The sequence below is a fragment of the Acetobacter farinalis genome, assembly GCF_011516935.1.
Lineage (GTDB): Bacteria > Pseudomonadota > Alphaproteobacteria > Acetobacterales > Acetobacteraceae > Acetobacter > Acetobacter farinalis.
In genome coordinates this window covers 1-57,671 of record NZ_WOTF01000009.1, presented here as the reverse complement: position 1 = coordinate 57,671, position 57,671 = coordinate 1, and the positions used below count along the sequence as shown (strand labels likewise).

The following is a 57,671-nucleotide window of genomic DNA, read 5'->3' as shown; positions in this document are numbered from 1 at the left end:
CCATCAGGACAGCAATTCCGGCATGCTGCAGCGGCTGCTGTTCTCCCGCGTGCCGGTTCCTGCGGAGAATGTTCACCTCATTCCCGCCACGGGCACGGCGGAAGACGCCGCCAGAACATATGAGGCAGAGCTGAAGCGGTTTTACGGGGCCGATACATTCCAGCCGGGCAAACCGCTGTTTGATGTCAATCTGCTGGGTCTGGGCGCAGATGGCCACACGGCGTCCCTCTTCCCCGGTCAGCCGGTGCTGAAGGAACGCACCGCATGGGTTTCCACCTGCGTGCCGCCTGTGGCCCCTTATACGCGCCTGACCCTGACATACCCCGCCATCCATGCCAGCCGCCATGTGGTGTTTCTGGTGGAAGGAGAGTCCAAACGGGATGTGGTGGCAAAAGTCCGTGCGCAGGACCCCGCCTGCCCGGCCAGCGGCATTACCGCCATGGGAGACCTGACATGGGTGCTGGACCGCGCCGCCGCCCCTGAAGACTGAACAAACCGCACCAAAGGCGCCCCCCCAGGGAGAAAACGCCCTTGGGGAAAAGCGCTCACGGATACACCTGGAAATACGCCCGGGGAGACATCCTCCGGTTCGCATAGAACGACGCACTAAAAAGTAAGAACAAGGAACCACAGCATGACCGGCACACCTTTGGACCCCGCTGCAAAACTCAAACAACAGGCTGCCATTCAGGCTGCGGCTCTGGTGCAGGACGGCATGGTTGTCGGGCTTGGTACGGGCTCCACCGCGTTTTTCGTGGTGGCGGAACTGGGCCGCCGTGTGCGGGAAGAAGGCTTGCGCATCTGTGCCATTCCCACCTCCAACGCCACGGAAGCACAGGCGCGTGAGGAAGGTATTGAACTGACCGGCTTTGGCGCGCACCCTGAGCTTGATATCACCATTGATGGCGCGGATGAGATCGAACCGGGCACCCTCAACCTCGTCAAGGGCCGGGGTGGCGCGCTGCTGCGTGAGAAAATTGTCGCCTCCGCCGCAAAGCAGTTTGTGATTGTGGCAGACAGCAGCAAGTATGTTGACCATCTGGGCATGCTCTGCCCGGTGCCGGTGGAAGTGGTTCCGTTCGGCTGGGAAAATGTTGCCGTTCATCTAGGCAGGCTGGGCGCGCAGGTCACGCCACGCAAAATGCGGGACGGCTCTTTTTATCTGACAGATGAAAAAAACCTGATCATGGACTGCGTGTTTGGCCCGATTGCAGACCCGCAGACACTGGGGCAGGCAATCCATAACCTTGTGGGTGTTGTGGAACACGGGCTGTTCATTCACATGGCAACGCAGGCCATTATCGCGGGGGCTGAAGGCATTCAGGTTCTCCACCCCACCGCGTCCGGCGCGCAGAAAGCCACCGCTCTGGCGCCCTCCGCCCACACCGCGGCACAGGGTGCTCCCGAGCACGATCATATTGCCAGAAATCAGGTCGTGCTGCCGCCCCAGCCAGCGGCGGAGGGAATCAAGAAACAGCTTCTGGTCATCATGGGCGTTTCAGGCTCCGGCAAAACCACCATTGCGCACGGGTTGCGGAATGAACTCGGCTGGCCGTTTCAGGAAGGGGATGACCTGCACCCCGCCGCGAATGTTGAGAAAATGGCTGCCAGCATCCCCCTGAATGATGAAGACCGCTGGCCCTGGCTGGCAAGCTGCCATGACTGGCTGGCCCGGTGCAAACAAGCGGGCACAGGCGGCATTCTCACCTGCTCCGCCCTGAAACATTCCTATCGGGATGCCTTGCGCAAGGGGGGGCTGGACCCGATCTTTATCTATCTGCACACGCCGGAATCCATTCTGCTCCAGCGGCTGAAGAACCGGAAAGGCCACTATATGCCGCCCACCCTGCTCCCCAGCCAGTTGCAGACTCTGGAAGAACCGGGCGCGGATGAACACGCTATGACAATTCCCGCAGAGGAAACCCCTGCGGCAACCATTGCAAGCATTCTGGCGTATCTGAAAACGCTCTGACTGAACCACGGAGGAGTGCCGCGTGAGCCATAATTACGCAAAACCGCTGACATCTGGCCAGAAGATCGAACGGTTGCTCACGCGTATTCCTCCCTCCTGGCATGTGCGCATGGAGAGAGAGACCGGCAGCGCCACATGGCGCGCCGTTGTGCACGCACCGGAAACATCTGAAGGCGCGTGGAGTGATGCCCATATGGACCCGGCGGACGCACTGGAAGATGCCTGGCGGCGGAACCGCACCCTGCTGGCCTGAGGGCGGCCTGACCCCGTACGTCAGGGCTGTCTAAAAACCCGCCAGCTTTCCTTCCTCTGTGCAAGACAGCGCATGTTCCCCCGCTCCTTTGGGGGAAGCGGCGTCTTGCACCATCGCCCTCTATATTCTACCGTATATAATACGATCAGGCCGGAATACCGATGCGCTCCTTTATGCTCCCCTTTATGCGCCGATGCAGGCTGTTCTGCACGTCCGGCCTCATGCTCGGCCTTCTGGGGGCCGGGCTGGCCGCCCCGCAGGCGTTCCCTGCCCAAGCCATGGCACAGACCGCACACCCGGCCAGCCATGCCTCCGCCCCTGCTGATACGCTGGCAGCCCCTGCCCCTCCTCCGGTCGCAGAGCACGCCCCCGTTTACCCGCGCACGGTTACGGACCAGAGCGGCACCCCCGTCACGCTGGGTAAGAACGCGGCCAATATTGCCGACCTGTGGTTCGCCCATAACGAGATTACCGTCATGCTGGGCGGGGCGGAACGCATCAAGGTCTCGGCCAACAAACCCGCTGATCTGCCGTGGCTTTTTAAAATTGCCCCGACTCTTCTCTCTGCTGAAACCGGCATCCGCCCGGAGATTGCCAACCCGGAAGATCTGCTGAACCGGCATATCGGGCTGGTGTTCGTGCCCACCCGTGCCAAGGCGGAAGATCTGCGCAAAACAGGTCTGCCCACGCTGGACGCCCACTACACGACCCTGCCGCAGATGCTCGCCTCCGTGGACATGACCGCCGAGGCCCTCGCCACCCCTTACGCGCGCCAGATGGCAGGGCAGTACCGGCAGGCCATGGAAGGGCTTTTGCAAACCCTGCATGCCCGCACGGCCGCCCTGCCCGCTGCGGCCCGCCCGCGTGTGCTGCATATCGCCCGCCTTGCCCCTTTGCAGATTGATGGCGCGAATACACTGATTGACGCCTGGATTCAGGCCGCAGGCGGGCGCAATGCCGCCGCGGAGGTTTCGGGCAACCGTCGCCCCGTTACGTTCGAGCAGATTGTGGCATGGGATCCGGACATCCTCATTCTGGGGCCGGATGCCGGAACCCTGACGGCTGAAAGCCCGCTGCGCACCCTCAGCGCCTTTCAGCGCGGCAGGACATGGACCAGCCCGCAAGGTGTTTTCCCGTGGGACCGCTACGGGTGTGAAGTCCTGCTCCAGATGGAATGGGCCGCGCAGCATATCCACCCTGACTTGTTCAGGGATTTTGACCTGCGCCGGGATGTGAAGACTTTCTACACCCGGTTCTTCCGCTACACCCTGACAGAGGAGGATGTGACACGCATTCTGGCCGGTCAGTCTCCGGCACCCCCTGCCCCTGCCCCCTGAGCGCCTGAAATTAGGTCTTTCCTCACACGGGCAAAAGCAGGCATTAGGGACAGTGTGAAACACCGGACAGACGCCCCGACAGACGCTCCTCTGCCTGTTCCCTTGCAGCCATGACAGGCTTGCTGGACCATATGCGCACCCACAACACGCCGCCCCAGCTTCTGGCGGCGCTTCGTGCGCTTGTACGCACGGATAACCTGTGGGTGATTGCATTGGCGGCTCTGGTGGGAGGGCTGGCGGGCTGTGCTGTCAGCCTCATGACAGCCACTACACTGCTCGCGCACCATCTGCTGGCTCCGGGTTCGGGCCGACTGTCCGGCCTTACAGCCATCAGCCCTGTGCGCGCCCTGCTGGTGCCAATGGGCGGTGGCCTGCTGCTGGGGCTGAGCAGCCTGTATCTGGCCCGCACAACCCGCTTCCGCCCGGTAGACCCGATTGAGGCCAACGCCCTGCACGGAGGCCGGATGTCCCTGCGGGACAGCCTGATTCTGGCCGGGCAGACCATTCTTTCCAACGGCTGCGGGGTTTCTCTGGGGCTGGAGGCCGGATTCAGCCAGCTTGGGGCAGCCTTCGGCTCACGCATCGGGCGGCAGTTGCGCATGCACCGCTCCGATGTCCGCCTGCTGGTGGGCTGCGGGGCGGCCGGAGCCATCGGGGCGGCGTTTGACGCCCCGCTGGCCGGAGCATTCTACGCGTTTGAGCTGATTATCGGCTCCTACACCTTTACCGCACTGGCCCCGGTGGCTCTGGCCGCTATCTGCGGCATTGGCATTGTACATCTGACAGGCACTGTCCTGCTGCCGGTTCAGGTGGAAACCCCGACCAGCATTCCGCTTCTGGCCTACTTCCCCATTGTCCTGCTTGGGATTTTTGCCGGGCTGGTGGGAGTGATGCTGATGCGCGTCGTCACGCTGACAGAACACACCTTCCGCAGCCTGCCGCTACCGGTCTGGCTGCACCCGGCGCTCGGGGGGCTGCTGGTAGGGGGGCTGGCGCTTGTCTCGCCCTCCGTTCTTTCCTCCGGCCATATGGCCATGCGCGCGGGGCTGATTGCTGCTCCCCCGCTGATGCTCGCCCTCGGGCTCCTGGGGCTGAAGGCGCTGGCCTCCGCCATTTCCATTGGCTCCGGCTTTCGCGGCGGGCTGTTCTTTGCCTCGCTGTATCTGGGGGTGCTGACCGGCGCGGTCTTTGCCGGGGTTCTGGCCCCGCTGGCGGTTCTGCCGGTGTCTGTCTGCACCATTGCGGGCATGTGCGCGCTGGCCGTGGGCGTGATTGGCGGCCCCATGACCATGATCTTTCTGGCGCTGGAAACCACCGGCAGCCTGCCGCTGACAGGCGCTGTGGTGGTTTCCGCCATTGTTTCCTCCATTACCGTGCGGCGGACATTCGGCTACTCCTTCGCCACATGGCGCTTCCACCTACGCGGAGAAAATATCCGCTCGGGCGTGGATGTGGGCTGGATGCGCACCCTGACGGTGGAGCGGATGATGCGCACGGAAGTGGTCACCTTCCCCGTGACAGAAACCGTGCAGGCCGCCCGTCTGGCCTTCCCGCACCAGACTCCGCGCTACATCATTCTATGTGATGCGGAAAACCGTTACCGGGGGCTGGTGGAAAATGTGCAGCTCCATTCAGGCCGGTTTACAGAAACCACGCCCTTGGCAGAACTGGTGGCCCCGGATGATCTGGCGCTGACACCCGACCTCTCCCTCGCCACCGCCATTGACAGTTTTGAGCGGCTGGCCCGCCCCGCGCTGGCGGTGGTGGACGCCCAGAACCACATTCTGGGCCTGCTGAGTGAACGCTACGTGCTGCGGCGCTATGCGGAAGAACTGGAACGCACCCGGCGGGAACTGGCGGGGGAGAAATATTGCGGCTGAGCCTGCCCGGATGCGGGGCCTTCTGAGCCCGGACCCGGCCATTCCTGAAAATGTCTGCCGTTTCCACGCAGACTGTCGAGCACGTGCCCCCGCTTCAGCTCTGATGCACACACTCCTGCCAAAAGCACCATGACCAAACCAATGAAAGCTGGAATTTTCAGGCTGGTCGCCTGATCGTGACCAGCATCGGGCCTTTTGAAGCGGCCCGTGCCGCGTTCAGGATCTTCGCTGCGCACTGGCTCAGGTATAGACTGGGATACGGCATGGACCGGTACGCATGCCTGCAATCTGGCACTCAAAAAGAAGCGTGTTATAACATCACCCCTTCCTCGCCTTACGGAGCTCCACCTTATGACGACCCCCGCCCAGACCCCGGCAAACCAGCCCCTGCTGGGCCGCCTGAAGGATATTGTCGGCCATGGCCATGTGCTGACCAGCGAGGCCGAAACCTACCGGTTCCGCCACGGCTTCCGCTTTGGTTCGGGCAAGGTGCTGGCCGTGGTGCAGCCCGGCACGCTGGTGGAGCTGTGGCGGGTGGCGCAGGCCTGTGTGGCGGATGGCAAAATTATCATCATGCAGGCCGCCAATACCGGCCTGACAGGCGGCTCCACACCTGATGGCGATAACTATGACCGCGAGATCGTGCTTATCAGCACCCTGCGGCTGACCGGCGCGCATCTGATTGGGGAGGGCAGGCAGGTGGTCTGCCTGCCCGGCGCCACGCTGTATGAGCTGGAAAGCAAGCTGAGCGCCATCGGGCGGGAGCCGCATTCCGTTATCGGGTCCTCCTGCATCGGGGCGTCTGTTCTGGGCGGGATCAGCAACAACTCCGGCGGTGCGCTGGTGCAGCGCGGCCCGGCCTATACGGAAATGGCCGTGTTCGGGCAGGTGGGGGAAGATGGCCAGCTGCGCCTTGTCAACCATCTGGGCATCCAGTTGGGGAATGACCCGGAGGCCATTCTGAACACGCTTCAGGCCGGAACCTTCTCCGAAACGGATATCGACTGGAATGCCGGCCGCGGGCATGACGGCGAGTATGTAACGCATGTGCGGGATGTGGATGCCGATACCCCCGCCCGCTTCAATGCTGACCCTTCCCGCTGGCATGAAGCGGCAGGCTGCGCGGGCAAGCTGGTGGTGTTTGCCGTGCGGCTGGACACCTTCCCGGCGGAGAAAAACCCTGCCGTGTTCTACATTGGCAGCAACAGCACACAGGAGCTGGAAGACCTCCGCCGCCATGTGCTGACAGCCTTTGATGAACTGCCGATTGCCGGGGAATACATCCACCGCGATGCGTTCAATATTGCCGAAAAATACGGCAAGGACACCTTCGCGGTGATCCGCAAGTTCGGCACCGGCTTCCTGCCCAAACTCTTCGCCACAAAATCCCGCTTTGATATTTTTGCCAAGAAATTCAGCTTTCTGCCTGAAAACCTGAGTGACCGGCTGATGCAGGCGCTCAGCACGCTCCTCCCCAACCAGCTCCCCAAGCGGATGCTGGACTACCGGGACAGGTTCGAACATCACCTGATGCTGAAAACCTCCGCCACCCTTGCGGCCCCGGTGCGGGCCTATCTGGAGCAGTTCTTCAGCACGGCCACAGGTGAATTTTTCGAATGCACACCCGATGAAGGCTCCCGCGCCTTCCTGCACCGCTTTGCCGCGGCGGGGGCTGCCGTGCGCTACCGTGCCGTGCACCACCGCGAGGCCGAGGATATTGTGGCGCTGGATGTGGCCCTGCGCCGGAACGATCAGGAGTGGTTTGAAAAACTGCCGCAGGACATTGAAGAAAAAATTATCGTCAAACTCTATTACGGCCACTTCCTGTGCCATGTGATGCATCAGGATTACGTCATTAAAAAAGGCTACAACGCCATGGCCGTGGAGCACAGCATGCTGCCCGGCCTGGACCAGCGCGGCGCCCGCTACCCGGCCGAACATAACGTGGGGCATCTGTATCACGCACCGGAGACCATGCTGGCGCATTACCGGGAACTGGACCCCTGCAACTGCATGAACCCCGGCATCGGTCTGGCCACCAAAAAGAAAAACTGGGTGGCTGAGAGCGTCTGAGGCCCCTCAGCCCTCACCTTTTCCAGCAAACTGGTATAGAGAGGTCCGGCCCATTCCTGTTACCGGACCTCTCGCCTTATGCTCCAGATCGACAGCCTCGTGTTCAACGCATGGGGACGCCAGTTTTTCAATCGTGCCAGCGTCAGCCTGCCCACCCCCTCCAAGGTCTCTCTCGTGGGGCGGAACGGGGTTGGCAAATCCACACTGTTCAAGCTGATCAAAGGCGAGTTGCAGCCGGATTCCGGTGAAATTTCCATTCCCAAATCCGCCCGCATTGCCGCGGTGGATCAGGAACACCCCGCCACCGCCATCAGCCTGATTGACACCATTCTGGCGGCCGATACGGAACGCGCCACCCTGATGGCCGAGCTGGAAACAGCCGAGCCGGAACGGATGGGCGATATCTGGATGCGGCTGATTGAAATTGATGCCGACAGCGCTCCGTCCCGCGCAGCGGAAATCCTGAACGGTCTTGGTTTCTCCACCGCGGATCTGGACCGCCCGATGGCCGAATTCTCCGGTGGCTGGCGGATGCGCGTGGCGCTGGCCGCCGCCCTGTTCTCCGAGCCCGACCTGCTGCTGCTGGACGAACCGACCAACTATCTGGACCTTGAAGGCGCGCTCTGGCTGGAAGCCCGGCTGGAACGCTACCCGCATTCGGCCCTGATTATCAGCCATGACCGCGAACTGCTGAACAACTCGGTAGATTTCACGCTGCATGTCACGGAAGGCAAGCTGGAACTCTATACCGGCGGGTATGATTCCTTCGAGCGCCAGCGGGCTGAGAAAATCCGCCTGCAAAACGCCACCCGCGCCAAGCAGGAAGCCGAGCGCGCGCATCTGCAATCCTTTGTGGACCGGTTCAAGGCCTCCGCCGCCAAGGCCGCGCAGGCCCAGAGCCGCGTGAAGCGGTTGGCCAAGCTGACACCCATTGAAACCACCATCGAGGCACAGGTTTCCCCCTTCATCCTGCCTTCCCCGCCGCGCCCGCTGGCCCCGCCCCTGCTGCGGCTGGAAAATGTGGAAGTGGGCTACGGGGATGACCCGGCCATTCTGAAAGATCTCGACCTGCGGCTGGATGTGGATGACCGTATCGGCCTGCTGGGCGTGAACGGGGCCGGGAAATCCACCTTCGCCAAGCTGGTGGCGGGCGCTCTTCAGGCGCGGGAGGGGCGCGTTTCCCGCTCCTCCCGCATGGAAGTGGGCTGGTTCCACCAGCATCAGATTGAAGCCTTGGACCCGCAGCAGACCCCGCTGGACATCATGCGCGAAGCCCGGCCAACGGATAGTGACCAGTCTCACCGCTCCCGGCTGGCGCAGTTCGGCATCCATTTTGAAAAGCAGGGCACCAAGGTGGAGGCTCTCTCCGGTGGGGAACGCGCCCGCCTGCTGCTGAACATGGTGGCCATGTCCGCCCCGCATCTGCTGATTCTGGACGAACCGACCAACCATCTGGATATCGACAGCCGCCGCGCCCTGCTGGATGCGCTGAATGAGTATGAAGGCGCGGTGCTGCTGATCACGCATGACCGCTCCCTGATGGAACTGGTGGCGGACCGCCTGTGGCTGGCAGCGGACAACACCATTGTGCCGTTTGATGGCGATATGGATGATTACGCCCGCTTCGTGATCGAACGTGCGCGGGGCGGCACGGCTGCCCCCTCCCAGCGTGCGGCCAAAGAAAAGCGGAAGAAGAAAGAGAAAGCGCAGAAATCCTGAACAGGGCAGCCGGAAGGCCCAAATGCAGAGCCGGAAAGACGCCTGATGCGGATAGCCATCACCCCCAGCCTCTCGCTGGATGACGCGGAACTCTCCTTTACCTACATTCTGGCCTCCGGCCCCGGCGGCCAGAATGTGAACAAGGTGGCCACCGCCGCACAGTTACGGTTTGATGCCGCCGGGTCTCCCTCCCTGCCGGACCGGGTGCGCACACGCGTGCTGGAACTGGCGGGCAGCCGCGCCACGCGGGAGGGGGTGATTGTCATCACCGCCCGCAACTACCGCACCCAGCAGCAGAACCGGGAGGACGCCACGCAACGTCTGGTGGAACTCCTCCGGCAGGCCGCCCACAGGCAGGCTTACCGCGTACCCACCCGCCCCGGCCGCGCCGCCCGCCAGCGGCGGCTGGATGGCAAGGCGCACCGCGCAGGCATCAAGCAGGGCCGCAGCAAGCAGTTTGACAGTTAACCGCCGCCTATCCCAGACGTGAAGCCGCACCCTCTTTTACCCACGCGCGGAATGGGGTTTCATGCGCCTTTAAGGTTTTCCCTGCGTGAGGCGCATCATGACAGCTTCCCTCTCTCCCACCTCCGGCAGCATGACGGCCCTCTGCTTTACAGAACCGGGTAGCCCGGATGTGCTGCACTGTGAGAGCCTGCCCATCCCGCAACCGGGGCGAGGAGAAGTGCTGGTGCGCGTGCTGGCGGCGGGCGTAAACCGGCCGGACCTGATGCAGCGCGCCGGGCTTTACCCGCCCCCGCCAGGAGCCAACCCGCGCCTTGGGCTGGAAATTGCCGGAGAGGTTGTGGCCTGTGGGGCTCCGCTTGAGGGCGTCCGCATGCCAGAACCCGGCAGCAGGGTTTGCGCACTGACCAACGGCGGTGGCTATGCGGAGTATTGTCTTGCTCCCGCCGGGCAGTGCCTGCCATGGCCGGAAGGGTTTGATGCCGTGCAGGCCGCCGCCCTGCCGGAAACATTTTTTACTGTCTGGTCCAACCTCTTCATGCCCAAGCCGGTGGCTGCTGGAGAGCGGGTGCTCATCCACGGGGGGAGCAGCGGGATCGGCATCACCGCCATCCAGCTTGTACGCGCGTTTGGTGGCATTCCGTATGTCACGGCGGGGAGTGCTGAGAAATGCGCGCTCTGTGAAAAGCTTGGGGCCATTGCCATCAATTACCGGGAAGAGGATTTCGCCACCCGCCTGCGTGAACTGACGGACAACACCGGCGTAAACCTTATTCTGGATATGATTGGCGGCGCGTATTTTGACCGCAACCTCAAAAGCCTGAGCGTGGGCGGGCGGCTGGTGATTATTGCCCTCCAGGGCGGCGCCAAGGCAGAGCAGGCCGATCTGGCACGCATTATGACACGCCGGCTGGTGGTGACAGGCAGCACCCTCCGCCCGCAGGACAGCGCCGCCAAGGCGCTCATCGCCCGCCAACTGTATGAGCAGGTCTGGCCCCTGCTTTCCAGCGGTGCCATCAGTCCGCTGATTGATGCCATCCTGCCCTTCTCCGCCGCCGCGCAGGCCCACCGGATGATGGAAGATGGCACGCATCTGGGCCGGATTATTCTGGTGCCCGACGCAAAAGCCTGAGGCCTTTTCACCCCGCGGCTGATGGGGGGAGGGTGCCATGCCCACATCCCCATTCCCCTGAGGGATCCTTTTTCGCTAAAAGAACAGATGTGTTGCCGCCTGCCCGGCCTTTACGGAGTCCGGAGGGGGATGTTTCAATCTCGCACCCTGTTTGAAAAGCTCCGTTCTTTATGGCCCCATCTCTTTCTCTGGCGGACAGGCTTGCTGATGTCCGAACCCGTATGGACAGTGCGGCACGCGCCGCCGGGCGGGACCCTGCGTCCGTCACGCTGGTTGCTGTCTCCAAGTTTCATCCCGCCAGCAGCGTGCAGGAGGCCATAGCCGCGGGCCAGACCGTGTTCGGCGAAAACCGCGTTCAGGAAGCCGCCGCCAAATTCCCGCCCCTGCGGGCACAGAACCCGGACCTGCGCCTGCATCTGATAGGCGGCTTGCAGACAAACAAGGCAAAAGACGCCGTACGCATCGCGGACATGATTGAAAGTCTGGACCGCCCTGCCCTGGCCGATGCGCTCGCCCACGCGGCAGAAAGCCTCGGGCGGATGCCGGACCTTCTGATTGAGGTGAACACGGGGGATGAGCCCCAGAAATTCGGTGTCCCCAAGGAAGAGGCCGACAGCTTTATCCGCCTCTGCCGCCAGCGGTTTGGCGGCAGTCTGCGCGGGCTGATGTGCATCCCCCCGGCGGCAGAGGACCCCACACCGCATTTCCGGCTGCTGCGCAGCATGGCGGAAACACACGGGCTGCCGGTGCTCTCCATGGGCATGTCCGCCGATTATCCTGTGGCCATTGCCGAAGGGGCCACACTGGTGCGCGTGGGCACAGCCATTTTTGGCCCCCGGCCTGCACTGGCGTGATGGCTGATGCCTGATGACTTGCCTTTCCCCTGCTTCAGACCCTATGCAGACGCCGGGACCCGTTTTCCCACGAGCGACGTGGAGCCAGAACTGACATGACAGACCCCCTCAATATTTCCGGAGCAGACCCGCAGTCTGGCACCATCCCCCCTACCGCAGCACATACGGCCCCTCCTCAAACCGAAAAGATGCAGTTTGCGGAATTTGATGCTGACCAGCCACAACACGCAGCCGCTCCTGTCGGTTTTGCGGCGCTGCTGGGCGTGCTGGGTGTCGTGTATGGGGATATCGGGACCAGCCCGCTTTATGCGTTCCGCTCCACGGTGGAGGTTATTTCCGGGCACCACAGCGTGGCGGCGTGGGAAATCATGGGGGTCGCCAGCCTTATTTTCTGGACTCTCATCCTCACCGTCACGGTCAAATATGTCCTGCTGATCATGCGGGCCGACCATAATGGTGAGGGCGGCATTCTCGCCATCATGTCCCTCGCCCAGCGTATGGCCACCACCCCAAAAGCCCGATGGATGCTGGGCCTGGTCGGCATTGTCGGGGCCTGCCTGTTCTTTGGTGATGGCATCATTACTCCGGCCATCTCCGTGCTCTCCGCCATCGAAGGGGTGGAAGTCAGCATCCCCGCCGCGCATGATTTCGTGATTCCCGTCGCCATTCTCGTCATTATCAGCCTGTTCAGCGTGCAATGGATCGGCACCGGCAGGGTCGGGTCCATTTTCGGCCCGGTCATGCTGCTCTGGTTCGGCACGCTGGGCGCGCTGGGTGTTCTGCAAATCCTGCATCACCCCGCAATCCTGATGGCGCTTTCCCCCACCTATGCGCTGGAATTCGTGTTCTACCACGGCAAGCTTTCCTTTCTGGCCCTTGGCTCCGTGGTGCTGTGTGTGACCGGGGCAGAGGCGCTGTATGCGGATATGGGGCATTTCGGCCGCGCGCCCATTTGCTACGCGTGGCTGTTCTTTGTGCTGCCCATGCTGGTGCTGAACTATTTCGGGCAGGCCGCTCTGGTCATTGCGGACCCGAAAGCTCTTGCAAACCCGTTCTTCCTGATGTGCCCACACTGGATGCAGGGGCCGATGGTGATCCTCTCCACCATGGCCACCGTGATTGCCAGCCAGGCCGGAATTTCAGGCGGTTTCTCCATCTGCCGCCAGCTCATCCAGCTTGGCTACATGCCGCGCCTGCGCATTACCCACACCAATGCGGAAGAGGAAGGGCAGATCTACCTGCCCGACTTCAACCGTTTTCTGGCCGTGGGAGCCGTGCTGCTGGTGGTCGCTTTCCGCAGTTCCGATGCCTTGGCCTCCGCCTACGGCATTGCGGTAACAGGCACATTCATCTGCACCTCCATTCTGGCCATTGTGGTGTTCCGCAAGCACTTCCACTGGTCTGCGTGGCATGTGGGCCTCGTGTTCGGAAGCTTTCTGGCGCTGGATGCCATCTTCTTTGCAGCCAACGCCCTGAAAATTCCGGATGGCGGCTGGGTGCCGGTCCTGTTGGGCTGCGTGCTGACCCTGATGATGACAACATGGAAGAAGGGTCGTGGCCTGATTCTGGCCCGCCAGCGGCAGGACAGCCTGCCGATGGGGTCTTTCATCGCCCGCCTGCCGCAGTCCCGCATCATCCGCGTACCGGGCATGGCTGTGTTCATGACAGGCACACCGGACTTCGTGCCGCCCTGCCTGCTGCATAACCTCCGCCACAACAAGATCCTGCATGACCACATCCTGTTTGTAACCGTGCAGAACCTTGACCAGCCGGAAGCTGACCGCGGCCACCGTGTGGCTGTGGAAGAACTGGCCCCCAATATCTACCGTGTCATCCTGCGGTACGGCTTTATGGAAATGCCCAATATCCCCCGCGCACTGGAAGACCTGAAATCCAACGGGGTGGATTTTGACTCCCTTCAGGCCTCCTACTTCACATCCCGTGAGCTCATCACCCGCTCTTCCGTGCCGCGCATCTCGCACTGGCGGATGTCCCTGTTCCTGTTCATGGCCCGGAACTCTACCTCCAGCATGGAATTCTTCCGCATTCCGCCAGACCGCGTGGTGCAGCTTGGCGTGAAGGTGGCTATCTGACCGACGTGCGCGAAACCGAGCCTCTCGCGCTCTACATCCACTGGCCGTTCTGTCTGGCCAAATGCCCGTACTGTGATTTCAATTCGCATGTACGGGAACGGATGCCTGAAGCCCGCTTTGCCGCCGCCCTGCGCACGGAACTGGCGCACGATGCCGCACGGCTGGGCCGCCGGAAGCTGGGGTCCATCTTCTTCGGGGGCGGCACCCCTTCCCTCATGGCTCCTGAAAGTGTGGCCGCCCTGATTGCGGATGCCACAACCCTGTTCGAGCCATTACCGGACCTTGAAATCACGCTGGAAGCCAACCCCACCAGCGTAGAGGCTGGCCGCCTGAGCGCCTTCCGGCAGGCGGGTGTGAACCGGGTTTCTCTGGGTATTCAGGCGCTGGATGATGCCGCACTGGCTTTTCTGGGGCGCGAACATTCGGCACGGCAGGCGCTGGCGGCTCTGGAAACCGCCCGCGCCCTGTTTCCCCGTATCACGTTTGACCTGATTTACGCCCGCCCCGGCCAGACACTGGCAGACTGGCAGGCGGAGCTGGATACCGCGCTGAGTCTGGTGGCGGACCATGTCTCGCTCTATCAGCTTACCATCGAACCCGGCACGAAATTTGAAGCCCTTTACCGCACCGGTGCCTTCACCCTGCCGGATGAAGATGCCGCGGCCACACTGTATCAGGAAACCGCCACTGTTACGGCGCGGCACGGGCTGGCAGATTATGAAGTCTCCAACTACGCCCGCCCCGGCAGCGAAAGCCGCCATAACCTGACCTACTGGCGCTACGGCGATTATCTGGGCCTTGGCCCCGGCGCGCATGGGCGCATCACTCAGGGCGAAAACCTGTTTGCCACCCGCCGCCATCGCGCACCGGAACCGTGGGCGGATCTGGTGGAACGCACCGGCACAGGCCAGACATCACAGGAGGCGCTGGACCCGACCGACCGTGCACGGGAAATGCTGCTGATGGGCCTACGCGTGACAGAAGGCGTGAACACCTCCCGCTTTACCGCCCGCACCGGCCTAGAGCTGCACGAGGCACTGGACCCCGTGATTCTGAACGCCGCCCTTGAAGAAGGGTATCTGGAGCAAAGTGCTCAAACCCTGCGCACCACCCCGGAAGGCCGCCTGCGGCTGGAAGCCCTGCTGGGCGCACTGGTGCTGTAAACTCCCCCCGACACAAAGCGCTCAAAACGCCACGCCATAGCGCGCGGCAACCAGACTGCTGAACTGCCTCTAGGCGTGGGGCTGCCTGTTCGTATAGGCTTGGGGCTTCTGTTTCATCCTCTCTGCCAGCCGAGGTTTTTCATGCGCCCGCGCTCCCTGCCCCGCCGTCCTTTCCTGCGGCTGACCACCGCCCTTGCCGCAACACTGGCCGTGCTGTGCGCCACGCCCCCGGTGCGGGCACAGGACAAAGCCGAGACACCGGAACTGGTGATTGAAGACAACGATTTTCTTGGGCCCGGCGGTTCGGATATCCAGTCCACCATCCCGCTTCTGGCCAACCCGCACATCAAGGTGCTGGGCTTTACCGTCAGCACTGGCGATGACTGGGAAAATGCTGAATCCGCCCACCTGCGCCGCTTTCTCGAAATCGCCCATCGGGAGGATATCCCGGTGGCGGATGGCGCTGTCTATCCACTGATCAACTCCGTTGCTCTCATGCGCCTGCATGAGCAGCAATACGGCACCATTCCGTGGAAAGGCGCATGGGGTGGGCTGGGCTCCATGGCCAATGTGCCCTCCACCCAGCCACCGCTGCCAAAACTTGCGGAAGGCACGCCCAAAACACCGGCCATTGCGGAACCAGCCGCCCTGTTCCTGATCCGCATGGTGCATGCGCACCCGCATCAGGTTACCATTTTTGAAGCTGGGCCTATGACCAATCTGGCACTGGCCATCCGCCTGGACCCCACCTTTGCCGCCACGGCCAAACAGCTTGTTTTCATGGGTGGTCTGATTGACACCAACATGATGTCCATCATCGGCAATGCGGATTTTGCCTCTGACTTCAACATGATTTTTGATCCTGAAGCCGCCCATATCACGCTGACAGCCCCGTGGCCCGCCATTACCGTTGTGGGCAATCTCTCCAATGACATCATGATGACCAAGCCCTACATGGCACGCATTGCCAACAAGGCGACGCCTGTCACCCGCTATATGAGCCAGTATATGGCACCATTGCCCCTGTGGGATGAAATGGCCGCCGCCATTGCGGCTGACCCGTCACTGGTGCAGCAGTCTGTCAAAGCTTATATGGATGTGGAAACCACTAAAGGCTTCAGCTACGGCCACGCCCATGTCTGGCCCAAGGACCTGGTCCCTGTTGGCATGGGTGTGCGGGAAGTCACCCTGGTGCAGAAAATCGACACCACAAAGTTTCTGGAAAATTTCGTTAAGCAGGCACAGGGATTGTAAAACGGATTGCTCTTCAGGCGGCCAGTCCTGAAGAGCGTTCCCTTTCCAACGTGGAGACCTGTAAGCCGCTCAGGGTTGCAGTGTTCCGCTCCAGCACTCCACAGGCGTACCCATAATCACGAGGCATTTCTGACCGTTTGGATACGTAACTATCAGATGATGGTGCGTTTGCGTGACATCCTGCAGATACGATGAGACATCATGACCGGACGTACGAGAAACAGTTGCCTGCGCTTTTGGGGACGTTCCTGTACAAGAGATCAGCAAGTCGGCAAGAGGCATAGAAACTAGCAGAATGGTCTTGAATGCCTTCATGTGAACAGTCTTCCTTCTCTGCCCGCCATCAAGACTGCTGGATCCATTCATTCACTTCCTGAAATTTTCCAGCGTCAGTCCATTCAATCCGGCTTCAAACCATAAGGGGTCACAATGTCACCTTCTGCTCTCAACCTCATCAAACTGGTTGTCGGTGTCAGTTCGGTTGAAGAGCTGGCGGCCCGGCAGAAAGACCCGCACAACACACGCCCGCACCCTGACCACAAAGTCCGGCTGCCGGTTGTGCACACCCGGACTTTTCCCCGCCAGAGCGAGGAAATCCTGAAGGGTGGCTCTTTATACCGCGTCATCAGCGGTCTTATTCAGTGCCGCCAGACTGTGCTGGACCTGCAAACCGAAACCCGAGCAGATGGCACACAGGGCACGCTTATCCTGCTCTCCCCCGAAATTATCCGGGTTGAACCCCGCGCCATGCGCCCCTTTCAGGGATGGCGCTACCTGAAAGGCAGTGATGCGCCGCTGGATCTTTCCGGTTCCGGTCTTTCTGAGCTACCCCCACTTTTGCAAAAGGAACTGACTTTGCTGGGGTTATGAAAACCATACCCGCACCCCCTCAGCATGTCACAATGCCGGCTTAAAGCTCCCAGTCCGGTTCACAAAGCTTCAGAGCGCGCCTTGCCACACATCAGATAGGCACAAAGAAACCCCTTCAAAAAAGAAGGGGTTTTCTCAAATCAACTCAGAAAAAAACCTGAAACTTAGAAGTTCATTCCAGCCTGCAGGAGGAAGCTGCGGCCAGCATACCAGCCACTGTAAGTGGCACTGTTGCTGTTGCTGGAGGTATCGACCAGGAACGGCGGCTGCTTGTCTGCCAGATTCTGGATTTCAAACTGAAGGTTCCAGCGCTTGTAGTTGTAGTTGAACGTCAGATCCTGAAGCACCATGGCAGGTGTCTTAACACGACCATACCCATCAGATTTGTAGATGGTGTAGGAGCCGTCGTTCCAGTGCATCCCGCTCATATACTGCATCATGTAGGTCACGCTGAAGTTGTTATGATGCCATGACAAGGAAGCATAATCACGCACAGTCGGATTGGACGTACCATTTGCCTGATAGGTAATGGAACCCAAGTAGTTGTAGTGCTCACCACCCGGAATCTGCTGCTGCTTGTAGCTGACCAGACGCTGGAAATTATTTTCAACCAGAAACCAGTCTGCATCAGACACACGGAAGCGATAGCTCAGATCCCAGTCAACACCGCTGGTGGTAAGTGCACCAAGATTGGCGTTGAGTGCAGAAACCGTGTTGATCTGGCCGTTACCCAGACGGTTGACATACTGGCACATACCCGGCGCGGAACCCGTATAGCACCCATCAAGCACATACTGCGTAGACAGCGCACCAATGGTATCAGACACGCGATAATGCCAGAAAGAAGCACTGGTTGAAAGACCACGGACCCAATGCGGCGTGAACGTCGCACCGAACGTATAGGTACGGCCCACTTCCGGGCGCAGTTTGGGGTTACCCCCAATCAGCGTGGGAACCTGACCGGAACCAGATTGCTGGAATGTGTTCGGATTGATGTTGTTCTTCATGCAGTTTGCCATAACGGCAGCCTGACGGCCGCCATATGTGCCAATCTGGGTCATATCGCACGGATCATTCGCACCGAGGTAGCTCATGACCGTGCCGCCATACATTTCAGACACGCTGGGCTGACGGAAAGACGTGCCCAGAGTACCACGGAAGGCGACATCCTGTGTGGGAGCCCAGTTGATACCGGCTTTCCAGTTATAGGTGCTACCAAATGTATTATAAGTCGAATAGCGACCCTGCCCATCAATTGACAGGTTTTTGGCAAACGGCACATTGTGCAGCAGCGTCAGATTACCTTCCAGATAGGCTTCTGACACATCAAAGCCGCCGCTGGTTGCAGCCACAGTGTTGGTCAGTGACCCACCCTGCTGGATCAGGGCATCCGGGCGGTAGCTCATCTGCTCACCACGATGTTCCATGCCCAGAGCGATACCAAGGTCACCACCGCCTTTGTACGGCATTTTCACAACATGATCGTTATGAATCCGCATGTTGGTGTCACGCATCGTGTACTGGGAGTGATCATGCTGGGTATAATTAGCATAATTTGCCGCATTGGGTGACAGGGTAGCCAGCGCGCTGGACGGCACACACCCGGCATACCCTGCACAGGCGTTTGGATTATAGATCAGGTCACTTGCCGGATCACCCGCTGTTGCGGACTGAAGACCCCATTCCCGCAGCAGATTGGCATAATTCCCCACGCCTGACGTCTGGTAGCTGGCCATGGTGGAACCGTAGGTGAAAGAGGCATCATACATCCAGCCCGCTGCGATTTCACCACTGGCACCGACTTTGGCTGTCAGGCTGTCAATCGCACTTTCAGATTTACGAGGGCCGAACTCTGCCATACGGCGGTACATCTGCAGTTCTTCACCGCTTGTGTTCCCGGGATAATCCGTTGGAATCAAGATAGAGCTCGGCAGGTCAGACGGCGGCACACTGCCCGTGGCAGGCATGGGTGCTATCTGTGTCCAGGATGTTTTGTGGCTGTAAAGCACATTGGAATACAGCGTAAAATGCTTGTCAAAATTATAATGCGCATCACCCATCAGACTCGCGTTCTGCGTCTGATTGAGCAATGAGGAATCCTTATTGTAATTGTAACGGCTAGACTTGCTGTAGGGGATCAAGCCGCCCTGATTATCGCTGTTATACAGAGAGGCGCCAGTGTTCGGGTCAAAGAACTTACCGCTGGTTGCTGTACCAGAGCCATACATGACGCTTGAAGGATTGGCAGGATTGTTCGCCTGCGGATAACGAGACCACGCACGATCTTTCTGCATGACACCGCCCTGCGTGTCATACTGCCCAAAAACAGTAATGTTGCCGCGGTCATGATCAAAATTAAAGCCTTTATAGGCTGAAATCAGACCGGTACGGTTGTCGCCACGCTGCGTGATATCACCACGCAGATTCACACCGCCTGTGGTCAGATTATGCCTGAGCTTGATATTGATAACACCAGAGACGGCATCCGCCCCGTACAGTTCAGAGCCACCATCCTTCAGGATTTCCACGGACTGGACTGCCATAACCGGCAGCGTATTCAGATCCACGCAGGACATCGTGCTGTCACCGCTCTGGGTCATACGCTTGCCGTCAATCAGCACCAGCACACGATTACTGCCCAGATTACGCAGATCCGTGCAAGAAATCCCGTCCCCACCATTCGTATCCGCATTGCTGCGTCCGCTAGACCCGATGGAGGGCATACGCTGCAGGAAGTCACCTACACTCGTCACACCCGTCTGCTGAATATCCCTGGCACTGATGATCTGCACAGGATTGGGGCTGGTATTCCGGCCCTGACGCAGGAACGAACCCGTGACCACGACATTCTCAGCCTCACCAGCAACCGCGGCGCTGCTGCGAGCCTGTTTGATTGTTCTGGCAGAAGATGTCGTTGTGGCTTTGATCGGCTCAACTGAAGGCGTCACGGCCCTCTGCTGCACAACCTTTTTCGCGCTGCGCGCCTTATGTGTCACGCCAGCCGTTTTTGTAATACCGGCCCGTGTTGTCTTTGCTGACGCGGCATCAGCCAGAACAGGTGTGGCCGCTGCAAAAACAGGCAAAGCATAAAGCAGGGTAAAAGAGAGCGGCAGACGCTTCTTCCCGCGGTCAGTATGAGACATGGATGCTTCCCGGCAAGATGTTACATTTTAATGTCGTTGGTATTTCCGAATTAAGAAATGCTTCTCCATGTGTCATCCAAAAATTTCGATGCAAAAACCTTTTCCAAAAATATGCGACATTTTAAGCACACCAGATATGCAACAAAAACTGTTTATTTCCTTGAAAACCGTAAAAAATGGACAAAAATTGCTTTTGATTCATAATTTTCTTCTCATAAATTAAGATGGTTTTGAAACCATTCTGTGTTGCTTAATTGCTACAAGCCCTATCTGACTCGTCCCTCTATCCCCCTCAGTCATAAGATTACGCCCAGTCGACCCAGAGGCACCCCTTAAAATCTGGACCTGTACCTGTTCGACTTTCAGAGAGCACAAGCGCCGTGGATGGAAGGCATCGCGCTGTCATCAATCTCACCATTCTTAAGTATCTGGAGCACATACATGGCGCAGCCAACGGCCCTTTCTGCTCTACATAAAACTTTCCAAGAGCCCATGGCAGATCAATCCTTCCTTCAGAGAGAAACGATACAAGTCTTCGTCTCCATCACATGGGCACCACCCAACCAGAAGCTTGCGCCTTTTCCAGTCCACTATCGGCGTCCGATGCGAAAAATCCCGGCACGTCAGACTCTAAAAAGGATACCCACACATCAGACCTGATGACGGTCTGTCGATTGGGCTTGGGCAGGCCACATGCCAAAACACTCTGCTGGTTGATCCATGCAGGGTCGTTTTGTGCTCAAGCCTACTCACACGGCAGCGAACGGCGATGTCCCGAAAAAATCTTGCTTAACTAAACGTTGGGCAACTTTGACATGAAGTGTCTCACTTCCAGTTTACCCGGCAAAGGTGTTGGACTGGCGTCTTTCAAAAAGATCGATGCCATGCCTCCAGTCGCCCAGAAGAAGCAGTGCGCGGCGAATTACTTCAAGACCAACCAATGATCTGATTTCGCCTCAATACCACTCCCTCGTAGCCTGCCCCATTCATCCACACCTGTTGCCTATATCGGACACAGCAAAAGTAAAATATCTTCAATATAAAATTACAAGATTATTTATCGTATTTTATACAAACAAATAAAGGAAATATCTCTATAAAATAAGTCTATATATTATATATAAAAAAGAAGGAAGCCTTAAAGGCTTCCTTCATACTTTTCTACAACTTCGTTACTGATATGAAACTTCACAAAGTGACATTCACACCAAACTGGAAGGAGCGCATAATAGCTCCCTTTTCGGCCCATGCTGAGTTATAGTTATAAGAACCATATGTACCAAAATCGTACGGAGCACGGAACCCAAGCAGGTTATACACCGTCGTATAGATGCGCCAACGGTTGTTGATACGGTACGTCAGGTTCAAATCGACATCCCACCAATTATGAATGTGGCATTGATTTGTTGGGGAATTACTGAAACCAGCAAGAAGGTTACTGCTGTTAGCGCAACTCCCTGCGCCCGCACCGTTCGTATCTTCCGCAACATTTTTATAACCGCTCGTATAGTAAACGGTAGGTGTAACAGAAAGATTTTTCCAAATAAAGGTATTGGACCAGTTAGCGCGCCAACGCGGCGTGCCAGATGCAGACACTGCATTGTAAGGGGCTAACGTACCAGCCCAATGCTGCACCTGACCATCAGGCATGGTCAGGTTAAACGAGCGCACATATGTGGCCTGACCTACACTCACAAGACGAACATCGCGTAAGAAACCCGGCAGACGCACGTTGGCGTTTACCTTCATATCCACACCGTCTGTTACCAGACTGCGGGTATTCAGATAGGCAAGATTGACCATGTAAGGCCGAACCTGACCATTCGGATTCTGTGTATCAACCTGATCCGGCACAACGCTTGTGCCCGCAGGCACTGCGGCATTCCCACCGGAAAGCCAGGCGTTAGCAATAGCCGTTGCACCAAGAGGGTTAGGAGCAATGTAGTTGCTCTTTTTGATATAGTAGTAACCAAACGTGAAGTTTAGCCAGTCTGTTGGGCGAATAATCGCAGAACCTGTGAAGTTAGTAGAAATTTCAGGTTTGAGATTTGGGTTGCCGGCCGTATTTTGCCCCAAGCTGTACGCCTGAGCATAGCTGTTCGGCGTACCGTTCGCATTAAGATGCTGGTTAATGAAATTCTGATTTGTCACGTTATAAGTCGTGTACGCCACGTTCATGCCGTTTGTTTCAGCAAAACTTGGCACACGGAAACCACGCGTAAAAGTACCCCGTAGAGTAAACTGTTTTACCGGTGTGAAGGACAGGCCTGCTTTAGGGGAATAACGCCCAAAACCACTTCCCTGCGCATAATGATCATACCGTCCGCTGATGTCCGCCTGTACCATTTTATGGAACGGCAAGGCCATCTCCCAGTATCCCGCTTCTACCCAGCGGCTTCCCTGCGCGTTAAACGGGTTCACATACCCAACGTACTGTGCATCAGGGTTATTGCGGTCATAAGGGTTAGCGCTGGGGTCATTGAGAGCTTCATAACGAATATTTCCGCCAATTGCGAGATTCGCCATCCCACCGGGCAAGCGGAACAACCCCTTGGAGACATGCATATCGCCAGAATATTCTTGCGAACGCGCATTCATCACGTTTTTGGGCGCGATAGAATTCAGTACCGCCTGACTATTCTGCGATGGATCAACAAAATTATAAGTCCCATTGATAATGGCATTTTTTATGCCGGCAATAGTAGGGGCACCCGTAATAGTTTGCTGGAGCATGGTATTCATGCCAGTAAAATTAACGTCGTAATTCCAGTCAGAACCCCAGTGAGATGCCGCTGTCCCAGCGTAACGAAGTGCGCCTCGGAAGTTTTGACTTAACTGCTCAGTTGTGGGAATCACGTCGCCAAAGGCATACATAACTTCTGCCGCTTTACCCTGAGCGGCAAACGGATCATTCGGATTAAGCGAGCCATCTGGCAGGTAAGCTGGCAAAGGCGTGCTATAAGTATCTGCATTGCGAGATTGAGACCGCGCACGCGCACCATAAGGTGAGCTGGAATACTGAGACAACGCCTGTGAATAAGTAAACATACCCGTAAGCTGAGAGCGCGGAGTAACATCAACAGTCAAATGTGCTGTTGCACTTACACGACGCAAAGATGGGGATATTTGGGAATAATCATGCACTGAGTTTTGAGAACAAGCCTGACTTGTTCCTGCGGCGCCTGCGATAGCACCTGTCACAACAGAACCATAACCACCACAGCCAGCAGACGGATTAAGAAGTTGCCATGGTCCTACACCGCTTTTCCCACCATCACTCGGTCGAACAAGAGCAACAGGCGTCGCACCGAAATTGTTGATGCCGCCAGCACCATCAGACACGTTTGTTGTGCCATCAATACCGCCTACCCCGGTCAGATTAGACGTATTGAACGGGTACCCCAACTGGCGGTTATAAATTGCATCATCCTGTTGGTATTCAGAGTTAACATAGAAGTTATAGCCATCACGCTTCAGGTCACCGTGACCATACGTGGCATATAATTTCTGGTGTCCGCCAAAACCGCCCTGCGCCAGGCCGCCTTCCGCGTTCCCTTCAAAACCTTTTATTTCTTTGCGCGTTGTATAGTTTATGACACCCGCGACAGCATCTGCGCCATACAAGGACGAGCCTGCGTCTTCCATGGTATCTACTGATTCCATAATGGAAGAAGGCATCCAGTTGGTATCAACAAAGTTACGCTCACCGTCATCCGACAATGGATAGTACGACAACCGCATGCCATCCATCAGCACCAACGTTGAATCCGTTGACAGGCCGCGCAAGGAGGGAGCTGATGCACCACCCGCAAATGCGCCGTTTGCCGAAAATGCGTTGGTAAGAGTACCCGCACCATTTGATGACAGGGACTGCAAAGCATCGGTCACATTAGCAAAACCACGCCGCTGCATATCCTGACGTGAAATGTGCGTAATAGGAGACATGCTTGTCAGATTGGGATCGTGAAAAAGCGAGCCAACGACAGTGACACTCTCGGGACTGGTCGAGCGTGCCTCCTCGGTACGGGCCTTGGTTATCGTGCTGCGTGCATTACCGATGTTTGAGTTAGGAGCCGGCACGGCAGATGTTGATCGTGCAGCGGGCGTTGCTTTTTTCACTACAGTGCGGGCCGCATGCTTTTTTGTAACTTTAGCAGATGTTACCTGCCCGGCACCAGACACACCGGAAGGTGCTGCTGCCTGTGAATAAACCGGAAAAGCCGCTGCAAAAACAGGTAGAGCATAAAGCAGGGAGAAAGAGAGCGGCAGGCGCTTCTTTCCGCGATCAATATGAGACATGGATGCTTCCCGGCAAGATGTTGCGCTTTTGTATTGTTAGTCTTTCCGGATTAAAAAATGCGCCCCCACGTGTCACCCATAAATTCCGATACAGAAACATTTTCTCAAAAATGTGCGACATTTTAAACACACCAGTTATGCAGAAAATGCATTTTGTTTCTAGAAAATCGGAAAATTTTTATGAAAATTACGTTCCAATAAAAATTATTATTCTAGATATTAGGATCGTTTTGAAACCATTCTTTCTGTAGCCTAACAGCCACAGAGCTTTCTTGACTCGTCCATCTCACGCCCCCTAACCGTGAAAGCACGACCCGTCTGGCGCAGCCGGAATCTGGCGCGCGCAGGGGATTTTGAGGAGAATACTGTATGACCCGTCGTCCCTGGCTTTACGCCGCAACAGCCGCCACCTGCCTGGCTGGCTGGAGTGCGGTCGCCACCGCAGCCCCCCTGCCTGCATCCAATCCATTTGCCGCAGAAAGCCCCCTGCCCTACCACGCTCCGCGCTTTGATCTGATCAAAGACACGGATTACCAGCCCGCGCTGGAGCAGGGCATGGCCGAACAGGCCGCCGAAATGGACCGAATCGCCAACAATGCCGAACCGGCAACGTTTGAGAACACCATTGCCGCCATGGAGCGCTCAGGCCGTCTGCTGGACCGCACGCTGGAAACCTTCAGCGGTGTTTATTCCGCCAATACCAACCCGATGCTGGATAAGGTGCAGGAAGCCGTCGGCCCGAAGCTCTCCGCGCATCAAGATAGCATTTACCTCAACCCCAAACTGTTCGCACGCGTACAGTCCCTGCATGCCCGGCAGGCCACGTTGGGGCTAAATGCCGAGCAGAAGCAGGTTCTGGACGTTTACTATCAGAACTTCGTGCATGCCGGCGCGGAGCTTTCCGATGCTGACAAGGCCAAGCTGCGCGATCTGAACACCCGCCTTGCCAAACTGGAAACCGTGTTCCAGCAGAAGCTTCTGGCAGGCACCAAGGCTTCGGCCCTGATTGTGTCTGCGAAGGAAACGCTGGCTGGGCTTGATGCCGCCGCCCTCACCGCCGCGCAGACCGCCGCCAAAGAGCGGAAGCTGACGGACAAATGGCTTCTGCCCCTGCAGAACACCACTCAGCAGCCTGCGCTGGAAAGCCTGACAGACCGCGAAACCCGTCAGGCCCTGTTCGAACAGTCCTGGACCCGCGTGGAAAAAGGCGGCGCCTCTGACACGCGCGACACGATTGCCACGCTCGCCCAGCTCCGCGCACAGAAAGCGGCCCTGTTCGGTTACAAAAACTATGCGGGCTATGTGCTCTCGGACCAGATGGCCAAGACGCCGGAAGCCGTACACGGCTTTATTGCGCAACTGGTCCCCGCCCTTGCGGCAGAACAGAAGCGTGAAGCCGCAGACATTCAGGACACCATCACAAAAAGCGGGGCCTCCTTCCAGCTCAAACCGTGGGATTGGTCACACTACGCCGCTCAAGTCCGCAAAGCGCGCCTCAATTTTGATGAGGATCAGGTCAAACCTTATTTTGAGCTGAATAATGTTCTGCAGAATGGCGTCTTTTTTGCCGCCAACCGCTTGTACGGAATCACGTTCAAACGCCGCACCGATATCCCGACCTACAACCCGGATGTCATGGTGTTTGAAGTGTTCGACAAGGACGGGTCTGAACTCGGCCTGATCTATTTCGATTACTTCCAGCGCGACAACAAGAACGGTGGTGCATGGATGTCCAACTTTGTGGGGCAGTCCACCCTGCTGGGCACCAAACCGGTTGTGTATAACGTTGGCAATTTCACCAAACCCGCTCAGGGCGAACCTGCACTGATCAGCTTTGATGATGTCACCACCATGTTCCATGAATTCGGGCATGCACTGCACGGCCTGTTTGCAAAGCAGACCTACCCTATTATTTCCGGCACCTCCGTGGCGCGGGACTTTGTGGAATTCCCCTCACAGTTCAACGAACATTGGGCGCTGGATGCCACGGTGCTGGCACACTATGCCCACCATTACAAAACCGGCGCGCCCATGCCTGAAAAACTGGTGGCTCTGCTGAAAAAAGCAGCAACCTTCAATCAAGGATATCGTCTGGGTGAAGTGGTGACCGCTGCGGAACTTGATATGGACTGGCACAGCCTTGGTGCCGATGCACCGAAGCAGGATGTGGATGTTTTTGAAAAATCCGCTCTGGGTAAAATGGGACTGGAGACGGATCTGGTTCCGCCGCGCTACCGCTCAAGCTACTTCCTGCATATCTGGTCGAACGGCTATTCAGCCGGATATTACGCCTATCTGTGGACTGAAATGCTGGATGATGACACGTTTGCATGGTTCGAGAAAAACGGTGGCCTGACACGCAAGAATGGCCAGCGCTTCCGTGACATGATCCTCTCCCGCGGTCATACAGAAGATTACGGCTCGATGTTCCGCGCGTTCTACGGCAAAGACCCGGATATCGGCCCGATGCTGACATTCCGTGGCCTGGGCGGCTCCAAAAACTAAGTCTTTCCAAGGGTTTTCCAGAACTTTTTCTCGCATTCAGCCAAGGGCGGTTACTCTGCATTCTGCGGAATAACCGCCTTTCCTGTATACGGCTGATAGCAGAAGGTCACACGGCCTGTTGTCAGGTCACACCGCGCATACCCGCTGCGCCCCTGCCAGATCACGGCCTGCCCGGTATACGGCCCGTAACAGAACCGGGCCGCACCCAGTGTGACATCACACATGTTGTAGACTCCCTGCTGCAAGAGCACGGCACGTCCGGTATAGGGCGCCCCACAGAAAGCCGGATGCCCCGCTGTGAGAACACACCGCGCGACAGTCCCCGGAAGCGGAGTGTGTCGGGGGCTCATCACAGCATCCTCCGCATGCCCTGCGCCGGCATGCAGCACAGCACTACCCAACGCCATGCCGAGCAGAACTCTATCGAACAGGGTTTTTCGTTGTTTTCGTTTTCGCGGCACGGTTCGGCCTTTTCTCATAGCGTTTCAGGCCCGCCGCATGTGTTTCCGCACAGCTTTCATCATGAGCCAGATCAAAACGACTCGCCTTGATCATTATAATATCATTAAAAGCAATTAAAAAATGACTATTTTTCAGGAAAGCTTGCAAAGCGCTTGCACTTTTTCGGAAACGGAAATTAACATTTATTCATGCAATGGCCGGAAGGTCAAACCGTCCACGGCGCATTCAATCACAAAACAAAAACAACAAATGAGGACAATCGCCATGTCTGCATCTGATTTTCTTTCTTCCCAGCAGCCCACGCAGGGGCTCACAAAGCTTTCCCGTAACCTCAAAGAAGATTTCTGGCGGGGCGTTCTGGATGCCGCATCTGATACCATTCAGGTCATCAATGATATTGGCAGTGGTATCAACCATATTATCAGCCCCATTCTGAGCATTCCGGAAGCCATAGTAGGCCACCAGACTGTAACGGACCTGTCTTTTCTGTCCCACGACTACGCCATTCCCGTTCCCACGGACCAGAGCGGCGCGCACAGCCCGACCGTCTCGCAGTTTCTGAACGCCAGCAACAGCACCTATACTCTTGCGGGCAATCCCGAGGGACTGACGCCGTTCCTGCATGACGGACGTCAGCTTGCGATCAGTGATCAGTTCAGCGGTATGGCTGCCAAGGTCTGGCAGACAGCGGACCAGCAGGTTGTGATCGCGTTTCAGGGCACTTCAGGGGGCGATAATATCTTCCTTAACCCCACCGCCAATATCGGGCAGATTGGGGCCGATATCCAGTCAGCCTCGGGCACCATATCCCAGGCCCAGAAAGATGCTCTGGCCTTTACTCGCTTTGTTGTACACGAAGCCGGTGAACGGGGTATTGATACCAACAATATCTTCGTGACCGGCCATTCCCTTGGCGGGATGGAGGCCTCTTATGTCGCGCAGCAGACGGGCCTTGGTGGAATCGCCTTTGAATCGACCGGCCTGCCCCTGACATCCACCACAGCAGGCACCGGCACCAATTTTGCCAACGTTGTGACCTATGGAGACCCGGTAGCCAGCTTTGCCTCCGACATTCAGGGGTTCCAGCCTTTTGCGCCGGATTATAACCCGACCAACGGTGGTGACATGCCCCATTACGGGCATGTGGTGACTGTCGGGGCGGAAGCGGACCAGAATACTCTGGCCAGCCATATCGCCGGATTGTGGGACCACACTCTGCTTGGCAATGCCATTCAGCTTGCAGAAATTGCCTCAGACTTCGCGCATTTTCATCTGCCCGGCGCTGTAGCAGGAGATCTGGGCGTGGAATTTTCTCCCATTTCCATCACTCAGGATCTTGGCGGCGCCTCTCATGGTCCGGTCTTCAATGCGGCGGATGATACCATCGCCCAGTTCATTACAGCAGACACACTCCGGCCGGAGCATCAGTCCGGCGCCCTCTTTCCCGCCTGATCAGGCCATCTGAAGACACCACATATCAAGACCCGGGCCGGGGGAAGCCTTACCTTTCCCCGGCCTTTTTGCGGCACGTTTCAGGCCCCGCAAAAAAAATCAAAAAATGTGAAATTCGTCCTTGACGCTTCCCGGAAACCCCTCTAAATCAAGGCCCAACGCTGCCTCTGTCCCGTTCGTCTAGAGGCCTAGGACACTGCCCTTTCACGGCGGCAACACGGGTTCGAATCCCGTACGGGATACCATAGCTTTAATGCGTTAAAACAATTTTTCCCCTAAAATTTGCTTCTTTCCAGAACAAACTTTAAGGGGAAAATTGTGTTTTTCCACATCTCAAAAAATCATCTCTGATCAGGCATTTTTTGCACAGCTGCCTTATGCAACGATTGGCATAAGAAGCAGGTATGGGGCTGACACTCCAGCCAGCCCCGTTCCGCATGCATCAGTGATGCGCACCCAGCCATGTATGCAGTTGTGAGCGAGTTGCCTGCATAGCGTCTTTCCGGGCACCGATTTCACTCAGGGCTTTTGCCGTTGCAATTCTGGCACCGGTTGTTTTGGAGGAAGAAGGGTCTGCCTCCAGAGCCTTTGCAACCTCCGGCGTATCCGAATACGCGGCGATTCCGGCCAGGAACCCATCCTGAGACCACGGAGCCAGATGAGTCCTGATTTCCGCCTCATGCTGTTTAACCAGCTTCCAGACCAGATCAGCATTCTCACTCTCATCCGCCACGCGGCCCAGCGCCATGGCAATACGCCCGTTCGGAATAGCACCGCTGGCAGCCAGCAGGACGTTTTTCTCAATCAGAGCCGGATCTCTTGCCGCAGCAAGCGCATTGAACAGTCTGAGTTTAACTTCAGTCGCCTGCGTGGTGCGCACTTTTTCCGCCATGAGTTCATAGGTTTTCTGGTCCGCGTGCGTCATGGCAATACGAGCCACCACCCCGACCAGATCAGGCTTCAGAGAAGCCGGGTCAGCCTGCCAGCGCGCAAAACGCACTTTTGCTTCCGCTACCACGGTCGGGTCTTCAAACATCCCCAGCGCAGAAAGAACGATCGGACGCAGCATGGTGTCCAGCACGGCTTCATCCGCCTTCTGGTCCCAGCCCAGACGCGCCAGAACAGGTGCAAGCTGCCTGCGCGCATAAGCCCGGAACACCTCCCGGTCCGCGCTGCCCTTCAGATACGCATCGAGCGTTTCAAACTTGCCGATAATTTCCTGAAGAACAGCAATGTCGCGCTCCTGACCCGCCAGAAGGCCATCCGCCAGATCCATATAAGCAGAAAGCGGGGCCTGACCGGAACGGAACAGTGCAAACTGGTCCCCCAGCAGGTTTGCTCTGTCCACAGGGGCAAAACGGGCACTGTTTTTCAGCAGGGATGCAAAAGCCGGCGCATCATACTGCACGCGGTAATATCCGCTTTCCCCCAGATTCAGCTTGAGAGGAGCCTCACACCCCGCCACGCTGAGTTTCTGCGGGGCCTTACCCAGAACAAGCTTTTGCGGGACAATCCCCGGTCCACCCGCCACAACAGGAATACGCCAGACCTGCGGCGCAGGATGAGCGTCATGAATGGTAAAGCGGCTTTGAGTCAGCGTATAAACGGTCTTGCCAGATGCACAGGCAGCCGCCACATGCACCAGCGGGATGCCGGGCTGTTCAGTAAAGCTGCGTGCAACAGAACCAACATCCAGATTTGACGCCTGAGACAGCGCCTGCCACAGATCCTGACTGGTTGCGCTGCTGTAGGCATGGGCTTTCATGTAGGCGCGCATGCCATCACGGAAATGATCCTCACCCAGCCAACCTTCCAGCATCCGGATTACCAGCTCTCCCTTGCCATAACTGATATTGTCAAAAGCCGAGTTTGCCTCACTGACATTGTGAATGGTCTGCTGGATGGGGTGTGTGGAGGGCAACGCATCCGTCGCCATGGTTTCCTCACGGGTTTCATGCTGGCGTGGCCAGATGTCCCATTCCGGATTCATTTTGTCGGTTGCCTTGATTTCCATCCATGAGGCAAAGCCTTCATTCAGCCAGATATTGTCCCACCAGCCCATGGTCACCAGATCACCCGACCACTGATGTGCCATTTCATGCGCAACAACTTCATAAATCAGTTCACGCGTGCGGGGGGTGCTGTTTTTGGGGTCAAACAGCAGGACGTTATCAATATAGGTCAGCAGCCCCCAGTTTTCCATGGCCCCGGCCTGATAGTTTCCGGGAATTGCGACCATATCCATTTTGGGCAATGGGTATTTCACACCAAAATAGCTGTTGTAATAAGGAAGGATCTGCTCTGCGGCATGCAGGGCAAAGTCACCCTGATTTTCGAGGCCGGAGGGAGCATATACAGCCAGAGGCGTGCCATCCGCCTGCCCCTGCACGGATTTCATATCCCCCGCAACCAGCGCCAGAAGATAGGTGGACATCCGCGGCGTTGTGCCAAAGGACACGCGCTTCATCTCGTGCCCCGGCTCACCTGCGTCAGGTTGGGTCTGCGTCACCGGCATGTTGCTGACAGCCACAACCTCTTTCGGAAGCGTGACATCAAGCTGGAAAGTCGCCTTGAACGCGGGTTCATCCCAGCCGGGGAACATGCGGCGGGCGTCCGCCACTTCAAACTGCGTGACCAGCATCCGCTTTGTCTCGCCTGTGGGTGCTGTGTAATCATCCACATAAATGCCGTTCGGCGTCTTCAGGATCGGGCCGGACCAAGTGATAACAAGCGTATGCGCACCCTTGCCGACTTTTGCCGGAAAATGCAGCGTGGCGGTTTCCGCCGCATCATCCTGACGGATCTCAGCCGCCACGCCGTTATCCAGCACGGCCTTGGCCAGATGCAGGCCGGCCTGATTGAGTGTGATGTCCGCCACAGATGTGCGCACATCCACCCGGATGGTTTCCTGCCCCGTAAGCTTCAGATGGTCGATATCAGTTACAATATTGATTGCATAGGATGCGGGCACCACCGTTTTCGGGAGCTGCCCGGCAGCGGACTGAAATGAAAAAACCTGTTCCGCCTGCGCCGGAACCACCACAAGCAACCCGGCAAGCAGGGTGCTCAAAACCAGAAGACGACGCATACAACTTTCCTCTAAAAACCAATTTAACTTTCCGAAACCCGAAAAATCATTTTGACTTCGGATTATTCCGATCATACTATTTTTATCACATCAGCCCTTCCGTCAACGGTGGCGGAACGGACAAGCCGCCCTTCGGGGCAGAAAAGGCACACAGAGCGGATCAACGATGGTTCGCTGGCTCAGAGGAGCGATGGTTTTCCGCGCAGAATGCGCAAACCATCCGGAAGACGTTCTGTGGACAAAGGATTTCTGAAAGCCGGTCATACACCGACACTTGTCGCCGCTTTTCTGTATTTTGATGTCTCCTTCATGGTCTGGGTGCTGCTCGGCCCGCTGGGGATTGCCATTGCGCATGACCTGCACCTGAACGCTGGCCAGAAAGGCCTGCTTGTTGCGACACCTGTGCTGGCGGGCGCGGGCCTGCGTGTGCTGGCTGGAGCGTTGGTTGATCTGTTCGGCCCCCGCCGCGTGGCCATTGCCGCGCAGATTACCGTTATTCTCGGCCTGTGGCTGACATGGTTTCTCGCCCCCCACAGCTATGCCAGCCTATTCTGGGTTGCGCTGGTGCTGGGGGTTGCCGGGGCTTCCTTCGCCGTAGCACTGCCGCTGGCTTCCGTATGGTACCCGCCGCGCTATCAGGGCACAGCGCTGGGCATTGCCGGAGCGGGCAATTCCGGCACCGCGCTGGCCTCTCTCTTCGCACCCGGTCTGGCCGCCATGGTGGGCTGGCTGAATGTTCTCGGTCTTGTCACGCTGCCGCTGATGGCCGTTCTGGGGGCCTTCCTGTATCTGGCGCGTGAACCTGAAACGCGGCCTGCGGCCCCCACGCTCTCCTCCTGGGGGCCGATCCTGAAATCCGGCGGCTGCTGGGCACTGATGTTTTTCTACAGCGTGACCTTTGGCGGATTTGTCGGGCTGGCCTCGTTCCTGACCATCTATTTTAATGACCAGTACCACCTGCCCCCCGCCGTTGCCGGGGCATGCACGGCATTTGTGGTGTTTGCAGGCTCCTTTATCCGCCCTGTTGGCGGGGCACTGGCGGACCGTGTGGGCGGCACGAAAGCACTGATCCTGCTTTATGGTGCGGCAGGGGCCATTTTTCTGCTGATCGCCACAGGTCTGCCCTCTGTCTATCTGGCGTTCGGGGCGTTTTTTCTGGGCATGCTGGCCCTTGGGCTTGGCAACGGGGCCGTGTTCCAGCTCGTGCCTATCCGCTTTCCGCAGCAGGTGGGTATTCTCACCGGCCTTGTCGGCATGGCGGGGGGAGTGGGCGGGTTCTATCTTGCCTCCTCCCTTGGCGCGGCACGCCAGACAACAGGCTCCTACGGCCCCGGCTTTCTTGTGTTTGCCCTTGTCTGCCTTCTCGCATGCGGGTGTGTCACGCTCTGCCACCGCAAATGGACGGGGGGCTCCCGATGACGCAGATAGCCCGCCCCATCCGCCACTGGAAAAGCGGCAGCCTTGCCATGGGTTTTGTGCTGTTTCCCGGGGCTGCCCTGCTTTCGGGAATAGCCCTGGGCGGCACAGCCCGGGCCGATGCGCAGAAACCCTCTGCCTCGCCCCGGCCAGTACCCGCAGCCGCAACGCCGCTTGCTCCGGCGGCCCCCGCTCCTGTCCTGCCGCTGCCGAACAGCGCGGCTCTTGTCAAAGGTGCCCTGTATCACCCGGACTGGAAAATGTTCAACGCCGGGAACGCTGCCGCTTCCGGCTTTGGCGTGGTGAATGGCTATGGTCAGGCCCGCTGGGCGGAAGACTGGAGCGCTCTGGCCCGCGCCTCGCAAACCACCCGGAAGAATGACTGGTTCAACCGCCTGAAATATGTGCGACTGAATGACAGCGGCAGCATCTGGATGAGCTTCAGCGGTGAGGAACGGCTGCGCTACATTTTTGAAAACCAACCCCTGCTGGGGCAGGCTGGTAAAACCAATGCCAGCCGTGTACTGCTGCGCAACCAGTATGGGGCGGACCTGCATCTGGGCGAGCATGTCCGCGCCTATGCGGAATTCCTGTATGGCGTGGCGGGTGGCGCCAACACATATGGCTACCAGACCGGTGCGCAACGCGAAAGTCTGGACCTCCAGCAGGGAATTCTGGAATTCAAAGGGCATGCTCTGGGCGCACAAATGGGCGTTATCGGCGGGCGGCAAGTGTTTCTGGATGCACCCGGCTCCATGCAGTCCCCGCGTGATCTGACAAACGTCCAGCAGACATGGGATGGCTTCCGTGGTTATGCCGTGTGGAACCGGTTCCGCATCGACCTGTTTGATTTCATGCAAACCAACAAGCTGCCACAAAAGGTTTTTGCAGACGGCACAAGCTACAACACCCGCCTGTATGGCGCCTATACCTCCACCGCCCTGCCCTCCTTCCGGTTCATGGGCCAGAAAAGCCAGATGTTCGCGGATGTTTTTTTTCTCGGCTACCTGTACGGCGGTGCGGCGGCCTCCATCCCGGCAGCCGCACCCGGCGCTGTGCAGAAAGGCTCTTCCCGCAGGGATAATATCGGCCTGCGGCTGTGGGGCAATATCGGCCCCTTCAGCACCAATCTGACCGGCATTTTTCAGGGCGGTGAATTCCGCCCCGCCAAACCAGACCAGAACACCCGCGCCGTGCGCGCCTATGCGCTTAACGGCACCATTACCTACACGCGGGCGGACTGGGCGGGCAAACCGGGGTTTGGTGTGCAGGCGGACCTGTTCTCCGGCGGGTCTGCCCGCAGTCAGGACGGGGCTGTAGGGACATTTGCAACACCGTTTGTCCCGCTGCCATATTATAATGACCTCTCTCTTTCCCTCACCTCACAAAACCTGATTGGCATTGGGCCTGTTGCCAGCTTCACCCTGCGCCCCACCCTGCACTTAAAGCTGCACGCCCCCTTCTTCTGGCGGGCCAGCACGCAGGACGCCCTCTATGGCGGCAATGGCAAGATCTACACATGGCGGAACAGCCTGCATGGCGGGTTTACGGGGGCCATGCCCTACACCCAACTGTCATGGAACTTTGCCCCGCACTGGGCCTGGACCCATGATATTGAAGGTATTCTCCTCTCACGCGGGATGAGGGATGTCGGCGCAAGAGAGGGGGCTCTTTACATGCAAACCCTCGAATTCAAATTTTAAGGCATAAGGGCAAACCCATGACCACTAAAGACAACATCCTCATTGTCGGCAACGGCATGGTTGGCCATTACTGTGCTGAACAGCTCATCATGCATGGCCTGCATGAAACGCACCAGATTCACGTTTTTGGTGAAGAACGCCACCATGCTTATGACCGTGTTCATCTGACTGATTACATGGTGGGGCAGGATGCACTGGCCCTGCGGCTGCATCAGGAAGATTTTCACACAGCCCACGGTATCACGCTGCACCTGAACACCCGCATCACACAGATTGACAAGGTGGCAAAAACCGTAACGACAGAAAACGGAATTCTTCCCTACAGCACGCTGATTCTCGCAACCGGCTCCCTCCCCTTCGTGCCGCCGGTGCCGGGCAATACCGGCACGGCCGGGCTGGTATACCGCACACTGGAAGATCTGGACCTGATCCGCGCGGCGGCAGAGGGCGCACGGCATGGTACCGTGATTGGCGGCGGCCTTCTGGGGCTGGAAGCCGCCAATGCGCTGAAAGTGCTCGGGCTGGATGTCAGCGTGATCCAGATTGGCACACACCTGATGCCCGCCCAGCTCGATGAAGAGGGGGGCCGCGCCCTGAAACGCCGCATTGAAGCGCTGGGCATTGATGTGCGCGTGCTGCACCAGACACAGGAGATTGTACCCGGCACCACACACCGGCATAAGCTGGTTTTTGCTGATGGCACCACGCTGGATACGGATATGGTGGTCTTCTCCGCAGGGATTCAGCCGCAGGACAATCTGGGCCGCGCCTGCGGGCTGGAAATCGGCCCGCGCGGCGGCATTGTGGTGGATAACCAGTGCCGCACTTCGGAGCGCGATATTTTTGCTGTTGGGGAATGTGCGTTGTGGGAAGGGCAGGTTTTTGGTCTTGTCGCCCCCGGTTACAGCATGGCCCGCACGGTGGCCGCCCTGCTGGCGGGTGAGACCGAGGCGGCCTTTACCGGCGCGGATATGTCCACAAAACTGAAGCTGCAAGGGGTGGATGTCGGCTCCATAGGCGATGCGCAGGGGCGGGAGCCGGGTTCCACCAGCTACCGGTTTATTGGTGAAGCCGATGGATCTTATCGCCGTCTTGTGCTTTCAGCAGATGGAACCCGCATTACCGGCGCTGTTCTGGTTGGTGATAATTCTTATTACGACACTATTTTTCAATATGTGCAAAATGGCATCACGCCCCCGGCGGACCCGGCAGCGCTCATCCTGCCGCGCGGAGAAGGGGTGGAGCTTCTGGGGGCGGACGCCCTGCCGGAAAGTGCTACCATCTGCTCGTGCCATAACGTGACCAAAGGGTCCATCAGTGCGGCTATCGAACACGGATGCACAGACCTCGCCACGCTGAAGAAAGACACAAAGGCCAGTACAGGTTGCGGCGGATGTTCCGCCCTGCTGAAAAGCGTTTTTGAAGCCGAGCTGACCGCGCGCGGCATTACGGTTGACCGCAGCCTGTGCGAACATTTCTCCTACACCCGGCAGGAGCTGTATTCTCTGGTGCGCGTGCATGGCCTTCACAGTTTTGAAGAGCTTATGACACAGTTTGGCAATGGTGGCCTTGGTTGCACGCTCTGCAAGCCTGCCGTGGGCTCCATTCTGGCCTCGGCATGGAACAAACCCATTACGGACCCGCTCTATATCCCCCTTCAGGATACGAACGACACGTTCATGGGCAACATGCAGAAAAACGGCACCTATTCCGTTGTGCCACGCATTGCCGGGGGAGAAATCACGCCGGACAGGCTGATTGTTCTGGGGCAGGTTGCCAAAAAATATAATCTTTATACCAAGATTACCGGTGGCCAGCGTGTGGACCTGTTTGGCGCGCAACTGCACCAGCTCCCTGAAATCTGGACAGAACTGCTCGATGCCGGGTTTGAAACCGGCCACGCATATGGTAAATCAACCCGCACCGTTAAATCCTGCGTGGGCAGCACATGGTGCCGCTATGGTGTGCAGGATAGTGTGGGCAAAGCGCTGGACCTTGAAAACCGGTACAAGGGCCTGCGTTCGCCCCACAAGCTGAAATTCGCCGTGTCCGGCTGCACGCGGGAATGCGCGGAAGCCCAGAGCAAGGATGTGGGAATTATTGCCACTGAAAACGGCTGGAACCTGTATGTCTGCGGCAATGGCGGCATGCGCCCCAGGCATGCAGAACTCTTCGCGACAGATCTGGATTCGGAAACACTGGTCAAATATATTGATCGTTTCCTGATGTTTTATATCAGAACGGCTGACAAACTTCAGAGAACCTCCGTCTGGCGAGAAAATCTGGAAGGCGGTCTGGACTACCTCAAGGATGTTATCATCCATGACAGCCTCGGCATTTGCGCAGAACTGGAACAGCAGATGCAGCATGTGGTGGACACCTATCACTGCGAATGGAAAGACGCGCTGACAGACCGCGAAAAGCTCAAGCGCTTCCGCACCTTTGTCAATGACAGCCGCCCTGACCCCAATATCCGCACAGTGCCCGAGCGCGACCAGATCAGGCCTGCGGAAAACCAACCAGAGCGCCAACAGGATGCAGGCCCTGCGGACTGGACGGACCTGTGCGCGGAAAGTGACCTTGTTCCGGGTTCCGGCGTGGTCGCCCTGTATGAGGATACCCAGATTGCCCTGTTCTATCTGCACGAAAGCCAAGGCAACGGGCGCGTTTTTGCCGTGGATAATCATGACCCTTTCTCCCACGCCAATGTTTTGGGGCGCGGCCTCATGGGAGACCACAAGGGGCAGCCGGTGGTGGCCTCTCCACTCTACAAACAGCACTTCAACCTTGAAGATGGCACCTGTCTGGAAGATGCCGCACACTCCATCCGGGCCTGGCAGGCTCGGCTGCGTGGGGGGCGTGTGGAAATTCGTGCCCGCACGATGACTGCCCCGGCGGAGGCCGTTCTGGCGTAACGCCCATGACGTGTGAGAACATCCGCTCGGTCTGCCCTTATTGCGGTGTGGGCTGCGGCATTGTGCTTGAGGTGGAAAACCGGAAAATTGTCCGGGTGCGGGGTGATGCCGCACACCCGGCCAACAAGGGGCGGCTCTGTACCAAAGGCAGCTCCTGCGATAACCCTGTAACCTCTTCCGCCCGGCTGGAAACAGCCCTGCTCCGGCCAGAGCGTGCAGCCCCCCTCGCTCCGGCCTCCGCAGACGCGGCAATTCAGGAAACCGCCAAGCGCCTGCGGGCTATTCTGGAAACATACGGGCCGGATGCCATTGCTTTGTATGTCTCCGGCCAGATGTCTCTGGAGGCCCAGTACCTCGCCAACAAACTTGTGAAAGGCTATCTCCGCACACGACATATCGAATCCAACTCCCGCCTGTGCATGGCGGCGGCGGGCATGGGGTACAAGCTCTCACTGGGAGCGGATGCCCCGCCTGGCTCCTACGAAGATTTTGACTGTACCAATCTGTTTTTCGTCATCGGGGCGAATATGGCGGATTGTCATCCCATTCTGTTCCTGCGCCTGCTGGACCGCAAGCGCGCAGGTGCAAAACTGATTGTGGTGGACCCACGCCGCACCGCCACAGCTGAAAAAGCGGACCTGTTTTTGCAAATCCGCCCCGGTACGGACCTCGCTTTACTCAACGGTCTGCTCTGGCTGCTGACAGAACTCGGAGCAATTGATACGCCCTTCATTGCTGCCTGCACCACAGGATGGCAGGAGATGCCCGCCTTTCTGGCAGAGTACACGCCAGAACGCGTGGCACGCCTGACAGGCCTTGCGGAGGATGACCTCCGTACAGCCGCCCGCTGGATTGCCGAAGCAGGAGACTGGATGTCTCTGTGGACCATGGGGCTCAACCAAAGCATTTCCGGGGCGTGGCACACCAATGCGCTGTGCAACCTGCATCTGGCCACAGGAGCCATCTGCAAGCCTGGGGCGGGGCCGTTTTCGCTCACCGGCCAGCCCAACGCTATGGGTGGGCGGGAGATGGGCTACATGGGACCCGGCCTGCCCGGCCAGCGCACAGCTCTTGCCGCACAGGACAGGGCTTTTTGCGAAGCCCTGTGGAACCTCTCTCCCGGCACCCTGCGGGACGCCGGCAGCGCGGGCGCGATTGCTATGTTCGAGGAGATGGCCGCAGGGCAGATCAAGGCCTGCTGGATTATCTGCACCAACCCTGTTGCCACCGTGCCCCGGCGCGACACCGTGATTGCCGCCCTTGAAAAAGCCGAGCTTGTGATCGTGCAGGATGCCTATACGGATACAGAAACCGGCCACTATGCCGATATCCTTCTGCCCGCCGCCCTGTGGGCCGAGGCCGATGGCGTGCAGGTGAACTCGGAGCGGACCATGACCCTCGCCCCGCAGGCCGTTCCTCCTCCCGGGGAAGCCCTGCCGGACTGGCAGATTATTGCCCGCGTTGCCTGCGCCATGGGGTTTGAGGACGGTTTTTCCCACAGCTCCGCCTCTGAGGTTTTTGCCGAGGCCAGCCGTTTTGCAAACCCGCAGACAGGGTATGATATTTCCGGCGCAAGCCACGCCCGCCTGCGGGAAGGCCCGATGCAATGGCCCATCTCTGAGCATGATACCGCCACCCGCCACCCCATCCGCTACCGCCCGGACCCGAACGCCCCCCCTGTTTTTGCAACCCCCGATGGCAAGGCCGTGTTTTTCCCGCGCCCATGGATGCCGCGCGCCGAGGAGCCGGATGAAACCTATCCGTTTCTGCTCAACACCGGCCGCCTGCAACACCAGTGGCACACCCTGACCAAAACGGGCCGGGTGGCGCAGCTCAACACGCTTAACCCCGGTCCGTTTGTGGAACTTGCCCCCGAAGATGCCCGGCATCTGGGGCTGGCTGAGGGAGACCCGGTTGAAATCCGCTCCAGCCGAGGCAGCGCAACCGTGCCCGCCCGTCTCTCCACACGCATTGCCCCCGGCACCTGCTTCGCCCCCTTCCACTGGAATGACCGGTTTGGCGCGCAGTTGTGCCTCAACGCGCTGACACCGGATGCGATCGACCCCCTCTCCCTGCAGCCCGGCATCAAACACTGCGCTGTCTCCCTCACCCGCGCCCGCACGGCTCCCCCGGCCGTGCAGGAGAGAACCAAAACCATGCCCACGGACCGCCTTGCCCGCCATCTGGGCCTTGCAGACCACAAGGCACCCCTGTTTTCCGGGGAAAGCGCGCACTGGGTGAGCGGTTTTCTGGAAGGGCTGCGCATGGCCCCGCCAGAAGGCACCCTGCCGGTTATCCCGGCTTCCGCACCCCTTTCAGCTGAACAGGCAACGCACCTGAACGGCGTGCTGGCGGGGCTTTACGCACGCGCGCCCGCCGCGGCACTGGCCACCCCGCTGGCACCCGACCTCGTGGCGGGGTCCTCCGCTCCGGCCCTGACCCTCTGGTGGGCCTCCCAGACCGGCCGCACGGAAGCGCTGGCCGCACAGCTTGCCATCTGGCTGCGTGAAAACGGGCATGACGTCCGTCTGGCGGGGCTGGACCAGTGTGACCCGGCCGCCCTTTCCGGCACAGCCCTGTTCCTTGTTTCCACTTTCGGGGATGGAGACCCACCAGACAACGCCGCCCCCTTCTGGGATGCCGTGCGGCGGCAGGACCTCGCCCTTCCGCCCCTGCATTACGCTGTTCTTGCGCTTGGAGATTCGTCTTACGCCAGCTTCTGCGGGTTTGGCCGTGCGCTGGACGCACGACTGGGCGCGCTGGGTGCCTCCCCCCTGCTCCCGCGTGTGGAGTGTGAACCGGATTATGAAGAGGCTGTAGAAGCCTGGCAGCCCCGCCTGCTCGCCGCGCTGGGTGGCCCTGCGCCCTCTGAAACCGGCCCCGCCCTGCATGCCCCGGCTCTGGCCCCCGGCATTACCCGCACCACCCCCGCTCTGGCACGCATAACCAGCGTGACCCGCCTGACGGGGGAAGACCCGGAAAAGGAAACATGCCATATTGTTCTGGATATTTCCGGAACATCCCTACGCTATACAGCAGGAGATGCGCTGGGCATCTGGCCGCGCAACAGTGAACCTGTGGTGCAGCAGGTTCTGAAAGCCCTTCAGCTTCCAGAACACACGATGCTGACCTTGCGGCGGCAGGGGGCCGTCCCGCTTGGCGAGGCGCTGCGCCGCTGGTTTGACCTCTCCCGCCCCACCCCCGCCCTGCTGGAGCGGCTGGGCCAGGCCGATGGCGGATATCTGCCGGACCTTCTCGGCGCACTGGCCACGGCACCGGCCCCGCAGGAAATCCCGGCCCTGTTCCGCCCGATGCAGCCCCGCCTGTATTCCATTTCCTCCTCCCCCCTTGCCGCACCGGGGCAGGTGCATCTGACTGTTGGCGTCAACCGCACACCATTCCCCGGTGTTTCCTCCACATGGCTTACGGGGCTCACCCCGGGGGAGGAGGTGCCGGTGTTCGGGCAACCCACAACGCACTTCCGCCTGCCTGCGGATGAGACACGGCCTGTCATCATGATTGGGCCGGGCACTGGTATTGCACCCTTCCGCGCCTTTCTGCAGGAACGCGCCGCACGGCAGTCCACCGGCCCCACCTGGCTGTTTTTTGGAGAGCGGCATGAAAGCACCGGCTTTTACTACCGCAAGGAACTGGAAGCTTTTCTGGCCCAAGGCTACCTGACCCGGCTGGATACAGCCTTCTCGCGGGATCAGCCCGAGCGCATTTATGTGCAGGACCGCATGGAGGAACAGGGTGCCCGGCTATGGGACTGGCTGAACCGGGGCGCGTACCTGTATATCTGTGGTGATGCCGCCCGCATGGCGCGGGATGTTGACAGCGCCCTGAAAAGGATTATCGCACATCACGGAAAGGTGAGCTTTGAACAGGCTGACGCCTTTCTGGCAGATCTTGCCCGCGGTGGCCGCTATCTGCGCGATGTGTACTGAACGGGAAGGCCGTTTGCATGAAAGTCCTTCTGGCAGATGAGAACTCCCAGCGCGCCGGAGCCCTGGCGCGCCTGCTGGAGGCGGATACCTCTCTGGAGGTTATCCTGCTGGAGGCCCACACCAGCCTGATGGACGCCGTACGCTCCCACGCGCCCGATATTGTTCTGGTTGATATCAGCCGCGCAGACCGCGATGCACTGGACAGCGTGCGCGCACTCTCTGCCTCCGGTCTAGAGCGGCCTGTGGCCCTGTTTGTTGATGAAGATGATGAAGCCCTGATGGAAGACGCGTTTGCCGCAGGGGTCTGCTCTTACAACGTGCTCGATACACCGGTAAAAAACGTCAAGCCGCTTTTGCGCTCCGCCATTGCGTTGTATGACCGTTTCCGCAAAACAAACGCGGAGCTTCTGGCGGCCCGAAAAACGCTCTCCGACCGTGAAACCATAGATCGCGCCAAATTCCTGTTCATGAAGCAGGAGCGGTGCAGGGAAGAGGATGCCTACCGCTGGTTGCGCAAACAGGCCATGCAGACTTCACGAAAAATTATTGATGTTGCCACAGAGTATCTCGCCCACCATACCAGGACCCCCAAAGCATGAGCACATCCTGCCGTATTGGCCTGCTCCAGCTGGCTGACAGTGCACCAGTGCTTGTAGCCTGTGTGCTGAATATTTTCTCCCGGCACGGGCTGGAGATTGCACCTGTGGTTGTGCCCTCATGGGCCAATATTGCCGATGGGCTGGTCTGGAACGGGTTTGATGGCGCCGTGATGTTTCCGCCCCTTGCCATCATGACCGCACTTGGCCAGCGTGGCCGCGCACTTGACCTGCGGCCTGGCCTGCCCCTCAGCCGGGGCGGAAACATGCTTGTCCTGCGTGGGCAGAAGGCCGAACAGGCTTTGTGGGATGCGGAGCCTGACAAGCACACGGCTTTTAAAAACTGGCAGCAGGCCCTTGGCCGCAGGCCCCGGCTGGGTGTTGTTCACCTGTATTCCACACATTATCTTATTCTGACACGCTTTCTTTCAAAGAACGCCCTCAACCGGGACACAGAAACGGATATTGTCATCATGCCCCCCGCCCGCATGATCGAGGCTCTTGCCGCCGGAGAAATTGACGGGTTCTGCGCCGGGCCTCCATGGGGGGCGGATGCCACCCTGAAAAATCTGGCCTTTGCCGTTGCCGGCTCCGCCTCGACCATGCCGGGGCACCTCGAAAAAATGCTTGTCCTGAAAGAACAATGGAAGGCAGACAATCCGAACGCCGAGGCCCGCCTGCATGCCGCACTGCGTGAGGCCGTGGCACTCTGCAACACACCGGCACAGGCCCCCTTTATCACGGAGCTTCTCAGCGCCCCCATGCAGGATGGCGGGCTGGGTCTGCCCACGGACGCCCTGAAAGCCGTGCTGCCGGGCACAACCTCCACCCCGGATGTCATGGTATTTGATACGGAATCCCAAAGCACAGAGGCCTCCTTTGGGTGGATGCTTGAGGGCATGCAGGCCGAAGGTTGGCTGACGCCCGCCCTGCTGGACACGTTGAAAACGCTCGGCTGGTCTGACCGCCACGGCGCATTTCACACGCCAGCAGAGCGCCCTGCACGGTAATATACTCCAACACATTCCGGCCCTCTTCGTGTCCAAAATGAAATAAAGGGCCGATTTTTGTTTTTGAGCATTTCATACTCTTAATTCCGCGCGTTACAAAGAAATCACGGTCCAGCACACGTTATCTCTATTATTTCATTTTTGAAAAAATAGATGGATCAATACTGATTTATTTCGCTTCCAGCCGGATTTATAATATGCCTTCCGCTCTTTCCCACATACGCACACAGCTTCAGGATATCCGGAAAGCGGCTATGGAACGCCTTGGCGGGGTTATCCTGCACAGTGACCTGCAGGAACGCTATGTAGATTGGCAGCTTCCCGTCCCGCTGGGCCGGAAGCGGCAGGCGCGCCTGCAGACAATCCGCAAGGCCGGCATACTGTTTATCCATGTTCCCAAAAATGCCGGAACGGCCATCTCCCGGGAGCTGTATGGAGCCAGCATGCGGCATGAAACTGTTCGCTATTACATCAGGCACGCGCCCGATCTGGTGCGCACCCTGCCCAGTTTTGCGCTCTGGCGTGACCCGGTGGAGCGCTTTCTTTCAGCCTATGATTTTATCCGCAACGGCGGGGGCAGCCATGTCGCGCTGCATCCCGGCTTTGCCAGGCGGTATGAGGCCATCAAGACACTCGATCAGATGATTGAGTATGTAGAAGGCGCCTCCTCCCTCTATCAGCTTGACCATGTCCTGCGCCCGCAAAGCTGGTACCTTGCAGACCGCAACGGTGACATTGCCGTAAAGATGCTGTTTGACATCAAGGATATTGACCGGATTTATCCTTTCATCCCCTCCCTGCGGGCGGGAGCGATAAAAAAAATCAATACAACACAGAGATTCACCACCGACGCCCTTCCCGCCCAGAAAGAGAAAATTATCTTCCTGTACAAAGAAGATTACAAAATAAAGCACTCCATGAAGCAAATTCACGAGTATTCGCCAAACTGGTCTGGGACGAGGACAATGCAGCCCCGCCCTCTCCTGCCCATATCCCTGCGCCCCGTTTTTGAAGGAGGCCTTTAAACTCCCTTTTCTCACGGAATAAAAAATGTCAGACATGACGTTAATGACACGCACCATGGCCGGACACGGCCTTGACCCACGTTTTCCTCTTGCATCCCTGTGCAGAAACAGCGTCTTAATGAGACTTGCTCAAGGACACGGCTGACACAAGAGAACGCATTTGTCTTCACATACCCCTTCCCTTCCGCACGCATCGTCAGAAGACGCACAGACAGGTATGGCAGGCGCGCACTCTTCCACACACATTCTGGTTGTGGAAGATGACCCTGAAATCCGTGCCCTGTTACAGCGCTACCTGCAAAGGCTGGGGTATGATGTCTCCACAGCGCTCAACCGCGCAGGAATTGATGCTGCACAGCAGCGCAAGCCTGTTGACCTCACCCTGCTTGACCTCATGCTGCCGGATGAAGATGGTCGTACTTTGTGCCAGCACCTCCGACAGACATCGCACACACGCATCATCATGGTCAGCGCCCTGAGTGACAGTCGTGACCGTATTTCGGGGCTTGATCTGGGCGCTGACGATTATGTGACCAAACCGTTTGATCTGGAAGAACTGGCAGCACGCATTCGGGCCGTGCTCAGGCGGCCCCTGTCGGATGCCACCCCGCCTGCCATGCAGACGGCGCAGCATTACCGGTTTGATAACTGGCTGTTTGAACCCGCAAAGCGGGCTTTATACGGCAAAACCGGCGTCCGGGTCGCGCTCACCGGATCTGAAACTGATCTTCTTCTGGCATTCTGCCAGAATATGCACAGGGTTTTCACACGAGCAGAACTTCTGACGCACATGCATGATGATGAAAAGACTGTGGACCCGCGCGCCATTGACCTGCTGATCAGCCGCCTGCGCCGTAAACTGGCGCATGAAGGCCGCCAACTGGAGCTTATCCGCACCATTCGCGGCGGTGGCTATATTTTTGACCCGGATGACACCAAGGCATGAGAGGTTTCCCTCGCCTCTTCCCCCGTACTATTTACGGGCAGATGGTCGCCCTTGTTTCCCTGTGCATGGTGATCACGCTGAGTGTGATCCCTGTTCTGCTCTATGCCTTCCGCCCTCTGATTCCGCCGCCGCTCCCCTCCGGGCCGTGGACCAATATTCTGGCCATTGAAACGGGGATTGAGGCGCTTCAGGCGTCGCTCCCGCAGACACGGGAGGCCGTTGCCCAGAAAATTTCCGGGAACGAGATTACGTTTTCAGTTGGCCAACCCCCGCCCTGCATGGTCGTCCCGACTGACCACATGACAAAATTCCTTCAGACCATGCTGATGTTCAGGGATAATCTGGGCGGCTACACCCTGCTCGCCAAAAGCTGCGCCCCGCGTGAGACTGGCGGCCCCACCGCTCTTCTTTTTCTTCCTCACGACAATATCAGCGTTCTGGTTTACAACACGCCCAACCATCATTTCAGACGCATGATGCGCTGGACCATGCCACTGCTGGCCTCCCTGACCTCACTGCTGACCATTACATTTTCCCTGACATTCTGGAGCATTTGGCACATCAGCCGCCCTTTGCGAAACATTTCTGCACAGGCTGATGCTTTTGGATATGACAGCACCCCGGACCCTCTCCCTGAACACGGACCAACCGAAGTCCGTCGGCTGACACATGCGTTCAACCGCATGCAGGCCCGCATTGCGGCCTCGGCGGAGGAGCGCACCCGCATGCTTATCGCCATCGGGCATGATCTGCGCACGCCTCTCACACGCCTGTTCATGCGGCTGGAACTGGGCGGCGAGGAAGCCTCTCCCGCCGCCATGAAGCATGATCTGACACTGATGAAAAAAATGCTGAACGGCGCATTACATTTCCTGCGCGAGCAGGCGGATGCAGAAAAGGCGGAAGTGATTGACCTCGCCTCTCTTCTGGAAACCCTGTGCCATGAATTCAGTGTGGTCGGGCACACGCTGCACTATTCCGGTCCGGCCCACTTCACCTGCACATGCCAGCCTACCGCACTGGAGCGCGCCTTGAGCAACCTGATTGAAAATGGCCTGAAATACGGGACAGAAGTGCAAATCACCCTTCGGGGTGAACAGCAGCATGCCGTGATTGATATCTGTGATAACGGACCGGGCATTCCCGCGCACAAGCTTGCCGCGGCCCGTCTGCCCTTTTACCGGCTGGACCCGGCCCGCGCAGCAGATGGCGGGCTAGGGCTCGGCCTTTCCATTGCGGATGCCATTATCACCCGCCACAATGGCCAGCTTCAGCTCAGCGCCGCTCAGCCACACGGCCTGCATGCCCGCATCACGCTGCCTTTGGGGAAACGACCTCCCAACGAGGCGATGTAGTCCGAAACCCGTTCATCACAAGGGCCATCAGGCCGCCTGCAAATCCCCTCTCAGGCCCATGTGCATTTTACGGGCTCACTGCTGGAGAGGGCACCTGAGCCGCAGGCACTGTGGAAGATGCCCCGGCGGAGGGCGCAGAAGGCGATGTTGTCGGCACGGAGACCGGGACTGCCACCGGACTGGAGGTAGCCGGAGGCGCGGGCGATCCCGTCGCGGTGGGAGCCGTCACCCAGGCAGGGAGCACACCGGGGGTAGAGGATGCCGGACTGGCAGACGGCACGGACGATGCCGAAGCCGCGGCCACCGGAGCAGATGCCGCGCTGGAAACAGAGGGTGTCGGGCTGGCAGAGGGCGCGGGTGATGCCGGGACTGCCCCCCGCGCAAGCGCCGCGCCGGAAGCAGAAGAGGGCGGGCTCGCAGAGGGCGCGGCCGATGCCGGAACTGTTCCTTGTGCAGGTGTCGACCCGGGAGCCGAGGGGGCCATGCCCGCAGCGGGTGCGGTCGGCACGGATGCCGCCACCGGAGCGGATGCCGTGCCCGGATCAGGCTCCGTTCCTGCAACCGGAGCAGGCATTGCCAGCGGTGGCGCAATGGCCGTATTTTCCGGCACGCCCCCCGCAGCGGAAGCTGATGATTTCGCTGTCTGGCTGCTCTGGGGCTGCAGGAAGGCTGACGTCTTCCAGAAATTTGATGGAGAACCACTCGTGACAGTGCGGCGGGTGCACCCCCGCACAATCGTGGAGCAGACACCATCAGTCCCGATCAGCATGTCGTTGTCACCACTATAGTGAACATCCTGAACCTTGCCATCCACCAGACGAAAATCCGCCACACAGGTTGTGCCATCACCTTCGCCAATATCGCGCACGATGTTTACGACAGACTGAACAGGGATCAGGGTGGAGGATGCCGCCGTGCCGATATTCCGGCCGCGCTGATATTCAAAAATCTTGACGTGAGAGTCGAGCGTCCGTGTTTTCGCGGGAATTCCTGCACAGGCCAGAATGTCTTCTTCCGTCATGCCGATCATGGTGGTTTGTGCTTCATGCGCTGTCACAGACGCATAATAGCCGCAGCCATCCAGCCCCAGCAGCACGGCACACAGCGAAACCCCTGCAACAGATCTTGCAACATGACGCACTACAGACATGTTATCCACAAGCCAACTCTTCCCCACTCAATCCCGGACTGAAACAACTAGCAAATTTCCCGCCCCCTGTCAGCCGGGAGTCCGACCCGCCAGAGAGTGGCTCCGAGACAGACAGGGATGACCGACCAGCGGAGCAAGCCTGTTTGTCCTCACATCCCGTGCAACACAAACGTTTCTTGACAAATTTTTCCCCGGACGATCATCTGAACAGAAGAAATTTCAATATCTTGTGGGCAGGAAAAGAGAAATGCCCTCCGGAAGGATAACCCATGCGCACCTCCCGCCTCCTCCGGGCAACGACCTGCCTGCTGACAGGTTTTTGCCTTGCCCCTCTGGCCTCCCCCAGTCAGGCCTCCCCAAATCCGGCCGCCACCGCGCACAGGCCAGACAAACCCGGAACACTCCTCCAGTCTGAGCCACTCCCCCCAACGCTGAGCCTGCCGGATGCCGCGCGCTCCCTGCGGCTGACTTATCTCTCCACAAACGGCCTTACCGGCAAAGGGCTCGTTCCTGTCACGGAAGAAGTTATTCTCCCCGCAGGCAAAACTCCGGCCGGTGGTTGGCCGATTGTGGCCTGGGCACATGGAACGGTGGGCGTTGCAGACCGCTGCTCTCCCTCCTCCAACCCGTGGTCGGAGCGTAACCGGCAGTATCTGTCCGCATGGATGAAGCGCGGCTTTGCCGTGGTCGGCACTGATTATCAGGGTCTGGGCACCCCCGGCACGCATGCGTATCTGGACACTCGCGTGGAAGCCTACAGTGTGCTGGATGGGGTGCGGACCGCGCTGGCCTCTGTCCCCGGGCTGCAAAACAAGATCATGATTGTTGGCCAATCTCAGGGGGGTGGCGCTGCTTTTGCTTCCGCAGCTTTCGCGCCGGACTATGCTCCGGACCTGAACATCCGCGGCACTGTGGCAACGGGCATTCCGTATATCACGCCCGAACTGTTCCAGACACTCTCCAGCGCTGGCGCAAAGGAAACAGGTTTCAACCCGCTTGTGGTCTACACGCTGTACCTCGCACAGGGGCTGAGCGGGCATGACCCGCACTTTAAACCGGACACTGTCTTTACAGACAAAGCCATGCCCACCTACCGCGCCGCCGCAGAACTGTGCGTTTACCCGCTGACGGACAAAGCCCGTGCGGAAGGCCTGACCATGAGCAATGCCCTGAAACCCGGCTTTGGGCAGGCGCTGGCACCGGCTCTGGCTGCCATGCAATATCCAACCCTGAAGCTGGCCCAGCCACTATTTGTAGGCACGGGAGAGGCTGATCAGGATGTCCCACCCGCTCTCCAGCTTGGTCTGGTCAAGGCGGCGTGTGCCGCAGGAACCGTTGTGCAGGCCCACCTCTATAAAGGGCTGGACCATTCCCAGACCGTTAATGCATCCCTGCCCGATTCAGATGCCTTTACGCAGGCTGTGATGGCCGACCAGCCCGTAACACCGCAGTGCTCGCCTGTTCCGCAATAACCCACACAACACAGAAGGGCAGGGACGTTCTTCCCTGCCCTTCTTCATTTCACAGAGTGTGAGGTCTCAGCATCAGTTTTTTACAGATCCTGCGACATGGTCTGGCCGGATTTCCAACCCTTCAGGACATCTGATGCACAATTTTCATAATCTCGCTCCGTGAGAAATGGCGCCAGAGCGCATAAGCCTCCGCCAGTTCATCCAGCGATACCCCCCGAGAAATCTCGACTGCCATGCCACGCAGAAATGTTGTATTCAGCAGGCGCAGTGTCATGAATTTCTGCTCTGGAAGCCCATTTCGTGTGCCAGACAGCCAGCCTGCCATGAACTGGTCAATTCGAGCCAGAACAGGTTCTGTCGCAGCGGCCAGTTCCGGATCACTCCGGCGGGCCAGCTCGATTTCCACCGTTGCAACAAAATCCGGCCCCTCCGAAACCAGAGACCACATGGCATCCAGCATGGCCTCCACACGCTGCTCCGGCAGCGTCCTGCCCCGCATGGCAAGACGATAAAGCTGCGCGCGCCTGAGAGCATAATGCCGCAGAACCATTGCCATAACCTGAGCTTTTGTCGGGTAATGATGCTGCAAGGCCCCCAGACTCACACCGGCTGTTTTCGCAATGCGCTGGAGGGTAGTGGCGGCATACCCCTGCGTCTGGAGCAGGAGCACCGTTGCTTCAATAATTTTTTTTCGTGTAACAGCACTCCGGTCAGCCTGCGTGCGGCGATGTACCGTGAAAACAGATTTTGACATAAGGAAACACATCACTCTGCTGCAAACATGAAACTGTAACTGATAAAAATATCTTTACAATTTTCTGCGCGAAAAAAAACCCATACACACCAGTCTGGCAGACATTTAAGCCCCCAACAGCGATCATAAAAATATTACCCCGCCAGACAGACCTGAAACCCTGCCTGTTTGCGCCCCGCCTCCTCTTCATGATGCCTTGCCAGAGCCCCTCATCCGCCTATGGTAAAAGGCTCTGCTTTTCAGGCCGACACGACAGACAGGGAGTTCCAGTCCATTGCTCACGCCACAACCCGTTGATACAGCACTGACCCAGGCTGCGGTTTTTCTGGTTCTGACCCTGAACGAAGGGTCTGCCGCCTCCACTCAGGTTCCCGAACTTCTGGCAGATATCTCCTCTCTTGTCCGAGGTGTTGGCTTCCGAATCTCCGATGGCAGGCTGAGCTGCATTACAGGCATCGGATCAGACGCATGGGACCGCCTGTTCGGTGCCCCACGGCCCAAGAACCTGCACCCGTTTCAGGAAATCAACGGTGTGCACCATGCCCCTTCCACGCCGGGGGATCTGCTGTTCCATATCCGCGCGACACGCATGGATCTGTGCTTTGAACTCGCCGCCGCGATTGTCTCCCGACTGGAAGGGGCTGCGACAGTGATTGATGAAGTACATGGATTCAAATATTTCGATTCCCGTGACCTGTTGGGTTTTGTGGATGGCACGGAAAACCCCTCCGGGCAGGCGGCTCTGGCCGCAACCCTCATTGGCGAGGAAGACCCCGCCTTTACCGGCGGAAGCTATGTTATTGTGCAGAAATATCTGCATGATATGAAAAAATGGAATGCCATTCCCACCGAAGTGCAGGAACATATCATTGGCCGGAAAAAGGTCTCTGATATTGAGCTGCAGGAATCCGCCAAGCCCAGCTACGCGCATAATGTTCTCACCAACATTGAAGAAAACGGCCAGCAGCTCCAGATTCTGCGGGACAACATGCCCTTTGGTGAGGTCGGGAAAAGCGAGTTTGGCACGTACTTTATCGGCTACTCCTGCTCCCCCGCACGCACGGAACAGATGCTGCACAACATGTTCGTCGGGAAACCTGCCGGTAATTACGACAGGTTGCTGGATGTCAGCACAGCGGTCACGGGTGTGCTGTTTTTCGTTCCCACATCGGACTTCCTTGACAATGCCGCAGACCGGGCAAGCCAGCCCCACGCGCCTGACGCCTGACACCTGAAAATATCATAACGCCGCATGACGGAGAGCCCGACATGCGGCCCCTGAGGCAGACATCCCTGATGAAGGCAGTTCTGCCTTGCAGGCTCTTCGCCAGGTAATGTCCTGTTTCAAAGCCTGTTTCCTGTTTCGAACGTATTATCGGAACAGTTCTCTCGCTATTTTGAGACTTTCCGCTTATACATAACCATTCCCTTTCATCAGGGATCATACAAGAGCTGTGTTAGGGCCGCTCACCGGGATTTTGCCCCTCCGGTCTATTTCGTCCAGTTACAACCAAGCCGCCTCCGCACTCTTCCTCCCCCTTCAATCTGAACCAGGCCCTTTCGCGGCCCGGCATGCTTTCGAAAAAAGGTGGGAATATCCCTGCTTTAATCGTAGTCAGCTGTTTTATCAAAGGACCTTTCCGTGGTGACCAACAGCTGCAAGATCCTGATGATCTTTCCGCTTTTCAATGCCAATTCGTTCTGGAATTACAAGGAAGCCTGTGATCTGACTGGCGCACGCTATCCGGCGGCGCCCCTTGGCCTTATCACCGTTGCGGCCCTGCTTCCCAAGCACTGGGATGTCAGGCTGATCAACCGCAACACCGAGCTTCTGACGGATGAAGCCTTCGCCTGGGCGGATATGGTGATGACCGGCGGCATGCTTCCCCAGAGGAATGATGCGCTGCATCTCATCGAAATGTGCCGCGCTGCCGGGAAGCCTGTGGTGGTTGGTGGTCCCGATGTGACCTCCAGCCCGGACCTCTATGCTGCGGCGAATTTTCAGGTTCTTGGAGAAGCTGAAGAAATCATGCAGGATTTTGTCACCGCCTGGGAGAAAGGGGAGAGGCAGGGAGTATTCGAGGCCCCGATGGGGAAAACAGACGTTACAAAAAGTCCACTTCCTCGCTTCGATCTTCTGAAGCTTGACCAGTATCTGCATGTCGGCGTGCAGTTCTCACGCGGCTGCCCGTTCAGTTGCGAGTTTTGTGACATTATCGAACTCTATGGCCGGGTGCCGCGCACCAAGACCACAACGCAGGTTCTGGCTGAGCTTGATGCCCTGTATGCCCTCGGCTATCGCGGGCATGTGGATTTTGTTGATGATAATCTGATTGGCAACAAGAAGGCCCTTAAACTCTTCCTGCCCGAGCTGAAACGCTGGCAGACGGAAAAGAATTTTCCATTCGAGTTTTCAACAGAAGCCTCCATCAATCTCGCTGACGATGCCGATCTGCTGCACTCTCTTGCCGACAGTAATTTCTTCGCGATTTTTGTCGGGATCGAAAGTCCGGATACGGACACTCTGATCATGACGCAGAAGAAGCAGAATACGCGCCGCAGCCTGCAACAAAGCATTACGACCATTCACAATGCCGGAATTTTTGTGAATGCCGGGTTTATTGTCGGCTTTGACAGTGAAAAAGGCAATGTTGCCTCGGGCATGATCGACTGTATTGAAGATACGTCCATCCCGGTCTGTATGGTGGGCCTGCTGTACGCCCTGCCCACAACGCAGCTCACCCGCCGCCTGCTGGCGGAAGGTCGCCTTTTTGCGGGGGGCGAGCAGACACAATCAGGAGACCAGTGCACGGCCGGGCTGAACTTCGAGACCATGCGCCCCCGCCGGGATGTGCTGGATGATTACCGAATGGTGCTCAAAGCCATTTATGAACCCTCTGCCTATTTTGACCGTGTGCGCAGACTGGGCCGGATGCTCAAGCGCACGCGCACGCACCGGATGATCAAGGGGGATCTGCGCAGTTTCCTGCGGCTGCTCTTCCGGATCAACCGCGCAGGGCCCGGAACAGCACGCCACTTCTGGCGCATGCTGCTGGACTGCGCTCTGCATAACCCCAAGGCGCTGCCCTACGTGGTCATGACAAGCGCGCTCTACCTGCATCTCGGCCCATTTTCACGCCAGGTTGTCCGCGAGATTGATCAGGAAATCGCCACGATTGATCAGGGGCACTGGCAGAAGCCGCCGCTGCAGGAAAAACCCGCTGAATTAGTGCTGCAGCCCGCCTGAGCACGCTCCGCCGGCCAAGCACACCCGCGCAGAGAGGCTACCCTTCTTTCACCAGTGTAAGAAGGGTGTCACGGAGCCAGCAGGATGCAGGGTCTCTGTGGCTGCGGGCTGACCACACCAGAGACACAGCGGGCACACGCAGGGCAAATGGAACAGGCCGTGTAACCAGACCAAAATGCCCCGCATACTGGCTGGCAACACCATCAGGCAGGGTGGCGATAACGGGAGCCGAGGCGGCTGTGGCCAGAGCAGTGAGAAAGTCCGACGTAGCCAGAACAACATTCAGTTCCTTACCCGCCTGTTTCAGGGCGTCTGAAAGGCAGCCCTGAATGTCGTCCTTCATGGTCATCAGGACATGAGGCAGGGTTGTGTAGAGTTCCTCAGTCAGGTCAAAACCCGGCTCCATGCGTGCGGGATTGAAGCAGCACACAAGGGATTGCTCATACAGCACTGTGCCGTGATAGCGCTCCAGATCAAAATCAAAACACCCGACAGCACTATCGAGAGCGCCCGTATCCAGCAGTGTATGCGCATCCCCTCTGGACACATGCCGTCCCAACAGCCGGATTCCGGGAGCCTGCTGCTGAAGGCAGGCTATGAGCCTCGGCATCACGGAGACTTCCAGATCTGCTGAAAAGCCAAGCCGGAACACCCGCTGCTCCGTGCCGGGGCAGAATGTGTCCTGAGGCGCCAGAAGCCCCTGCACCTGCTGGAGCAGGGTCTGGACTCCGGGAGCCATTGCCAGCGCCTTGGCCGTTGGCTGCATGACAGACCCTGTCCGGACCAGGAGTTCATCATCCAGAAGCAGTCTCAGCGTTGCCAGAGCGTGGCTCATGGCAGGCTGCTGAATTTTCAATCGTGCCGCTGCCCGGGTGACACTGCGCTCTGTCATCAACGCATCAAAGGTCACGAGCAGATTCAGATCAAAGGACTTCAGATTGAAATGATCAATTGATCTCATTATCCATATCGATTTGTTTGATAGACTGCGGCATCCTAACCTTGCGGGTGACATCCGGCAATCAGAAAGGATTTCCTCCATGGTCAATGCCTTCACAGTCGGAAAGGCAGAGATTACCTGCATTCCCGAACTGCGGTGGGATAATGCGGACCCATACCGGCTTTATCCTGACCTTGACCCCGCAGCGTTTGAAACCTACGCGCCCAGACTCTCCCCCGGCTCCTATAATGCCACCACCGGCAAACTGGCTCAGGGCACGCATGCGTGGCTGGTCAGAATGCCGGGCAGAACCATTCTGGTGGATACCGCGACAGGAAACGACAAGCCCCTGCCCGCGGCTCCCCTTATGGATCACCTCCATATTCCCTTTCTGGAGCGCCTTGCCGCCGCAGGCGTTCTACCGGAAGAGGTGGATTACGTGCTGCACACCCATATCCATGCGGACCATGTGGGATGGAACACCCGCCTGCAGAACGGCGTATGGGTTCCTACCTTCCCCAATGCACGGCACATCTTTTCTGAAATTGAAGCCCGATACGGTGCCGATACGGATGAAATCGACCCCGCCCCGGACCTCCCCCCGGACATTCTGGGGCCACGGGACCACCGCCCCCTGCCCCGCGTGTACACAGACAGCGTGCTGCCGGTTATCACATCCGGGCTGGCACAGATGATCAAAGTGGACACAACAGACGCTATCGAAGGATTTTCCTTTCACCCCACACCGGGCCACAGCATTGACCACGCCTCCATCAGGCTGCGGTCAGACGATGCGGAAGCGTGGTTCACGGGGGATATTCTGCACCACCCTCTGCAAGTCTATCTCCCTGATCTGCGCTCGCGTTATTGCGAGTTCATCAAACCTGCCGAGCACTCACGCCGCTGGCTTCTGGAAGAAGTCGCTCGTTCTGGCTGCCTGTGCTTCACCCCGCATTTTGCCGAAAGCAGCGCAGGCTACGTGCGCCGGAACGGTGCTGACTATCACTGGGAATTTGCAACCCCTGGAAAAGGAGAAGGTTAATGACCGCCCTTCAGACTGAAAATTTTCATATCCCTAGCGATACTGCCGACATTACTCTGCATATACGGCGCAAATTCCGACCGGACATCGCTCATTTTGGCCCTGAGCGGACCATCGTGCTGACACATGGCGCAACGCTGCCAGCCGAGAGCCTGTTTGACGTGCCTGTGGGCCGAGGCGCGTTCATGGATATTCTGGCGCAGGCCGGGTTTGACGTCTACGCATTGAATGTGCGGGGCTTCGGGGGCTCCAGCAGGCCTGCGGGCATGAATGGCGCCCCGGAGGACGCCCCGCCTCAGGTTCGGACCGAAACGGCCGTTCAGGATCTCGGCGCGGCTGTTGCGCATATTCTGGCAGAACGCAGTCTCCCCCGCCTGTGTCTGATTGGTATGTCATGGGGCGGTACGGTGGCTGGCACCTATACATCCCGGAACAATGACAAAATCGAAAAACTTGTTCTGATTGCACCACAATGGATTAATAATGGTGTGTCCCGCCTGGACCCCGGTGGACCGCTGAAGGCATATAGAGCGTTCAATGTTCATGCCTTCAAGGAAAGATGGCTTCAGGGCCTCTCCGCCCCCATGCGGGATAAGCTCCTTCCCCCCGGCTGGTTTGAGAAATGGGCGGATATCATCCTGAAAAGTGACCCGGCGGAGAAGGACGGCATCATCCGCGCTCCGGGTGGTGTGATTCAGGATGTCCGGGAATACTGGTCTGCCGGAAAAGCCTTTTATAACCCTCAGGAGATTGAAGTCCCGGTTCTCCTTCTCCATGCCGAATGGGACAGGGATGTCGTGACGGATCAGATGAAGGATCTGTTCAGCCGCCTCCAGAATGCGCGCTTCCGCCGCTGGGTCGAAATTGGTGAAGGAACGCATATGGTCGTCATGGAAACGGGCCGAGAGCAGGTTCTTGCAGAAATCGGACTGTTTCTTCAGTAAGGCTGTTTCTTCAATAAATAGTGCCTGCCTGCAAAAGGGCAGGCATCTCACGCCCTCCAGAATGCAGCCGCTTCCAGCTTCACGCTGGAACGGCCTCTGCTGCTTGTGGATTTCCTATGCTGTAGGGCCCACCTGCCCGGACATCGAAGGAGAGAATGCCCATAGCACCCTGAGCACTCTCTTCCAGAGGCAGGAGGGCCCGTCCATTTGTCCAGGCACACCCCGAGAGGCTGGGCTCATACCAGCCATCCGGCTGTATCTTCTCAAGAAAAACCCTCACGTTTACAGGTCTTTTATCCCTCGCAAAGGTCATATTCCCCACAAACACGCCCAGAACCCGCTGATCTCCTACCACTGGACCGAACACATCTACCGGCCGCATCACGCGGGACATGATCCGGACGTGCCGGGTGCGGGCTGGAAGCATGAAGCTGTATCGCACGCCTTCCCGCCGCATTGGTCGGATGACAGCGCCGGTATTGCTGAGCAAATGCACATCGGGGTCCGTTGGGATGAGGCAGCGTCCACTCATCGCACACACCCCTGAAAAATCATGTATCTACCAGAGGCGTTTCTGAGAAAGACTTCCAGAAACTGTTCATTCTCAGCCATCATTCTGCCTCCCGGACAAACCGGGCTTTCATACCAAACACTCAAACTGAGCCTTGATAGGCAGACATGAAAGAAGGTGCCAGCCTTTTTACAGACTGGCACCTTCACATTTCAGGCGGAGTGACGCAGGGCCGCAGGAGTCTGCACAGGGGCCGCGCTATACTGCTCGGCAGGCACAGCCGTGATGGTCAGCATTCCCATGACACCACCTGTCTGGGCCGCCAGCGGCAGCAGGGCATTGCCCTTTGTCCAGACATAGCCGGAATTGCCCGCGGCATCATGCCAGCCCTCGGAAGCCCCGCCATCCAGATGCGTGGTGATCTGGTGACGCTGGTTGCTACCCGTGAAGCAGATCGCCCCGACGGCAACCCCCAGAGAACGGCGGTCATCCACAAACGGACCAATGACCTCGCTCGGGCGGCTGACACGGGAGACAATCCGGACAGAGTCCACGCCTGCGGGCAGCATGAAGCTGGAGGGATCGAAGAACCGTTGATTGATGTGCTTGGCCAGTAATTTCTGGGTTTTGGCGATTTGATTGACGGTTTTCTGGAGAGCTTTTGATCTGCGTTTTGAGCAGATC

38 protein-coding genes, 1 tRNA gene and 2 pseudogenes (1 of these 41 running past the window's edge) are annotated in these 57,671 nt (G+C 58.2%); 32 read left to right on the top strand and 9 right to left on the bottom strand.

Annotation, left to right across the window (positions count from 1 at the left end):
- The 15 genes and pseudogenes from pgl to GOB82_RS08820 form a co-directional block, all read left to right on the top strand.
- On the top strand, window positions 1-490 hold the 3' portion of the coding sequence (gene pgl, locus GOB82_RS08890; protein WP_166122226.1) for a 6-phosphogluconolactonase. Its footprint begins 251 nt before the window's first position; the window shows 490 of its 741 coding nt (coding positions 252-741); its start codon lies beyond the left edge, outside the window; the stop codon is at window positions 488-490.
- A gap of 144 nt (window positions 491-634) precedes the next feature.
- Window positions 635-1,336 (top strand): annotated as a pseudogene (gene rpiA / locus GOB82_RS08885) (ribose-5-phosphate isomerase RpiA); the annotation flags it as partial.
- A gap of 153 nt (window positions 1,337-1,489) precedes the next feature.
- Window positions 1,490-1,972, top strand: a complete 483-nt coding sequence (locus GOB82_RS08880) for a gluconokinase (protein WP_194300439.1) — start codon at window positions 1,490-1,492, stop codon at window positions 1,970-1,972.
- Window positions 1,973-1,994: 22 nt separating this feature from the next.
- Window positions 1,995-2,225, top strand: a complete 231-nt coding sequence (locus GOB82_RS08875) for a hypothetical protein (protein ID WP_166122224.1) — start codon at window positions 1,995-1,997, stop codon at window positions 2,223-2,225.
- Window positions 2,226-2,386: 161 nt separating this feature from the next.
- Window positions 2,387-3,562 (top strand): ABC transporter substrate-binding protein, encoded by a 1,176-nt coding sequence (locus tag GOB82_RS08870; protein ID WP_242007301.1) that lies wholly within the window; start codon window positions 2,387-2,389, stop codon window positions 3,560-3,562.
- A gap of 110 nt (window positions 3,563-3,672) precedes the next feature.
- Window positions 3,673-5,442, top strand: a complete 1,770-nt coding sequence (locus tag GOB82_RS08865) for a chloride channel protein (protein WP_166122222.1) — start codon at window positions 3,673-3,675, stop codon at window positions 5,440-5,442.
- Between the two features lie 351 nt (window positions 5,443-5,793).
- Window positions 5,794-7,515 (top strand): D-lactate dehydrogenase, encoded by a 1,722-nt coding sequence (dld, locus tag GOB82_RS08860; protein WP_166122220.1) that lies wholly within the window; start codon window positions 5,794-5,796, stop codon window positions 7,513-7,515.
- A 78-nt stretch (window positions 7,516-7,593) separates the two neighbouring features.
- Complete coding sequence (locus tag GOB82_RS08855; RefSeq protein WP_166122218.1) at window positions 7,594-9,234, top strand: ABC-F family ATP-binding cassette domain-containing protein; 1,641 nt, start codon at window positions 7,594-7,596, stop codon at window positions 9,232-9,234.
- Window positions 9,235-9,279: 45 nt separating this feature from the next.
- Window positions 9,280-9,702: an alternative ribosome rescue aminoacyl-tRNA hydrolase ArfB gene (arfB, locus tag GOB82_RS08850; RefSeq protein WP_166122216.1), complete on the top strand. Its 423-nt coding sequence runs from the start codon at window positions 9,280-9,282 to the stop codon at window positions 9,700-9,702.
- Between the two features lie 97 nt (window positions 9,703-9,799).
- Window positions 9,800-10,831, top strand: coding sequence for an NAD(P)H-quinone oxidoreductase (locus tag GOB82_RS08845; RefSeq protein WP_242007300.1), 1,032 nt, complete (start codon window positions 9,800-9,802; stop codon window positions 10,829-10,831).
- A 170-nt stretch (window positions 10,832-11,001) separates the two neighbouring features.
- Window positions 11,002-11,685: a YggS family pyridoxal phosphate-dependent enzyme gene (locus GOB82_RS08840; RefSeq protein ID WP_166122214.1), complete on the top strand. Its 684-nt coding sequence runs from the start codon at window positions 11,002-11,004 to the stop codon at window positions 11,683-11,685.
- A gap of 95 nt (window positions 11,686-11,780) precedes the next feature.
- Window positions 11,781-13,778 carry a potassium transporter Kup gene (locus tag GOB82_RS08835; RefSeq protein WP_194300434.1) on the top strand — a complete coding sequence of 666 codons (1,998 nt, stop codon included), beginning with the start codon at window positions 11,781-11,783 and terminating at the stop codon, window positions 13,776-13,778.
- Window positions 13,775-14,941: a radical SAM family heme chaperone HemW gene (hemW, locus tag GOB82_RS08830; protein ID WP_194300437.1), complete on the top strand. Its 1,167-nt coding sequence runs from the start codon at window positions 13,775-13,777 to the stop codon at window positions 14,939-14,941. The genes GOB82_RS08835 and hemW overlap by 4 nt, the downstream gene beginning before the upstream one ends.
- Window positions 14,942-15,082: 141 nt before the next feature.
- On the top strand, window positions 15,083-16,195 hold the full coding sequence (locus tag GOB82_RS08825) for a nucleoside hydrolase (RefSeq protein WP_166122210.1): 1,113 nt from the start codon (window positions 15,083-15,085) through the stop codon (window positions 16,193-16,195).
- A gap of 429 nt (window positions 16,196-16,624) precedes the next feature.
- Complete coding sequence (locus tag GOB82_RS08820; RefSeq protein ID WP_166122208.1) at window positions 16,625-17,065, top strand: DUF1489 family protein; 441 nt, start codon at window positions 16,625-16,627, stop codon at window positions 17,063-17,065.
- 164 nt (window positions 17,066-17,229) lie between these two features.
- Here GOB82_RS08820 and GOB82_RS08815 read toward each other — a convergent pair whose 3' ends face one another.
- Both GOB82_RS08815 and GOB82_RS08810 read right to left on the bottom strand, forming a co-directional pair.
- Complete coding sequence (locus GOB82_RS08815) at window positions 17,230-20,208, bottom strand: TonB-dependent receptor domain-containing protein (protein WP_242007299.1); 2,979 nt, start codon at window positions 20,206-20,208, stop codon at window positions 17,230-17,232.
- 1,188 nt (window positions 20,209-21,396) lie between these two features.
- Window positions 21,397-24,507, bottom strand: coding sequence for a TonB-dependent receptor plug domain-containing protein (locus GOB82_RS08810; RefSeq protein ID WP_166122206.1), 3,111 nt, complete (start codon window positions 24,505-24,507; stop codon window positions 21,397-21,399).
- Window positions 24,508-24,876: 369 nt separating this feature from the next.
- Here GOB82_RS08810 and GOB82_RS08805 point away from each other — a divergent pair, with 369 nt between their 5' ends.
- The gene (locus GOB82_RS08805; RefSeq protein WP_166122204.1) at window positions 24,877-27,012 is read left to right on the top strand and encodes a M3 family metallopeptidase; all 2,136 of its coding nucleotides are present in this window, start codon (window positions 24,877-24,879) and stop codon (window positions 27,010-27,012) included.
- 50 nt (window positions 27,013-27,062) lie between these two features.
- Here the strand turns inward: GOB82_RS08805 and GOB82_RS08800 are convergent, their stop codons facing one another.
- On the bottom strand, window positions 27,063-27,419 hold the full coding sequence (locus GOB82_RS08800) for a hypothetical protein (protein ID WP_242007298.1): 357 nt from the start codon (window positions 27,417-27,419) through the stop codon (window positions 27,063-27,065).
- 319 nt (window positions 27,420-27,738) lie between these two features.
- Here GOB82_RS08800 and GOB82_RS08795 point away from each other — a divergent pair, with 319 nt between their 5' ends.
- Window positions 27,739-28,926 (top strand): lipase, encoded by a 1,188-nt coding sequence (locus GOB82_RS08795; RefSeq protein WP_166122203.1) that lies wholly within the window; start codon window positions 27,739-27,741, stop codon window positions 28,924-28,926.
- A 169-nt stretch (window positions 28,927-29,095) separates the two neighbouring features.
- A tRNA-Glu gene (locus GOB82_RS08790) sits at window positions 29,096-29,171 on the top strand.
- Between the two features lie 197 nt (window positions 29,172-29,368).
- Here the strand turns inward: GOB82_RS08790 and GOB82_RS08785 are convergent.
- Entirely contained in the window at window positions 29,369-32,014 is a 2,646-nt protein-coding gene (locus GOB82_RS08785; protein WP_166122201.1) for a M1 family metallopeptidase, read from the bottom strand.
- A 234-nt stretch (window positions 32,015-32,248) separates the two neighbouring features.
- On the opposite strand from GOB82_RS08785, the gene GOB82_RS08780 reads away from it, so the two are divergent.
- The 9 genes from GOB82_RS08780 (at window position 32,249) to GOB82_RS08740 (ending at window position 46,927) form a co-directional block, all read left to right on the top strand.
- Window positions 32,249-33,433, top strand: coding sequence for an MFS transporter (locus tag GOB82_RS08780; RefSeq protein ID WP_166122199.1), 1,185 nt, complete (start codon window positions 32,249-32,251; stop codon window positions 33,431-33,433).
- A 47-nt stretch (window positions 33,434-33,480) separates the two neighbouring features.
- Window positions 33,481-35,133: an alginate export family protein gene (locus GOB82_RS08775; protein ID WP_166122263.1), complete on the top strand. Its 1,653-nt coding sequence runs from the start codon at window positions 33,481-33,483 to the stop codon at window positions 35,131-35,133.
- A gap of 17 nt (window positions 35,134-35,150) precedes the next feature.
- Complete coding sequence (gene nirB / locus GOB82_RS08770; RefSeq protein WP_166122197.1) at window positions 35,151-38,048, top strand: nitrite reductase large subunit NirB; 2,898 nt, start codon at window positions 35,151-35,153, stop codon at window positions 38,046-38,048.
- A gap of 5 nt (window positions 38,049-38,053) precedes the next feature.
- Window positions 38,054-41,995: a bifunctional nitrate reductase/sulfite reductase flavoprotein subunit alpha gene (locus GOB82_RS08765; protein ID WP_166122195.1), complete on the top strand. Its 3,942-nt coding sequence runs from the start codon at window positions 38,054-38,056 to the stop codon at window positions 41,993-41,995.
- Between the two features lie 17 nt (window positions 41,996-42,012).
- Window positions 42,013-42,594, top strand: a complete 582-nt coding sequence (locus GOB82_RS08760; RefSeq protein ID WP_166122193.1) for an ANTAR domain-containing response regulator — start codon at window positions 42,013-42,015, stop codon at window positions 42,592-42,594.
- Window positions 42,591-43,601 (top strand): ABC transporter substrate-binding protein, encoded by a 1,011-nt coding sequence (locus tag GOB82_RS08755; protein ID WP_166122191.1) that lies wholly within the window; start codon window positions 42,591-42,593, stop codon window positions 43,599-43,601. Before GOB82_RS08760 ends, GOB82_RS08755 begins: the two co-directional genes overlap by 4 nt.
- 197 nt (window positions 43,602-43,798) lie before the next feature.
- Window positions 43,799-44,626: a sulfotransferase family protein gene (locus GOB82_RS08750; RefSeq protein WP_166122190.1), complete on the top strand. Its 828-nt coding sequence runs from the start codon at window positions 43,799-43,801 to the stop codon at window positions 44,624-44,626.
- Between the two features lie 160 nt (window positions 44,627-44,786).
- Window positions 44,787-45,572: a response regulator transcription factor gene (locus tag GOB82_RS08745; protein ID WP_242007297.1), complete on the top strand. Its 786-nt coding sequence runs from the start codon at window positions 44,787-44,789 to the stop codon at window positions 45,570-45,572.
- Window positions 45,569-46,927 (top strand): ATP-binding protein, encoded by a 1,359-nt coding sequence (locus GOB82_RS08740; RefSeq protein WP_242007296.1) that lies wholly within the window; start codon window positions 45,569-45,571, stop codon window positions 46,925-46,927. Before GOB82_RS08745 ends, GOB82_RS08740 begins: the two co-directional genes overlap by 4 nt.
- A gap of 67 nt (window positions 46,928-46,994) precedes the next feature.
- Here the strand turns inward: GOB82_RS08740 and GOB82_RS08735 are convergent, their stop codons facing one another.
- Complete coding sequence (locus GOB82_RS08735) at window positions 46,995-48,077, bottom strand: hypothetical protein (protein WP_166122188.1); 1,083 nt, start codon at window positions 48,075-48,077, stop codon at window positions 46,995-46,997.
- Between the two features lie 269 nt (window positions 48,078-48,346).
- Between GOB82_RS08735 and GOB82_RS08730 the strand changes: the two genes are divergently transcribed.
- Window positions 48,347-49,549, top strand: a complete 1,203-nt coding sequence (locus GOB82_RS08730; protein WP_166122186.1) for a lipase family protein — start codon at window positions 48,347-48,349, stop codon at window positions 49,547-49,549.
- Window positions 49,550-49,670: 121 nt separating this feature from the next.
- Here the strand turns inward: GOB82_RS08730 and GOB82_RS08725 are convergent, their stop codons facing one another.
- The gene (locus GOB82_RS08725; RefSeq protein ID WP_242007295.1) at window positions 49,671-50,303 is read right to left on the bottom strand and encodes a TetR/AcrR family transcriptional regulator; all 633 of its coding nucleotides are present in this window, start codon (window positions 50,301-50,303) and stop codon (window positions 49,671-49,673) included.
- Between the two features lie 274 nt (window positions 50,304-50,577).
- Between GOB82_RS08725 and GOB82_RS08720 the strand changes: the two genes are divergently transcribed.
- The gene (locus GOB82_RS08720; protein ID WP_166122184.1) at window positions 50,578-51,531 is read left to right on the top strand and encodes a Dyp-type peroxidase; all 954 of its coding nucleotides are present in this window, start codon (window positions 50,578-50,580) and stop codon (window positions 51,529-51,531) included.
- Between the two features lie 414 nt (window positions 51,532-51,945).
- On the top strand, window positions 51,946-53,550 hold the full coding sequence (locus tag GOB82_RS08715; protein ID WP_265794533.1) for a B12-binding domain-containing radical SAM protein: 1,605 nt from the start codon (window positions 51,946-51,948) through the stop codon (window positions 53,548-53,550).
- A gap of 37 nt (window positions 53,551-53,587) precedes the next feature.
- Here the strand turns inward: GOB82_RS08715 and GOB82_RS08710 are convergent, their stop codons facing one another.
- A complete protein-coding gene (locus GOB82_RS08710; RefSeq protein ID WP_166122182.1) occupies window positions 53,588-54,511 on the bottom strand; it encodes a LysR family transcriptional regulator in 924 nt (307 codons plus the stop codon).
- Window positions 54,512-54,590: 79 nt separating this feature from the next.
- On the opposite strand from GOB82_RS08710, the gene GOB82_RS08705 reads away from it, so the two are divergent.
- Window positions 54,591-55,532, top strand: coding sequence for an MBL fold metallo-hydrolase (locus tag GOB82_RS08705; protein WP_166122180.1), 942 nt, complete (start codon window positions 54,591-54,593; stop codon window positions 55,530-55,532).
- A complete protein-coding gene (locus GOB82_RS08700; protein ID WP_166122178.1) occupies window positions 55,532-56,476 on the top strand; it encodes an alpha/beta hydrolase in 945 nt (314 codons plus the stop codon). The genes GOB82_RS08705 and GOB82_RS08700 overlap by 1 nt, the downstream gene beginning before the upstream one ends.
- 79 nt (window positions 56,477-56,555) lie before the next feature.
- Here the strand turns inward: GOB82_RS08700 and GOB82_RS08695 are convergent, their stop codons facing one another.
- Window positions 56,556-57,008, bottom strand: coding sequence for a hypothetical protein (locus tag GOB82_RS08695; RefSeq protein WP_166122176.1), 453 nt, complete (start codon window positions 57,006-57,008; stop codon window positions 56,556-56,558).
- A 191-nt stretch (window positions 57,009-57,199) separates the two neighbouring features.
- Window positions 57,200-57,671 (bottom strand): annotated as a pseudogene (locus GOB82_RS08690) (hypothetical protein); the annotation flags it as partial.

Bases quoted from the DNA above. Each gene is read 5' to 3' on its own strand.
- GOB82_RS08700 (WP_166122178.1), top strand. From the start codon at position 55,532: ATGACCGCCCTTCAGACTGAAAATTTTCATATCCCTAGCGATACTGCC.
- nirB (WP_166122197.1), top strand. From the start codon at position 35,151: ATGACCACTAAAGACAACATCCTCATTGTCGGCAACGGCATGGTTGGC.
- arfB (WP_166122216.1), top strand. From the start codon at position 9,280: ATGCGGATAGCCATCACCCCCAGCCTCTCGCTGGATGACGCGGAACTC.
- GOB82_RS08840 (WP_166122214.1), top strand. From the start codon at position 11,002: ATGGCCCCATCTCTTTCTCTGGCGGACAGGCTTGCTGATGTCCGAACC.
- GOB82_RS08855 (WP_166122218.1), top strand. From the start codon at position 7,594: ATGCTCCAGATCGACAGCCTCGTGTTCAACGCATGGGGACGCCAGTTT.
- GOB82_RS08870 (WP_242007301.1), top strand. From the start codon at position 2,387: ATGCGCTCCTTTATGCTCCCCTTTATGCGCCGATGCAGGCTGTTCTGC.
- GOB82_RS08750 (WP_166122190.1), top strand. From the start codon at position 43,799: ATGCCTTCCGCTCTTTCCCACATACGCACACAGCTTCAGGATATCCGG.
- GOB82_RS08740 (WP_242007296.1), top strand. From the start codon at position 45,569: ATGAGAGGTTTCCCTCGCCTCTTCCCCCGTACTATTTACGGGCAGATG.
- GOB82_RS08785 (WP_166122201.1), bottom strand. From the start codon at position 32,014: ATGCGTCGTCTTCTGGTTTTGAGCACCCTGCTTGCCGGGTTGCTTGTG.
- GOB82_RS08815 (WP_242007299.1), bottom strand. From the start codon at position 20,208: ATGTCTCATACTGACCGCGGGAAGAAGCGTCTGCCGCTCTCTTTTACC.
- dld (WP_166122220.1), top strand. From the start codon at position 5,794: ATGACGACCCCCGCCCAGACCCCGGCAAACCAGCCCCTGCTGGGCCGC.
- GOB82_RS08800 (WP_242007298.1), bottom strand. From the start codon at position 27,419: ATGGCGTTGGGTAGTGCTGTGCTGCATGCCGGCGCAGGGCATGCGGAG.
- GOB82_RS08820 (WP_166122208.1), top strand. From the start codon at position 16,625: ATGTCACCTTCTGCTCTCAACCTCATCAAACTGGTTGTCGGTGTCAGT.
- GOB82_RS08705 (WP_166122180.1), top strand. From the start codon at position 54,591: ATGGTCAATGCCTTCACAGTCGGAAAGGCAGAGATTACCTGCATTCCC.
- GOB82_RS08805 (WP_166122204.1), top strand. From the start codon at position 24,877: ATGACCCGTCGTCCCTGGCTTTACGCCGCAACAGCCGCCACCTGCCTG.
- GOB82_RS08695 (WP_166122176.1), bottom strand. From the start codon at position 57,008: ATGAGTGGACGCTGCCTCATCCCAACGGACCCCGATGTGCATTTGCTC.
- GOB82_RS08835 (WP_194300434.1), top strand. From the start codon at position 11,781: ATGACAGACCCCCTCAATATTTCCGGAGCAGACCCGCAGTCTGGCACC.
- GOB82_RS08880 (WP_194300439.1), top strand. From the start codon at position 1,490: ATGGGCGTTTCAGGCTCCGGCAAAACCACCATTGCGCACGGGTTGCGG.
- GOB82_RS08795 (WP_166122203.1), top strand. From the start codon at position 27,739: ATGTCTGCATCTGATTTTCTTTCTTCCCAGCAGCCCACGCAGGGGCTC.
- GOB82_RS08735 (WP_166122188.1), bottom strand. From the start codon at position 48,077: ATGTCTGTAGTGCGTCATGTTGCAAGATCTGTTGCAGGGGTTTCGCTG.
- GOB82_RS08775 (WP_166122263.1), top strand. From the start codon at position 33,481: ATGGGTTTTGTGCTGTTTCCCGGGGCTGCCCTGCTTTCGGGAATAGCC.
- GOB82_RS08825 (WP_166122210.1), top strand. From the start codon at position 15,083: ATGCGCCCGCGCTCCCTGCCCCGCCGTCCTTTCCTGCGGCTGACCACC.
- GOB82_RS08755 (WP_166122191.1), top strand. From the start codon at position 42,591: ATGAGCACATCCTGCCGTATTGGCCTGCTCCAGCTGGCTGACAGTGCA.
- GOB82_RS08710 (WP_166122182.1), bottom strand. From the start codon at position 54,511: ATGAGATCAATTGATCATTTCAATCTGAAGTCCTTTGATCTGAATCTG.
- GOB82_RS08865 (WP_166122222.1), top strand. From the start codon at position 3,673: ATGACAGGCTTGCTGGACCATATGCGCACCCACAACACGCCGCCCCAG.
- GOB82_RS08810 (WP_166122206.1), bottom strand. From the start codon at position 24,507: ATGTCTCATATTGATCGCGGAAAGAAGCGCCTGCCGCTCTCTTTCTCC.
- GOB82_RS08760 (WP_166122193.1), top strand. From the start codon at position 42,013: ATGAAAGTCCTTCTGGCAGATGAGAACTCCCAGCGCGCCGGAGCCCTG.
- GOB82_RS08765 (WP_166122195.1), top strand. From the start codon at position 38,054: ATGACGTGTGAGAACATCCGCTCGGTCTGCCCTTATTGCGGTGTGGGC.
- GOB82_RS08725 (WP_242007295.1), bottom strand. From the start codon at position 50,303: ATGTCAAAATCTGTTTTCACGGTACATCGCCGCACGCAGGCTGACCGG.
- GOB82_RS08730 (WP_166122186.1), top strand. From the start codon at position 48,347: ATGCGCACCTCCCGCCTCCTCCGGGCAACGACCTGCCTGCTGACAGGT.
- GOB82_RS08845 (WP_242007300.1), top strand. From the start codon at position 9,800: ATGACAGCTTCCCTCTCTCCCACCTCCGGCAGCATGACGGCCCTCTGC.